General features: G+C 61.3%; 39 protein-coding genes, 1 rRNA gene and 3 pseudogenes (1 of these 43 running past the window's edge). 27 read left to right on the top strand and 16 right to left on the bottom strand.

The window, feature by feature from the left end:
• The 3 genes from rrf to mrdA all read left to right on the top strand — a co-directional run.
• Window positions 1–93, top strand: a 5S ribosomal RNA gene (gene rrf, locus ACP7E3_RS25840); the annotation flags it as partial.
• A gap of 209 nt (window positions 94–302) precedes the next feature.
• Complete coding sequence (locus tag ACP7E3_RS25835; protein ID WP_046384128.1) at window positions 303–680, top strand: cupin domain-containing protein; 378 nt, start codon at window positions 303–305, stop codon at window positions 678–680.
• Between the two features lie 229 nt (window positions 681–909).
• Window positions 910–2,802, top strand: coding sequence for a penicillin-binding protein 2 (mrdA, locus tag ACP7E3_RS25830; RefSeq protein ID WP_079443257.1), 1,893 nt, complete (start codon window positions 910–912; stop codon window positions 2,800–2,802).
• A gap of 1 nt (window position 2,803) precedes the next feature.
• On the opposite strand, the gene ACP7E3_RS25825 is transcribed toward mrdA, so the two are convergent.
• Window positions 2,804–3,205 (bottom strand): GFA family protein, encoded by a 402-nt coding sequence (locus ACP7E3_RS25825; RefSeq protein ID WP_057004856.1) that lies wholly within the window; start codon window positions 3,203–3,205, stop codon window positions 2,804–2,806.
• 99 nt (window positions 3,206–3,304) lie between these two features.
• On the opposite strand from ACP7E3_RS25825, the gene ACP7E3_RS25820 reads away from it, so the two are divergent.
• The 5 genes from ACP7E3_RS25820 to ACP7E3_RS25800 all read left to right on the top strand — a co-directional run bounded on the left by ACP7E3_RS25820 (window position 3,305) and on the right by ACP7E3_RS25800 (window position 8,877).
• A complete protein-coding gene (locus tag ACP7E3_RS25820) occupies window positions 3,305–3,778 on the top strand; it encodes an SRPBCC family protein (protein WP_046384125.1) in 474 nt (157 codons plus the stop codon).
• Window positions 3,779–3,869: 91 nt separating this feature from the next.
• A complete protein-coding gene (locus ACP7E3_RS25815; protein ID WP_177030048.1) occupies window positions 3,870–6,227 on the top strand; it encodes a DNA polymerase II in 2,358 nt (785 codons plus the stop codon).
• 79 nt (window positions 6,228–6,306) lie between these two features.
• Window positions 6,307–6,930 (top strand): glutathione S-transferase family protein, encoded by a 624-nt coding sequence (locus ACP7E3_RS25810; protein ID WP_108525729.1) that lies wholly within the window; start codon window positions 6,307–6,309, stop codon window positions 6,928–6,930.
• Window positions 6,927–8,162, top strand: coding sequence for an FAD-dependent oxidoreductase (locus ACP7E3_RS25805; protein ID WP_426124818.1), 1,236 nt, complete (start codon window positions 6,927–6,929; stop codon window positions 8,160–8,162). Before ACP7E3_RS25810 ends, ACP7E3_RS25805 begins: the two co-directional genes overlap by 4 nt.
• A 130-nt stretch (window positions 8,163–8,292) precedes the next feature.
• Complete coding sequence (locus tag ACP7E3_RS25800; RefSeq protein WP_046384121.1) at window positions 8,293–8,877, top strand: DUF4174 domain-containing protein; 585 nt, start codon at window positions 8,293–8,295, stop codon at window positions 8,875–8,877.
• 3 nt (window positions 8,878–8,880) lie between these two features.
• On the opposite strand, the gene ACP7E3_RS25795 is transcribed toward ACP7E3_RS25800, so the two are convergent.
• Both ACP7E3_RS25795 and inhA read right to left on the bottom strand, forming a co-directional pair.
• Entirely contained in the window at window positions 8,881–10,335 is a 1,455-nt protein-coding gene (locus ACP7E3_RS25795) for a mannose-1-phosphate guanylyltransferase/mannose-6-phosphate isomerase (RefSeq protein ID WP_126588505.1), read from the bottom strand.
• 114 nt (window positions 10,336–10,449) lie between these two features.
• Window positions 10,450–11,130, bottom strand: coding sequence for an isonitrile hydratase (inhA, locus tag ACP7E3_RS25790; RefSeq protein ID WP_057004860.1), 681 nt, complete (start codon window positions 11,128–11,130; stop codon window positions 10,450–10,452).
• A gap of 89 nt (window positions 11,131–11,219) precedes the next feature.
• Here inhA and ACP7E3_RS25785 point away from each other — a divergent pair, with 89 nt between their 5' ends.
• Window positions 11,220–12,188 carry a GlxA family transcriptional regulator gene (locus tag ACP7E3_RS25785; protein WP_017846926.1) on the top strand — a complete coding sequence of 323 codons (969 nt, stop codon included), beginning with the start codon at window positions 11,220–11,222 and terminating at the stop codon, window positions 12,186–12,188.
• On the opposite strand, the gene ACP7E3_RS25780 is transcribed toward ACP7E3_RS25785, so the two are convergent.
• The 3 genes from ACP7E3_RS25780 to ACP7E3_RS25770 form a co-directional block, all read right to left on the bottom strand.
• Complete coding sequence (locus tag ACP7E3_RS25780; RefSeq protein ID WP_426124814.1) at window positions 12,185–13,084, bottom strand: alpha/beta fold hydrolase; 900 nt, start codon at window positions 13,082–13,084, stop codon at window positions 12,185–12,187. The two genes, ACP7E3_RS25785 and ACP7E3_RS25780, sit on opposite strands and share 4 nt — an antisense overlap.
• 155 nt (window positions 13,085–13,239) lie before the next feature.
• Window positions 13,240–15,063, bottom strand: a complete 1,824-nt coding sequence (locus ACP7E3_RS25775) for a glycoside hydrolase family 15 protein (protein ID WP_426124812.1) — start codon at window positions 15,061–15,063, stop codon at window positions 13,240–13,242.
• Window positions 15,064–15,238: 175 nt separating this feature from the next.
• On the bottom strand, window positions 15,239–16,129 hold the full coding sequence (locus ACP7E3_RS25770) for a LysR family transcriptional regulator (protein WP_017846929.1): 891 nt from the start codon (window positions 16,127–16,129) through the stop codon (window positions 15,239–15,241).
• A gap of 167 nt (window positions 16,130–16,296) precedes the next feature.
• Between ACP7E3_RS25770 and ACP7E3_RS25765 the strand changes: the two genes are divergently transcribed.
• From ACP7E3_RS25765 to ACP7E3_RS25730, 8 genes are all read left to right on the top strand, one after another.
• The gene (locus tag ACP7E3_RS25765) at window positions 16,297–17,379 is read left to right on the top strand and encodes a 4-oxalomesaconate tautomerase (RefSeq protein ID WP_128192053.1); all 1,083 of its coding nucleotides are present in this window, start codon (window positions 16,297–16,299) and stop codon (window positions 17,377–17,379) included.
• Between the two features lie 44 nt (window positions 17,380–17,423).
• Entirely contained in the window at window positions 17,424–18,755 is a 1,332-nt protein-coding gene (locus tag ACP7E3_RS25760) for a dicarboxylate/amino acid:cation symporter (RefSeq protein WP_128192052.1), read from the top strand.
• Window positions 18,756–18,884: 129 nt separating this feature from the next.
• Window positions 18,885–20,189 carry a CitMHS family transporter gene (locus ACP7E3_RS25755; protein ID WP_108525715.1) on the top strand — a complete coding sequence of 435 codons (1,305 nt, stop codon included), beginning with the start codon at window positions 18,885–18,887 and terminating at the stop codon, window positions 20,187–20,189.
• A gap of 91 nt (window positions 20,190–20,280) precedes the next feature.
• Window positions 20,281–21,534, top strand: coding sequence for an OprD family porin (locus ACP7E3_RS25750; RefSeq protein WP_177030044.1), 1,254 nt, complete (start codon window positions 20,281–20,283; stop codon window positions 21,532–21,534).
• A gap of 81 nt (window positions 21,535–21,615) precedes the next feature.
• Window positions 21,616–23,289, top strand: a complete 1,674-nt coding sequence (locus tag ACP7E3_RS25745; protein ID WP_108525713.1) for a methyl-accepting chemotaxis protein — start codon at window positions 21,616–21,618, stop codon at window positions 23,287–23,289.
• Window positions 23,290–23,684: 395 nt separating this feature from the next.
• Entirely contained in the window at window positions 23,685–28,535 is a 4,851-nt protein-coding gene (locus ACP7E3_RS25740; RefSeq protein WP_426124826.1) for a hemagglutinin repeat-containing protein, read from the top strand.
• On the top strand, window positions 28,536–28,850 hold the full coding sequence (locus ACP7E3_RS25735) for a DUF3630 family protein (protein ID WP_256590976.1): 315 nt from the start codon (window positions 28,536–28,538) through the stop codon (window positions 28,848–28,850).
• A 394-nt stretch (window positions 28,851–29,244) separates the two neighbouring features.
• Window positions 29,245–29,496 (top strand): DUF7660 family protein, encoded by a 252-nt coding sequence (locus ACP7E3_RS25730; RefSeq protein ID WP_096480655.1) that lies wholly within the window; start codon window positions 29,245–29,247, stop codon window positions 29,494–29,496.
• Window positions 29,497–29,552: 56 nt separating this feature from the next.
• Here the strand turns inward: ACP7E3_RS25730 and ACP7E3_RS25725 are convergent, their stop codons facing one another.
• Window positions 29,553–29,951, bottom strand: a complete 399-nt coding sequence (locus ACP7E3_RS25725) for a helix-turn-helix domain-containing protein (protein ID WP_046384107.1) — start codon at window positions 29,949–29,951, stop codon at window positions 29,553–29,555.
• Between the two features lie 63 nt (window positions 29,952–30,014).
• Here ACP7E3_RS25725 and ACP7E3_RS25720 point away from each other — a divergent pair.
• Both ACP7E3_RS25720 and ACP7E3_RS25715 read left to right on the top strand, forming a co-directional pair.
• A pseudogene (locus ACP7E3_RS25720) lies at window positions 30,015–30,616 on the top strand (transposase); the annotation flags it as partial.
• A gap of 48 nt (window positions 30,617–30,664) precedes the next feature.
• Window positions 30,665–30,746 (top strand): annotated as a pseudogene (locus ACP7E3_RS25715) (hypothetical protein); the annotation flags it as partial.
• Window positions 30,747–30,879: 133 nt separating this feature from the next.
• Here the strand turns inward: ACP7E3_RS25715 and ACP7E3_RS25710 are convergent.
• The 6 genes from ACP7E3_RS25710 to ACP7E3_RS25685 form a co-directional block, all read right to left on the bottom strand.
• Window positions 30,880–32,175, bottom strand: a complete 1,296-nt coding sequence (locus ACP7E3_RS25710; protein ID WP_108525711.1) for an MFS transporter — start codon at window positions 32,173–32,175, stop codon at window positions 30,880–30,882.
• A gap of 50 nt (window positions 32,176–32,225) precedes the next feature.
• A complete protein-coding gene (gene tcuB, locus ACP7E3_RS25705; protein WP_017846941.1) occupies window positions 32,226–33,383 on the bottom strand; it encodes a tricarballylate utilization 4Fe-4S protein TcuB in 1,158 nt (385 codons plus the stop codon).
• The gene (gene tcuA, locus ACP7E3_RS25700) at window positions 33,370–34,821 is read right to left on the bottom strand and encodes an FAD-dependent tricarballylate dehydrogenase TcuA (protein WP_426124807.1); all 1,452 of its coding nucleotides are present in this window, start codon (window positions 34,819–34,821) and stop codon (window positions 33,370–33,372) included. Before tcuA ends, tcuB begins: the two co-directional genes overlap by 14 nt.
• A 171-nt stretch (window positions 34,822–34,992) precedes the next feature.
• Complete coding sequence (locus tag ACP7E3_RS25695; RefSeq protein ID WP_017846943.1) at window positions 34,993–35,928, bottom strand: LysR family transcriptional regulator; 936 nt, start codon at window positions 35,926–35,928, stop codon at window positions 34,993–34,995.
• A gap of 175 nt (window positions 35,929–36,103) precedes the next feature.
• The gene (locus ACP7E3_RS25690) at window positions 36,104–36,667 is read right to left on the bottom strand and encodes a cytochrome b (protein WP_046384104.1); all 564 of its coding nucleotides are present in this window, start codon (window positions 36,665–36,667) and stop codon (window positions 36,104–36,106) included.
• 62 nt (window positions 36,668–36,729) lie between these two features.
• Window positions 36,730–38,184: an aldehyde dehydrogenase family protein gene (locus tag ACP7E3_RS25685; protein WP_426124805.1), complete on the bottom strand. Its 1,455-nt coding sequence runs from the start codon at window positions 38,182–38,184 to the stop codon at window positions 36,730–36,732.
• 283 nt (window positions 38,185–38,467) lie between these two features.
• On the opposite strand from ACP7E3_RS25685, the gene ACP7E3_RS25680 reads away from it, so the two are divergent.
• The 6 genes from ACP7E3_RS25680 (at window position 38,468) to ACP7E3_RS25655 (ending at window position 44,414) form a co-directional block, all read left to right on the top strand.
• The gene (locus ACP7E3_RS25680) at window positions 38,468–39,442 is read left to right on the top strand and encodes a helix-turn-helix domain-containing protein (RefSeq protein ID WP_046384102.1); all 975 of its coding nucleotides are present in this window, start codon (window positions 38,468–38,470) and stop codon (window positions 39,440–39,442) included.
• Between the two features lie 218 nt (window positions 39,443–39,660).
• Complete coding sequence (locus ACP7E3_RS25675) at window positions 39,661–40,329, top strand: GntR family transcriptional regulator (RefSeq protein WP_046384101.1); 669 nt, start codon at window positions 39,661–39,663, stop codon at window positions 40,327–40,329.
• A gap of 74 nt (window positions 40,330–40,403) precedes the next feature.
• Window positions 40,404–41,210, top strand: a complete 807-nt coding sequence (locus tag ACP7E3_RS25670) for an ABC transporter substrate-binding protein (RefSeq protein ID WP_426124802.1) — start codon at window positions 40,404–40,406, stop codon at window positions 41,208–41,210.
• Between the two features lie 12 nt (window positions 41,211–41,222).
• Window positions 41,223–41,999 (top strand): amino acid ABC transporter permease, encoded by a 777-nt coding sequence (locus tag ACP7E3_RS25665; RefSeq protein ID WP_046384099.1) that lies wholly within the window; start codon window positions 41,223–41,225, stop codon window positions 41,997–41,999.
• Between the two features lie 2 nt (window positions 42,000–42,001).
• Window positions 42,002–42,781 (top strand): amino acid ABC transporter ATP-binding protein, encoded by a 780-nt coding sequence (locus ACP7E3_RS25660; protein WP_046384098.1) that lies wholly within the window; start codon window positions 42,002–42,004, stop codon window positions 42,779–42,781.
• A 22-nt stretch (window positions 42,782–42,803) separates the two neighbouring features.
• Window positions 42,804–44,414 carry a gamma-glutamyltransferase family protein gene (locus ACP7E3_RS25655; RefSeq protein WP_426124799.1) on the top strand — a complete coding sequence of 537 codons (1,611 nt, stop codon included), beginning with the start codon at window positions 42,804–42,806 and terminating at the stop codon, window positions 44,412–44,414.
• Window positions 44,415–44,442: 28 nt separating this feature from the next.
• Here the strand turns inward: ACP7E3_RS25655 and ACP7E3_RS25650 are convergent, their stop codons facing one another.
• From ACP7E3_RS25650 to ACP7E3_RS25640, 3 genes and pseudogenes are all read right to left on the bottom strand, one after another.
• Window positions 44,443–45,924: an MFS transporter gene (locus ACP7E3_RS25650; RefSeq protein ID WP_426124797.1), complete on the bottom strand. Its 1,482-nt coding sequence runs from the start codon at window positions 45,922–45,924 to the stop codon at window positions 44,443–44,445.
• A 66-nt stretch (window positions 45,925–45,990) separates the two neighbouring features.
• On the bottom strand, window positions 45,991–46,746 hold the full coding sequence (locus ACP7E3_RS25645) for a methyl-accepting chemotaxis protein (RefSeq protein WP_370737511.1): 756 nt from the start codon (window positions 46,744–46,746) through the stop codon (window positions 45,991–45,993).
• Window positions 46,747–46,848: 102 nt separating this feature from the next.
• Window positions 46,849–48,042: pseudogene (locus tag ACP7E3_RS25640) on the bottom strand (HAMP domain-containing protein); the annotation flags it as partial.
• Between the two features lie 344 nt (window positions 48,043–48,386).
• Here ACP7E3_RS25640 and ACP7E3_RS25635 point away from each other — a divergent pair.
• Window positions 48,387–49,835 (top strand): APC family permease, encoded by a 1,449-nt coding sequence (locus ACP7E3_RS25635; RefSeq protein ID WP_426124795.1) that lies wholly within the window; start codon window positions 48,387–48,389, stop codon window positions 49,833–49,835.
• A gap of 84 nt (window positions 49,836–49,919) precedes the next feature.
• Window positions 49,920–49,937, top strand: the 5' portion of a protein-coding gene (locus tag ACP7E3_RS25630) for an aldehyde dehydrogenase family protein (RefSeq protein WP_301555983.1). The gene runs 1,404 nt beyond the window's last position; 18 of the gene's 1,422 nt are visible here — the first part of the coding sequence; the start codon lies at window positions 49,920–49,922; its stop codon lies beyond the right edge, outside the window.

The raw sequence follows: 49,937 nt of genomic DNA, 5'->3' as shown, positions 1-49,937 counted from the left end.
ACCACCTGATCCCATCCCGAACTCAGCAGTGAAACGATGCATCGCCGATGGTAGTGTGGGGTTTCCCCATGTGAGAGTAGGTCATCGTCAAGATTAAATTCCAGAACCCCTGTTTGCTCACGCAGACAGGGGTTTTGTTTTGGGCGGTCGGAAAGGGCGCCTCATTGCGGTGGTCTTCAGTGCTTCCTTGGCAGTGTCTACTAAAGGCTTTTGTATCGCTCTCCTCAAGCTGCAAGATCGTACAAGAGCGCTCGACCCTTCCTTCGATAGTCTGACAACTCTCACCTACCAGAGGATCTGTCATGACTCAGCAGCACCCAGCACAACCTGTCAATCTCGCGCAAAAGGCTTCGCTCATCAGTGAACAGTGGAGCCCGAGAGTCGTCGCCGAGATGAACGACTACCAGTTCAAGGTTGTACGCATCGAAGGCGAGTTCATCTGGCACTCACATCCAGAAACCGACGAGGCGTTTTTCGTGCTTGAAGGGACACTGCGCATCGACCTTCCGGACGGTCCCGTGTATGTGGCACCGGGTGAGCTGTATGTCGTTCCTCGCGGAATAGAGCATCGGACGGCCGCCGAAGGCGAAGCCAAATTGATGATGATCGAACCACGCGGCATCTTGAACACCGGCCATGAAGGGGGAGACCGCACCGCCATGAACGACCTGTGGATCTGAAATCTCCCTGCTGTTCGAGGCCACCGTTGCCATCTGGTAACAGTAGCCTCATCCCCTGATGCTCGGTGCCGTCTGACTCAACGGCACCACACGGCTCTTCCCAGGTACCGTTGGGGAAATCGATGCAAAGTGTTTCTGCATTTTTGTTATGGTGCAGCACATTTTCACAAGGATTGAGCTTTTATCCGCAGGACGCGGCGTCGACCTTTTTCAACGAGATGCTGTAGAAATGCCTCAACCAATCCCGATCAAAGACCACGAAAACGAAAACCGCCTGGTCAACAAGCGCCTGCTCGCCTGCGCCTTGTTGGTGATCGGCATCACCTGCGCCCTGGTGGGCCGCCTGTATTTCCTGCAGGTCGTGCAATTCGAGTATCACTCGACGATTTCTGAAAACAACCGTGTCCACGTACTGCCCATCACACCGACTCGCGGCTTGATCTATGACCGCAATGGCGTCGTGCTGGCCGACAACCGTCCAAGCTACAACCTGACCATCACCCGCGAGCGCACCACCGACCTCAAGGGCGAACTGGACGCGATCGTCAGCCTGCTGCACCTGCCGGCAGAAGACCGTGCCGTATTCGACAAGGCGCTGAAGCAGGCGCGGCATCCTTTTGTTCCGGTTACGTTATTTTATGAGCTGACCGAAGAACAGATCGCCGAACTCGCCGTCAACGAATTCCGCCTGCCCGGTGTAGACGTCGAACCGCAATTCGTCCGCCACTACCCCCTGGGCGCGCATTTCGCTCACTCCATCGGTTACGTTGGCCGCATCAACGAAAAAGAATCCAAGGCCCTCGACTCGGTGGAGTACCGCGGCACGCAGTCCATCGGCAAGACCGGCATCGAGCGTTTCTACGAGTCAGAACTGCATGGTCATGTCGGCTATGAAGAAGTCGAGACCAATGCACAGGGGCGCGTACTGCGTGTGCTCAAGCATACCGACCCGATCCCCGGCAAAAACATCGTGCTGAGCCTCGATGTCAAACTCCAGGAAGCGGCGGAAGAGGCGCTGGGCGATCGTCGTGGCTCCGTGGTAGCCCTCGACCCGCAAACTGGCGAAGTACTGGCGATGGTCAGCAAACCCAGCTTCGACCCCAACCTGTTCGTCACGGGCATCAGCTTCAAGGAATACGCCGCCCTGCATGATTCCATCGACCGGCCGCTGTTCAACCGCGTCCTGCGCGGTCTCTATGCGCCGGGTTCGACGATCAAGCCGGAAGTGGCCATCGCGGGTCTCGACAGCGGGGTAGTGACGGCCCAGACCCGCGTGTTCGATCCCGGTTACTATCAATTGCCCGACTTTGACCACAAATACCGCAACTGGAACCACAGCGGCGACGGTTGGGTGGATATGGACGCCGCCATCATGCGCTCCAACGACACCTATTTTTACGACCTGGCCCACAAGCTCGGCATCGACCGCCTGCACGACTACCTGGCCGAGTTCGGCCTCGGCCAGAAAGTCTCCCTGGATATGTTCGAAGAGTCGGCCGGCCTGATGCCGTCCCAGGCCTGGAAGCGCGCGACCCGGCGTCAGCCCTGGTTCCCGGGCGAAACGGTGATCCTCGGCATCGGCCAGGGTTATATGCAAGTCACGCCGCTGCAACTGGCCCAGGCCACTGCGTTGATTGCCAACAAAGGCGTGTGGAATCGGCCGCACCTGGCCAAGACCATCAACGGCGTGGCGCCGGTGGACGAGCACCCGATGCCCAACGTGGTCCTCAAGAACCCGCGTGACTGGGAGCAGGTCAACCACGGGATGCAACTGGTGATGCACGACCCGCGCGGGATCGCCCGGGCGGCCGCGCAAGGCGCGCAATACCGTATCGCCGGCAAGAGTGGTACCGCGCAGGTGGTGGCGATCAAACAGGGCGAGCGCTACAACCGCGACAAAACCCAGGAGCGCCACCGTGACAACGCGCTGTTTGTCGGGTTTGCGCCAGCGGAGCACCCCCAGATCGTGATTTCGGTGATGATCGAAAACGGCGAGGCCGGTGGCCGCGTCGCAGGCCCGGTGGTGCGCCAGATCATGGACGCCTGGCTGCTCGACCACGAAGGCCACTTGAAGCCGCAATATGCGACGCCGAGCAAAGCCCCCGGCGACCCCCACGTCTGACTCACAGCTGCCATTCGTCCCACTGCTGCACGCCCTCATGCGCCAGCCACGGCACATCGTGGGCCGTCCAGATGTGCGCGGTGGGCCTGATGCCCGGATCATCGTCCAGCGTCGCCACCCGCACAATCACATGGGGCTGATGCCCGCGCTCGGCCATCAGGTGTGAGCCACAGCGCGAGCAGAAGCGCCTGAATTTGCCTGGCGAGGATTCGAAGGCCGCCAACAGTTCTTCGCCCTGGGTCCAGCGAAAGTGCTCACGCATTACGCCGGCGGTGCTCACAAACGCTGCCGCATGCACCTTGCGACAGCTGTCGCAGTGGCAGTGGCTGATGGGCATGTCCAGGCTGTCCACCTGGTAGCGCACGGCTTTACAGAAGCAACTTCCATTCAACGGGTCAGTCATAACCTAAGGGCCTGGACAACAACGGGGGCATCATCATCGCGCAGAACCCAAGGTTGCGCATTAGTCGATGTCGCCTACTGTCAATGGAGGAGGTGACGTATGCACGTATCAGATCGTATAGAACGGAAAGTCCTACTGAACGCTCCACGCAAAAAAGTGTGGGAGGCACTCACCGATGCCGAGCAATTCGGCCGCTGGTTTGGCATCGCCCTCAAGGGCAAGACCTTTGTCGCCGGGGAAACGATCGAAGCGCCGATCACTTACCCAGGTTACGAACACGTGATCTGGAAAGCCAAGATCGAACGCATCCTGCCGCAGACGCGGTTTTCTTTCTCGTGGCACCCCTTCGCCGTCGAAAAGGGCTTCGACTACGACAAGGAAACACCGACGCTGGTGGAGTTCACCGTTGAAGACCGCGCCCCGGGCATTCTGCTGCGGGTCGTTGAATCCGGCTTCGACGCAGTGCCCGAAGCCCGCCGCCTGAAAGCCTTCAAAATGAATTCCCGCGGCTGGGACGAGCAAATGCGCAATATCGAAGGCTACCTGAGCCACTTCCACCAAGGCATCGCCTGAGGCGATTGCGCTCTGTGTGCGTTAACGTGCCGCGTTTGGCCGGATGCCGGGTAGAATCACGCCCTGAACGTGATTCCTGAGGTGCGGCACGGTGGATTTACAGCAGGGTTTTGTCCTGACCCGGCATTGGCGCGACACCCCGGCGGGGACGCAGGTCAGCTTCTGGCTGGCCACCGACCAGGGGCCGCGGCTTATTCGCCTCCCTGTGCAAAGCTCGGTGATATTCATCCCCGAAGCCCATCGCAAGCCGCTGGATTGGCTGCTCAAAGACGAGCGCGATATCGAATTGCGCCCGCTGGCGCTGTGCGATTTCCATCACCGCAAGGTATTAGGCCTCTACACCCGCCAGCATCGGCAACTGATGGACCTGGAAAAGCGCCTGCGCGCCGCCGGTGTCGATGTCTACGAAGGTGACGTGCGCCCGCCCGAGCGCTACATGATGGAGCGTTTCATCACCGCCCCCGTGTGGTTCGACGGCACGCCCGACGCCAGCGGCGCGCTGCTCGAAGCGCAGATGAAACCCGCCCCCGACTACCGTCCGCCGCTCAAACTGGTGTCCCTGGACATCGAGACCACCGCTCAGGGCGATCTGTATTCCATCGCCCTCGAAGGCTGCGGCGAGCGCCAGGTGTACATGCTCGGCCCGCCGAACAAGAGCGACGCGGTGGACTTCAAGCTCGACTACTGCGACACCCGCGGCCAATTGCTCGAACGCCTCAACCAGTGGCTGGCCACCCATGACCCCGATGCGATCATCGGCTGGAACGTGGTGCAGTTCGACCTGCGCGTGCTCCACGAACATGCCCAGCGCCTCAACGTGCCGCTCCTGCTCGGCCGCGGCGAAGAGCCCATGACCTGGCGCGAACACGGCAGCCGCAATCATTACTTCGCGGCCGCGGCGGGGCGGTTGATCATCGACGGTATCGAAGCGCTGCGCTCGGCCACCTGGAGTTTTGAATCCTTCAGCCTGGAAAACGTCGCGCAAACCCTGCTCGGCGAAGGCAAGGACATCTCCACGCCGTACCAGCGCATGGACGAGATCAACCGCATGTTCGCCGAGGACAAGCCGGCCCTGGCGCGTTACAACCTCAAGGACTGCGAACTGGTCACGCGGATTTTCGCCAAGACCGAGTTGCTCAAGTTCCTGCTCGAACGCGCCAGCGTCACCGGCTTGCCAGCCGACCGCAACGGTGGCTCCGTGGCCGCATTCACTCACTTGTACATGCCGCTGATGCACCGCCAGGGCTTCGTCGCGCCGAACCTGGGCGACAAACCGCCCCAGGCCAGCCCCGGCGGGTTTGTCATGGATTCGCGCCCCGGCCTCTACGAATCGGTGTTGGTGCTGGACTACAAAAGCCTCTACCCGTCGATCATCCGCAGCTTCCTGATCGACCCTGTAGGCCTGGTCGAAGGCCTCAAGCACCCCGATGACAGTGCGTCGGTGGAAGGCTTTCGCGGCGCACGGTTTTCCCGCACCCGGCACTGCCTGCCCGCCATCGTCGCGCGCATCTCCGAAGGCCGCGAAGAGGCCAAGCGCGAACACAATGCACCGTTGTCCCAAGCGCTGAAAATCATCATGAACGCCTTCTACGGCGTGCTCGGCTCCAGCGGTTGCCGCTTCTTCGATACGCGCCTGGCGTCCTCGATCACCCTGCGCGGCCATCAGATCATGCGCCAGACCCGCGAACTGGTCGAAGCCCAGGGGTATGAAGTGATCTACGGCGACACCGACTCGACCTTCGTCTGGCTCGGCAGCGCGCATTCCCAGGAGGACGCCCGCCGCATCGGCCAGGCGCTGGTACGGCACGTCAACGATTGGTGGCGCGCGCATTTGCACAACGCATTCGGCCTGCACAGCGCGCTGGAGTTGCAATACGAAACCCACTTCACGCGCTTCCTCATGCCGACCATTCGCGGCGCCGAGGAGGGCAGCAAGAAGCGGTACGCCGGGTTGGTGGTGCGCGGCGATGGCAGCGAAGAGATGGTCTACAAGGGCCTGGAAACCGTGCGCAGCGACTGGTCGCCCCTGGCCCGGCAATTCCAGCAGGAACTCTACCAGCGCATCTTCCACCGCCAGCCCCATCAGGATTACGTGCGCGACTACGTGCGGCGCACCTTGAGCGGCGAATTCGACGAGTTGCTGATCTACCGCAAGCGCCTGCGCCGCCGGTTGGACGACTACGAGCGCAACGTCCCGCCCCACGTGCGCGCCGCGCGCCTGGCCGACGACTACAACGACCGCATGAACCGCCCGCGTCAGTACCAGCGCGGCGGTTGGATCAGCTACGTGATCACCGTCAACGGCCCGGAGCCGCTGGAGGTGCGCCAGGCCCCGATCGACTACGACCACTACGTCACGCGGCAATTGCAGCCGGTGGCCGATGCGATTCTGCCGTTTGTGAATGACGACTTCGGCACCCTGGTCGGCGGGCAAATGGGTCTGTTCTGAAGTACTTGCCTCGCGTGGCTAAGCGTCTACGCTGTTGGCGTGCTCGGCAACTGCTACATGACATTCAGGAGGAACCCCCATGTACACGCTCTACGGCACCGACGACTCCGGCTCATGCATGATTGAAATTGCCCTGCCGCGTTGCGCGGTGCCGTGGCATCGGGTGGACGCCAGCTCCTGGCAGGACGGCGAAGGCAGTGCAGCGCTCGCACGGATCAACCCGCTCAAACAGATCCCCACGTTGGTCACGCCCGATGGTCAGGTGCTGACGGAAAGCGCGGCGATCCTGATCCACCTGGGCCTGGAATTCCCGGCCGCCAACCTACTTGCCGGCAACCGCGGCCAGATCCTCCGCGGCCTGGTGTACATCGCCGCCAATTGCTACTCGGCGATAGGCATCATCGACTACCCGCAACGCTGGCTGGGCAACGCCGATGAGGCGGCGCAAGCGCAATTGATCAGCGGCACGCGCCACTACCTGCACCAGGCCTGGAGGGTGTTCGCCGATCAGTTTGCCGACCAATTGTTCGCCCCCGACCAACAGCCGAATGCCCTGGGCATCATGGCGGCGGCGGTGTCGCGCTGGGATGCGGCGCGAGAGGCGTTGCAAGCCTCGCGGCCGGCGTTCGCCCAGACCCTGGCCCGGGTGGACGCCGACCCGCTCGTAGCGCCGGTGTTCGCTCGGCATTGGCCGCAGCAATGACAGTGCCGCGTCCTGTCGCCTGGCACGTCACGCGCTGGTGCGACGACCCCTATAGCCAAGGTGCCTACAGCGCAATGTTGCCGGGAGGCGATGTGAGCCTGCGGCGCCTGCTCTCGACGCCGATTGATAATCGTCTGTTCCTCGCTGGGGAAGCCTTCAACCACGATCATTGCGCCATGACCCACAGCGCTTGGGACAGTGGCATCCGCGCGGCGGATGCGGTGGCCGGCACCCGCGCCCGCAAGGTCATCGTTATCGGTGCCGGGTTTGCCGGCCTGAGTGCCGCACGTGCGTTGCAGGCGCAGGGTTTGGAGGTGCGCGTACTCGAGGCGCGCAACCGCATCGGCGGGCGCGTGAACAGTGTGGCCCTGGGTGACCATACGGTGGATGCGGGGGCCGCCTGGTTGCAGCACTATGCCCTCAACCCGCTGGCCCGACGTGCCGAGCAGTTGGGCCTGGAGCGACGGCCTACCGATTTCTCGCAACCATTGGCTGCCGCGTGGGACGGCCCCGTACCGGACATCAATGGCGCGTATGAACGCTTGAAACAGGCCATTGATCGTCATCAACCCTTGGCGCAGGGCATCGATCAATACCTTGCGACCCTCAATGCCCCCGAACGCCGCGCTGCCCGCTATGCCATCGACGCTAACCTGATCCTCGAAGCCGGGTTGCCCCTGGACCAGTTGTCGACGCATACGCTCGACGAGGAGGGCGTTGGCCACGGCGACCAGTTTCTGCCTCAAGGCTATCGGCAATTACTGGAAGACGCCGCCAGCGGCCTGAATATCCACCTCAATCACCCCGTGCAGCACGTTGCCTGGGACGAGCACGGCGTGTGGGTCGATGCCCTCAATGCAGATGCCTGCATCTGCACGGTGCCGATACCGGTACTCAAACACCTGCACTTTACGCCAGGCTTGCCGACGGCTTACCGAGAGGCCCTGGCGTTTTTCACCATGGGCCGCCTGGAAAAGGTCGTGCTGCAATTCGACCAGCGCTGGTGGCCGGTTTCCCGCGATGGTTATCTGCGTTGGTACGATCGCCCTGCCAATTGGGGGGAGTGGCTGGATTTGACCGATGCCGTGGGTGCGCCGCTGATTGCCGGGTTGATCGCCGGTGATGCGGTGGACCGGCACTATCGAGGCAAGCTTGACGAGCAGATCGCACTGCAAGCCTGCGAAAAACTTGCGGCCTGGGCCTGCGCAATCAAAGGAAACAATGACTGCTAGCACTCGTCACCCCTTGCGTAGCCGGCGTCCTGACCTACGCTTTCTCAAGGCGGTGTAGGAATCATCCTTGAATTTGGCTGTCGCAGACATGAAACTCAAGAACCCTGCATGGAATTCAAAGGAGGTACGCATGCTCATCCGGTCGCTGACCCTGGCTACCTTGATGGCTTTTACGGGGCCGTTGTTGGCTGCTGATGATATCAACCCGCTCAAGCAGGATTTGGGCAAGGCCCGGCCGCTGGTGGTGGTGGAGCTTGATTCCGGCAATGACACATTGGCCAAGCTCAAGAAACAGCTGGACGAGCCTGCCACCAAGCAGTCCTTTGAAGAGCGCGGCATGGTGTTGTACACCGTGAAGTTCGGCAGCATCGGTGCCGAAGGGGAGAAGTTCGCCAAGGACCCCAAGGACAACAAGAAGCTTGCTCCGCCTGAAACCAACGCGCTGATCCGCGCCCTCAAATTAGGCGCCGGCAGCGGCACCAAAGTGATCCTGGTCGGCAAGGACGGCGAGAAGAAAGTCGAGAAGACCGTGCCGCCGGATACCCTCAACTTAAGCGAGTTTTTCAGCGCCATCGACCAGATGCCGATGGCCGAGAAAGAAGCGGCTGCCGTTGCGGAACCCGAACCTGTCGCCCCCGCGCCAGGCAAGAACGCCAAGCCCGCCAAACCGGCGAAGCCCGGCAGCAAACCGGCCCCTCAGCCATTGGATGACTGAGGCTTATCCTTCGGCGGGCGCGCGCCCATAGATATCGTCGAAGCGCACAATGTCGTCTTCGCCCAGGTACTCGCCGCTCTGCACCTCGATCATCACCAGCTCGATGCTGCCGGGGTTGGTCAGGCGGTGTTTGTGCCCGGCCGGAATGTAGGTGGACTCGTTGGCGTTGATCAGCAATTCCCGCTCGCCATTGGTGATCTGCGCGGTACCGCTGACCACCACCCAGTGTTCGCTGCGGTGGTGATGCATCTGCAGCGACAGTGACGCCAGCGGCTTGACCACAATGCGCTTGATCTTGAAGCGCGCACTTTCCTCCAGCACCGTGTAGGTGCCCCATGGCCGCGTCACCGTGCGGTGCAGGTTGTACGCCGGATGGTTCTGGCGCTTGAGCTCGGCCACGATGTGGCGCACATCCTGGCTGCGGTGGGCATCGGCGATCAGCAGGGCGTCGGCGGTGTCGACGATGATCAGGTCGCGCACGCCCACCACGCCCAATACCCGCCTGGGCGAGTCGATGTAGCAGTTGTGGACGTCATGCAGAATCGCTTCGCCATTGACCTGATTGCCCTGGGCATCGCTGGGGGTGAGCTGGCGCAGGGTTTCCCAGGAGCCGATATCGCTCCAGCCGATATCGCAGGGCACCACGGCCACCTGCGTGGACTTCTCCATCAGCGCCACGTCGATGGACAGGTCCGGCGCGCCGCCGAAGCCATCGGCATCCAGTTCGCGCTGGCGCGAGGTCGTATTCTGCAGGCTCTGGCTGTGCGCCAGCGCGGCCTTGGCGGCCGCCAGCACCTGCGGGGCGTGGGTGGTCAGCTCGTTCACCAGGGTGCTGGCCTTGAAGCAGAATATGCCGGCGTTCCACAGGTGCTGGCCGCCGTCGAGGTAGCCTTGCGCGGTGGCCAGGTCGGGTTTTTCGACAAAGCGTTTGACCCGGTTTCCCGCACTCAACGCGGCGCCTTGTTCGATGTAGCCGAAGCCGGTTTCCGGGCGATCAGGCTCAATACCGAAGGTCACCAGGTAGCCGGCTGCGGCCAGCTCGCGGGCCTGGCTCACGGCCGCGGCGAACGCGCTTTCATTGAGGATCAAGTGGTCGGCGGGCATCACCAGCAACGGTGCGTCGTCGCCGAAGTGCTCCAGCACATGCAGCGCCGCCACCGCCATCGCCGCTGCCGTGTTGCGGCCGAAGGGCTCCAGCAACAAGTCCAGGGGCAGGCGGGCTGTGTTCACCAGGCGGTAGTCATCCAGCGTGCGAAACAGCAGGTCACGGTTGGTGACCGTCAGCACGTTTTCCACCCCGGGCAGGCGGCTGGCGCGCAGGAAGGTTTTCTGCAGCAGGCTCTGGCCATCGCGCATACGCATGAACGGCTTGGGCATGTTTTGCCGGGAAACTGGCCACAGTCGGGTACCCGAACCGCCGGAAATGATGCAGGGAATTAATCCGTCGTGGGTATTCATCAATAAACTTCTTGGGGGGGAAAGGGCAGCCCGCGCTTCGGAATCGAGCTTCGTCGCAATCGCGCTGCCCCGTATCATCGGCGACCCGCCGCGCAGCGGCAACTGCGACGCGTATCAACCCAGGCGCGCTGCCGCCCGCGCAGTGATTTCTGCGCGGACCTTGCGCGACTCTGCCGTGCGTTTGTTGGCCTCTTCCAGCACGGCCTTCGGCGCGGTATCCGGCCGGCCGGCATTGAACGGTGGCGCCGGGGCGTATTCGATCTGCAACTGCACCAATTGCGCTGTTGCTTCGTCGTACAGCTCAGCGGCCAGGGTCAGGGCGAAGTCGATCCCCGCAGTGATCCCGCCGCCGGTGAGCAGGTTGCCGTCACGCACCACGCGCGCCTGAACCGGAATGGCGCCGAGCGGGGCGAGCAGGTCGTGGTAGGCCCAATGGGTGGTGGCCTTGCGCCCGCGCAGCAAACCGGCCGCACCGAGCACCAGCGAACCGGTGCATACCGAGGTGACATAACGCGCGGTGAGCGCCTGGACCCTGAGGAAGTCGAGGGTCTGCGGGTCTTCCATCAACGGGCCGACGCCGCTGCCGCCAGGGACGCAGAGCACATCCAGGTGTGGGCAATCGGCGTAGGTCATGGTCGGCGTGAACACCAGCCCGGTGCTGGAGGTGACCGGCGAAAGGTCTTTCCACACCAGGTGCAACTTCACATCCGGTAGCGAGCCCAAGACGTCATAGGGGCCGGTGAGGTCCAGTTGCTGGATGCCGGGGAACAACAGAAAGCCGATCTGCAAGGTCATGAATGAAGCTCCGATAAGGGGTGGACGGTTTCACTCTAGAGGCCTAGGCTTTGGCGAATACGCCATTGAACCCACGAATCACGCCAAACATGCCGCGCATCATTCATGTACTCGCTTTTGATAATGCCCAAGTGCTCGACGTGACCGGGCCCTTGCAGGTGTTCGCCTCGGCCAACGACCTTGCGCGCCAGCGCGGTGCGCCGTTGCCCTACGCGGTTTCGGTGATCGCCGCCCAGGCGGCGCCGGTGATGACCTCCGCCGGCCTGGCGCTGGTGGCCGAGCCGTTGCCCGCCGTCGACACGCCTTGCGACACCCTGCTCATCGCCGGCGGCTGGGGTGTCTACGGCGCCGCCGAAGACCTGGCGCTGGTGGACTGGGTGCGCGAAAAAGCCCGGCACACCCGGCGCATGGCCTCGGTGTGTACCGGGGCTTTTCTGCTGGCGGCCAGTGGCTTGCTCGACGGCTGTCGCGTGGCGACGCACTGGACACGCTGTGAAGAGCTGGCGCGCAAGTTCCCGGCGCTGACGGTGGAGGCCAACCCGATTTTCATCCAGCAGGGCACCGTGTGGACCTCGGCCGGTGTGACTGCCGGGATCGACTTGTGCCTGGCCTTGGTGGAACAAGACCTGGGCCGCGCCGTGGCCCTGGAAGTCGCGCGGCACCTGGTGGTTTTCCTCAAACGCCCCGGTGGCCAATCGCAGTTCAGCGTGACCTTGTCATTGCAAAAAGGCGACAGCCGCTTTGCCGAGTTGCACGCGTGGATCGCGGAGCACCTGACCCTCGACCTGACCCTCGCCACCCTGGCCGCCCAGGCCGGCATGAGCGAGCGCAGCTTCGTGCGTCACTACCGCGCCGAAACCGGCCAGACCCCCGCGCGCGCGGTCGAGCTGATCCGCGTCGAAACCGCCCGCCGGCAACTGGCGGACAGCAGCACATCGATCAAACGCATCGCCGTGCAGTGCGGGTTCGGTTGTGAAGAGACCTTGCGGCGCAGCTTCCTGCGGGTCTTGTCAGTCACGCCGCAGGCTTATCGCGAGCGCTTTTCGCCAGCGGCCTAGGCAAGCAATTCCAGGAGTGCCTCAAGGGTCGCTTGCGGCGCTTCCTGAGGGATATTGTGGCCGACGCCGGGCAACACCTGCCGCCGATAGAAGCCGCTGAAGTGCTGTGCGTCGTCATCCTCCAGCGGCGGCGGGCCCACGCCATCATCGGCGCCGCACAGCGAAATCGTCGGCACCGTGATCGGCGGTTGCAGCGCCAGCGCCTGTTCGATGGGCGCCAGTGCGGGATCGCCCGGTGCGTACATGAAGCGGTGACGGTAGGAATGAATCACCACGTCGACAAAGTCCGGGTTATCGAACGATGGCGCGCTCTGGCCATAGAGGCTGGGGCCTGTCGCCCAGGAGGGCGACCACAGTGACCATAGCAATTGGCAAAACGCCCGGCGATTGGCGGTCAACCCATCCACGCCACGCTGGGTGTGGAAGTAGTACTGGTACCACAACCGATGCTCCGTCTCTGGCGGCCTGGGCTCGAGCGACTTGGCAATGTCCTGGATGTTGTAGCCGTCCCCGCTCACCAACCCGCGCACGCGCTCCGGCCACAGTGCCGCGACAATACAGGCGGCACGCCCACCCCAGTCGTAGCCCGCCAGGGTGGCCCGCGGGATACACAGCGCATCCATGAACTCCAGCAGGTCCTTGGCCAACGCTGCCTGTTGCCCGGAGCGCATCACCTGCGCGTTGATAAACCGCGTCGGGCCATAACCACGCAGGTACGGCACCCACACCCGACAACCGCGCTCGGCCAGGGCCGGGGCGATATCGTCATAGCTGCGAGGGTCGTAGGGGAAACCGTGCAGCAGGATCACCGGTTCACCGTCGACGGGGCCGTGGGCTTCATACGCCACATCGAGCATCGAGGTGCGTACATAAAACAGCGCAGGGGCGATGGGCATGATGGGCTCCTATCGGTTGGGCGATGACTGCCGATGACACTACCGCCGATCCGTTAACGCCACAAGGCTGAGAGCGTCGAGGGCCAAGAGTGTCCGGCATTCAGGTCGCCCGACCCACCGTCATCGCGGCCTCGCTGACCCTCGACGGGTAGCGTTCAAGGCTGCCACACCGTCTTCGCGCCGCTCAACTTGCGGTCCAGAAACGTTGCCGCGCTGATCAGTGCCAAATGGCTCAACGCCTGCGGCGTATTGCCCAGGTGGCGCGCCTGGTTGTCGAACTCTTCGGCGTACAACCCCAGCGGGTTGGCGTAGCGCAGCAACTGCTCAAACTCCAGATGCGCCTTTTCGACCTGCCCGGCGCGGGCCAGGCATTCGACGTACCAGAACGAGCAGGCGGCAAACGCGCCTTCGGTGCCTGGCAGGCCGTCGATCCGGCTGTCGTCGTTGCGATAGCGATAGACCATGCCGTCGCGCACCAGGCTTTTCTGGATCGCTGCCAGCGTCGAGAGCCAGCGCGGGTCGGTGGCGGCGACGAAGCGCATCAGCGGCATGAGCAGCATCGAGCCGTCCAGCGCGGTGCTGCCGGTATGCTGCACAAAGTGCCCGCGTTCTTCGTTCCAGAAATTGCCCCAGATATCCGCGTAGATCGCCTGGCGCGTCTGGTCCCAGCGCGCGAACGGCGCCGGCAGCGAGCGTTTGGACGCCAGGCGGATCGCACGGTCCAGCGCCACCCAGCACATCAGCCGCGAGTGCAGGAAGTGATGCTGCTCGCCGCGCATTTCCCAGATACCCACGTCTTTGCGGTTCCAGATATCACAGACCTGATCCGCGAGTTCGACCGTGTGTTTCCAGCCGTCGTGGGAAATGGCTTCGCCGTATTTGTTGACCAGATAAATCGCGTCCATCAACTCGCCGTAGATGTCCAGTTGGACCTGGTCGAACGCCTCATTGCCGATACGCACCGGCGTCGCGCCGCCATGCCCGCGCAAGTGCGTCAGCTGAGTTTCGGGCAGTTGCTGGCGGCCGTCGATGCCATACAGGATGTTGATCTTGACGGGCTGGTCGCTGCAGTCGCTGACCCGCCCTCTGAGCCAACGCATGTAGTGGTTGGCTTCGTCGACAAAACCCAGGCGCATGAACGCGTAGACCGTGAACGAGGCGTCACGGATCCAGGTGTAACGGTAGTCCCAGTTGCGCTCGCCGCCGGGCGATTCGGGCAGGCCGAAGGTGGCGGCGGCGATGATCGCGCCATGTTTGCGCGAGGTCAAAAGCTTCAGGGCCAGGGCCGAGCGGTTGACCATTTCGCGCCAGCGCCCGCGGTAGTTCGATTGCGCAATCCAGCCGCGCCAGAACGCCAGGGTGTGCGTCAACGCCAGGTCGGTGCAGCTGCTGTCGAAGCGCGGGTCGTCCTGCCCGCCGAGGACGAATTCGGCGCCTTCCTCCTGGGCCAGGACGAAGCTGGCCACTGCGGCGTTGTCTTCGACCTGCAGTGCGTGGCTGCTCGACAAGCGCAGAGCGGGCTGGCCGTGGGCGGCGAAACACACCGTGCCGTTGTCGAGGCTGGCGTGGGTGGGCGCGCGCGCATAGTCATGACGCACGGCGCAGCGCAGGTGGATCGTCACCTGGCCGCTGACCGCACGCACGCGGCGAATCAACAGGGGCAGGTCGTCCTCCTCACCGATGGTCAACAGGTCAGTGATTTCCACCACGGCGTCATCGCTGAGCCAGCGGGTCTGCAGCACGTTGGTGTCGGGCAGGTAGATCTGTTCGCGGCGGGCGTTGGGCAGGTCTGGCGTGAGCTGGAAAATGCCGGCGTCGGGCGTGTCGAGCAGCGCGCAGAAGATCGACGGGCTGTCGAATTCCGGCCAGCAGAAAAAGTCGACGCTGCCCTTGTCGTTCACCAGGGCGGCGCTGCGCATGTCGCCGATGATGCCGTGGGCGTCGATGGCGCTCTGTGGCTCGTGCTTGAAATCAACCATTGCCGCCGCCGGTCACCAGGGCTACTTGTTGCTGCCGCGAGAGATGCATCCGTTACCCACCGTTGAGTTGCGTTCAGTTAGCTGACTGGCGGGGCAGGGCACAAGTTCACCGAAAAACACCACAACTTGGCTGGCGCTCGCGGTAAATGACACACCACTCGCCAGCAGAACCCATTCACTTCTCCCATTGCTCAAGCAGAATCGAAACAAATTTCTCCGCCGCTGGAGATAACGAGGCTCCCCGGCGGTAAACCAGTCCCAATGAACGGTTCACGATGGGCTCTATCAACGGGATGCTGACCAACGTCGGATGATCCACGGCAGGCATCGCCAGGCTCGGCACGGCCGAGACGCCGAGGCCGGCTTCCACCAGGCCCAGCGACGTCGAAAGGTGTTGCACCTCATAGAACCACTGCGGGCGCCAGCTCAAGCCCGATAACGCATGATCGAGCAACATCCGGTTGCCGCTCAGGCGTCCGACGCCGATCAAGCGGTAGTTGCTGAGTTCAGACCAGGTCACCGCGCTACGTTCCGCCAGTTCATGATCGCGTCGACACGCCAATACAAAAGGCTCGTCGACCAATGGCACAAATTCTATGTCGGGGTGCTGGCCGCTCATCATGTTGATGCCGAAGTCGGCTTCTCCGCGCAGCACGGCCTCCAGGCCTTCGTTGGCACTGAGGTCGAGCAGGCGGATACGGATTTGCGGATAGCGCTCGTTGTAGAGGCGGATGACCGAAGGCAGGAAGTAAAAGGCTGCGGTCGGGATGCAGGCAAGGGTGACCCGTCCGCTCTGTCGCTCTGCCAGCTCTCGGATGTTGAGTATCGAGTCGTCGAAGTCGTCCAGCAGGCGGCGTGCCTTGGGTAGAAAGTCCCGACCAACGCTCGTGAGACTCACCCTTCTGGTGGTGCGATCGAGAAGGGCGGTCCCCAAGCCTTCCTCCAGTTTTTTCATCCTCCGGCTCAGCGCCGGCTGGGACAGGTGCAATGCATCGGCAGCCTCGTGGAAGCTCCCGAGTTCGGCGATTTTCACGAACGATCGTATGTCATTTAGCTCATATTGCATTTTTTATAACTCGATGGAAGAGGGCGGCGGCGTTCAATCATCCTAGGTTTGTCATTCGTTAAACGCAATAATCAGGCTGATATTTGCATTGGAAACATTTTTTAAAGCCTGCGACTCTTGCCTCAAGAGCATTAATCAACCCGATTGATCAATAAGAGTCAGTGGTCATGCAACGAATTCCTTGTGTGCTTATGCGCGGCGGTACGTCCAAGGGGCCAGTATTTCTCGCCTGGGACCTGCCTGATGCGATCGAACAGCGTGATGAGCTGCTGCTCAACCTGATGGGCTCCGGCCATGAGCTGGAAATTGACGGTATTGGCGGTGGGAGCCCGCAAACCAGCAAGGTCGCCATCGTCAGCCCGTCGCTGCACCCGGACGCGGATGTCGACTATTTGTTCGTGCAGGTCATGGTTTCCCAGCGTCGAGTCGATACCGCACCCAATTGCGGCAATATGCTTTGCGCCGTTGGCCCGTTTGCGGTCGAGCAGGGGCTGGTCAAGGCGTCTAAAGGCCTGACGCGTGTGCGTATTCGCAACCTCAACACGGGGACGTTTGTGAACGCAGACGTACACACTCCCGAAGGGACTGTCAGCTACGAAGGCGACACCGCCATTGATGGCGTGCCGGGGACTGCCGCTCCCGTGCAACTGACCTTCCTGGATGCCGCGGGCAGCAAAACCGGTAAGCTGTTCCCGACGGGGCAGACTCAGGACCTGATCGACGGTGTCCCGATGACCTGCATCGACATGGCGATGCCGATGATGATCATCGAGGCTGGCCAATTGGGTAAACGTGGGGATGAAAGCCCTGCTGAACTGGATGCCGACAAAGCCTTCCTGGGGCGCCTGGAGTCTCTGCGGCTGCAAGCCGGCCTGGCCATGGGGTTGGGCGACGTCAGTGATAAAGTGATCCCCAAGCCCGTACTGGTGTCGCCGGCCAAGGCGGGCGGCACCTTTCAGGTGCGCTATTTCATGCCGCACAACTGCCACCGGGCACTGGCGATTACCGGCTCTATCGGCTTGGCCACCGCGTGCGTCAGCGAAGGCAGCGTGATTGCTCAATTGCTTGGCGGGGTGAGCGAACCGCGCTTGAAACACGTTCGAATTGAACATCCAAGTGGCGCAATAGACGTTGTACTGTCCTACACCGGGGCTCAGGGTGAGACAATTCGCGCTTCGGTAGTGCGTACATCGCGCAGGCTGTTCTCCGGTTATGTCTACGCCGCGGCTTCCCAACGACTTGCCGGATAACGTCCTTTAGTCATTGTCGTTTCTGCATCAGCACAATTCTAAAAATGGGTGATGCCATGAAGTTTGTAAAATCGCTCTACGTCCAGATTCTCTTCGCCGTGCTGTTGGGCGTGCTGGTCGGGCATTTCTGGTCAGAACAGGCCATAGCCTTGAAGCCGCTGGGTGATGCCTTCATCAAGCTGATCAAGATGATGATCGCTCCCGTGGTGTTCTGCACCATCGTCACCGGTATCGCCGGCATGAGCGACAAGCGCTCCCTCGGGCGTTTGTTGAGCAAGACCCTGTTGCTGTTCCTGGGCCTGACCGTGATCAGCCTGATCATCGGCCTGGTGGCGGTCTATCTGTTCAAGCCCGGTGTGGGCATGAACATCGACCCTACCCAGTTGAGCACCAAGGGGCTGTCGCACTACACCGATTCTGCGGCGAAGCTGGGCGTGGTCGAGTTTTTCATGCACATCATCCCCGACACGTTCATCGGTGCTTTCAATAAAGGTGAGGTGCTGCCGGTTCTATTCATTGCGGTGCTGTGCGGGTTTGCGCTTTCGGCCATTGGCGAGCGCGGCAAGCCGCTACTGGATGTACTGGAGTCCGCTTCGCACATGGTCTTCAAGATCTTCTCCTACCTGATGCGCTTCGCGCCGATCGGTGCCTTTGGTGCGTTGGCGTTCACGGTCGGGCAGTACGGCATTACCTCGTTGGGCTCGTTGGCCAAGCTGATCATGACGCTGTACATCGCCTGCGCATTCTTCGTGTTTGTGGTGCTGGGGAGTATTTGCCGCGCGCATGGCTTCAGTCTGTGGAAGTTGCTGCGCTACTTGCGCGAAGAATTCCTGGTGGTCCTCGGCACGTCGTCCACCGAGCCGGTAATGCCGCGGATGTTGGAAAAACTCCAGGCCCTGGGTTGCAACAAAGGCGTGGTCGGGCTGGTGCTGCCCACGGGTTACTCGTTCAACCTCGACGGTACGGCGATCTACCTCTCGCTGGCGGCGGTGTTCATTGCCCAGGCCTGCAACATCGACCTGAGCCTGACCCAGACCGTGACCATGCTGGCAATCATGCTGCTGTCCTCGAAAGGCGCCGCCGGTGTCACCGGCTCCGGTTTTGTCGCACTGGCGTCAACGTTGACGGTCATTCACGACATTCCCTTGGCCGGCCTTGCCCTGCTGATCGGTATCGACCGCTTCATGTCGGAAGCCCGGGCCTTGACCAGCCTGGCCAGCAATGCGGTGGCGACCGTGGTGATGTCCCTCTCGGAAAATGCCTGCGATCGCGAAGTACTGATGCGGACGCTGGACGGCAAACCTTCCCCCATTGCCATCTCGGCCCAGGCCCAGAACCCGGACTGGGATGGTGTGACGGTCACGGACCGCGTCTGACCGGTCGCGGCTGCGCCCAGACACCTTAAACACCTCAAATAAACACTCCCCGCCAGGCACAACTGGCGGGCGCGGACTCGTGCGCCTGTGCATCGGCCCCGTTACTTATAAGAACAAGAGAACTGACTTATGCTCGCATTGCTTGGCTTGGCCATGGTGGTGGTTTTCACCTTCCTGATAATGACTAAACGGCTGTCGCCGATTGTCGCCCTGACCCTGGTTCCGATTGTGTTTGCCGTGATTGGCGGCTTCGGCGGCACTACCGGCAAGATGATGCTCGACGGCTTGAAAATGGTCGCACCGTCGGCCGCGCTCCTGCTGTTTGCGATCCTGTTTTTCGGCTTGATGATCGACGCCGGCCTGTTTGACCCGCTGATTCGCAAGATCCTCAAGCGCGTCAACGGCGACCCGATGAAAATCGCTGTCGGCACCGCGTTGCTTTCGCTGGTGGTGGCATTGGACGGTGACGGCACCACCACCTACATGATCACCTGCGCAGCCATGCTTCCGCTGTATAAGCGCATCGGCATGAACCCGATGATTCTGGCGACCATTTCCATGCTTTCGCTGAGCATCATGAGCGGCATGACCCCCTGGGGAGGGCCCGCGACCCGCGCGATTGCGGCACTGGGCCTGGATGCCGGGGCCTACTTCGTACCCTTGCTGCCGACCATGATCGGCGGCGCGATGTGGGTGGTGTTCACCGCGTTCCTGCTGGGCCGCGCCGAGCGCAAGCGCATCGGTAACATTCAATTGGAGAGCGGCGGCGGTAACTGCTACATCAACGCAATACTTGAGGGCACGCCGCACAAACGCCCGAAACTGGCCTACGTCAACCTGCTGCTGGTCATCGCGGTGATGGTCGCGCTGGTGATGGGGATCATGCATTCCGCGATCCTGTTCCTGATCGGGTTCGTCCTGGCGCTGATGATCAACTATCCGCAACTGGACATTCAGAAGGAACGCATCCTTGCCCATTCGGGCAACGCCATGACGGTCGTATTGTTGGTGTTTGCCGCGGGCATCTTTGCCGGGATTTTCTCTGGCACGAAGATGGTCGATTCTCTCGCGCAGACACTGGTTGACTGGATTCCGCCGTCCTGGGGGCACCTGTTCCCGCTGGTCGTGGCCGTTACCAGCATGCCGCTGACGTTCGTCCTGTCCAACGATGCCTACTACTTCGGCGTGGTGCCTATCCTGGCCAACGCCGCCGCGGCCTACGGCATTGATCCGCTGGAGATCGCCCGCGCATCGATTCTGGGGCAACCGGTGCATCTGATGAGCCCGTTGGTCGCCTCGACCCTGTTGTTGGTCGGGATGGTCGATCGCGACATCGGCGATTTCCAGAAAGCCACCGTCAAGTGGGCCGTGCTCACCTCATTGGTCATCACGGTGCTGGCTTTGTTGACCGGGGCGATCAGTCTCTTCACCTGATTCAACCCAACCTCCTGTTTTTCACCGACGCGCCTCACCCGCGAGGCGCGCGATTTCCTGCACGCCAAATAACAACAATGAGTAGTTTGCTATGAACACTGTACATACCCAACGGGTGCTGTTTTCACTGCTTGGTTTGTTGCCGCTGGCCAGTGCCAGCGCCGAAGGATTTATCGATGACAGCAAGCTCAAGCTGCAATTGCGCAACGTCTATTTCAATGAAAACTTTCGCGACGAGCATGGCTTGAGTGCCCGATCAGCCAGGACCGCCAAGAGCGAACGCACCGAATGGGCCCAGGGATTCCTGCTGGATTACCAGTCGGGATTCACCCCAGGCACCGTTGGGTTTGGGGTGGATGCCCTAGGCCTGCTCGGGGTCAAGCTCGACTCCGGACGTGGCCGCAGCGGTACAGGCTTGTTGCCGGTTCACGCTGACGGGCGTGCGGCCGACGAGTTCGCCAGCCTGGGCATGACCGCCAAGGCCCGACTGGCCAAGACCACGCTCAAATACGGGACCTTGCTGCCCAAGACACCGGTACTGATCTACAACGATGCGCGTCTGATGCCGCAAACCTACCAAGGCGCACAGATCAACAGCCTCGACATCGAGAACCTCAGCCTCACCGGGGGCCACCTCGATCGATTCAAGCTGCGTGACTCCACCGACAGCATGCCGATTGTGCCCGACGGCTATAGCGGCGCTGAATCCGGGGACTTCAGTTATGCCGGCGGAGAATACAAGCTGGGGAAAAACATTCGCCTGAGTTACTTCTACGGCGAACTGGAGAACTTCTACCGGCAGCATTTTGCCGGCATCCAGCACGATCTACCCTTGGGCGGCGGCGTGCTGACCAGTGATTTGCGCTACTTCAACAGTGTCGATAGCGGCTCTGCCTACGGCGGCAAGATCGATAACAACATGCTCAGTGGGCAACTGTCCTACGCCATTGCCGGGCATACCTTCGGTGGCGGGTATCAGACCCTCAGCGGGGATGCCGGGTTGCCATACATCAGTGGCGCGACCGTCTATTCGTTCAGTAACGCCGGTATCGGTAAGTTCATCGAAGAAGACGAGAAGACCTGGATGCTCAACTACGGCTTCAACTTCGCCGCCCTGGGTGTCCCTGGCCTGACCTTTTCCACGCGTTACCTGAGCGGTAACGACGGTAAGTCCAGCACCACGGTCAAGGAATGGGAACGCGATGCCGAACTGGCCTATGTGGTGCAGCAAGGCACCTTCAAAGGCCTGGGAGTGAAGCTGCGCAATTACGTCTACCGCTCGGATTTCTCCCGTGGTCGTGACAGTAATCGGATCTACTTCACCTACGACATCGCGCTCTGGTGATCCACTGCTCGCGGCCACGCGACATTCGCGGGCCGCTTTTGCATCGGCGGCTTCATAGGATCGGGGTGAAGGAATCAAATAATGTCGTTCAAAACCAAAATACTGTTGCTGACCTTATTGCCGGTGCTGTTGTTTGCGCTGGTTTTAGGGTTGAGCGCGCGCAGCACGTTGCAGGCCCAGGCCGAGCAGGAGGTCGCACAGACCCGCGAGCGGCTGCTCGAGGAAAGCCGCACCCGACTCAAGGATTACGCGAGCATCGCTCAGACGTCCATCACCGAACTGTATGAGCGGGCGGCTGCCGGGGACCTTTCCGGGCGAGCCTTGGCAATCAGCCGACTGTCCAACGTGAAGTATGGCGATGACGGGTATTTCATCGGCTATGACAGTCAGGTCGTGCGCCTGTTTCGCGGTGACAGCAGCGAAGGCGTCGGCACCAACATGAGTGATCGCAAAGACATCAACGGGAAGTACCTGAACCGCGAGATGGTCGAAGCGGCCAAAAACCAAACGCACTTCGTCACCTATTCGGGTGGGGTCGTCAACACCGATAAGGTGGTGCCCAAGCTCGCTTACAGTTTCTATTTGCCCAAGTGGGACATGGTTGTCGTCACCGCGGTCAATCTGGACAGCATTGAAACCCAGGTCGCCAACGTGCGGGCCGATGTCGAGCTGCGCATACACCACTTGATGCTCAGCATTGCGCTTATCGCTGGCGCGCTGATCGGCATCATCGGGGCACTCGCGCTTCTGCTGGTCAAACGCAGCTTACGGCCCTTGACCTTGATCCGCGCTCACCTCGATGAAATCGCCGCGGGCGAGGGGGATCTGACGCGGCGGCTGCCGCTTGTGAGTCGCGACGAACTGGGGCAACTGGCCGGTTCGTTCAATGCCTTTATCGAAAAGATTCACAGCCTGGTCAGCCAGATCGTCGCGATGAGCGAACAGTTGACCGGGTCTGTCAGTCATGTGGCCGAGCAGAGCCGGCAGATTGACCGGGCCATGGATCGGCAGCGCCTGGAGACCGACCAAGTGGCTGCGGCGATAAACCAGATGTCATCGGCGGCGCAGGAAGTCTCGGCCAGCGCGCACAATGCGGCAAACGCAGCGGTCGAGACCGACAGGCAGTCCCGTCACGCCAGGCAGATCGTCAACGGCAGTATTGCGCGCATTCAGGCACTGACGGTCGAGCTGGATGAGAGTGGCCTGTCGATGCAGAATCTGCAAAACGACGTGACGTCTATCGTCACCGTGCTGGACGTCATTCGCTCGATTGCCGAACAGACCAACCTTTTAGCCCTCAATGCGGCCATCGAAGCCGCACGTGCCGGTGCGGCCGGGCGCGGGTTTGCCGTGGTTGCCGATGAAGTGAGGGCGTTAGCCAGTCGCACTCAGCGCAGTACCCAGGAAATCCAAGCGATGGTCGAGCGTCTGGAGAGCGCTACCGGCGGGGTGGTCACGGCCATGCACCAATCTACCGAAGCCGCCCAGGGCGCTAATGCCGAGGCCGACCAGGCGGGTGAGTTTCTGGGCAACACGGTCGAGCTGATCGCCACGATCAATGCAATGAACGCGCAAATCGCAAGTGCCGCGGAGGAGCAAACCGCGGTGGCTGAAGAGATCAACCGCGGAGTGCATCAGATCGCACGCGCCATCGACGCGGTTGCCAACCAGACGCAGCAGGGCGTCCAGACCGTCGACGAGTTGTATGCGATCGGCAGCCGCCTGCAAGGCTTGCTGGGGCAATTCAAAATCTGAGGCTGCCCGGCAGGGGACGATAGGGTGGCCTGCATCGACATCATGCAGGTTGAGGGGCAGCGCGAGACTCACCCGCTCTTTCCACATCACAAGTAGTCGCAATCGGCACACAGAACGCCGGCGGTGGCGCGGCATCGTCTGCGGTCGTTGCATCCCACCCGAACCTGGACCTGTCGGCGCAAGCCACTGACCACGGCAGCACCGTGGTCGTGAACGCTCCGTCGATTCCCGGTGTGACCCCAGTGGCCCCGGCCGCAACCACCGGCGACAAACCGTCCCCGGTGGCCAGCCAGAGCATTGCCCGTGTGCAGGGCCTGCCGGGCACGCAGCCCGTGTCGCAGCCGCAGAAATACCTGATCGAAACCAACCCGGTGCTCACCGACCTCAAGCAGTTCATGAGCTCGGACTATCTACTCTCCGGCCTCGGCTACAACCCTGACGACAGCGCCAAGCGCCTCGGCGACGGCCTCTATGAGCAACGTCTGGTCGAACAAGCCGTGGTGGCCCGCACCGGCCAACGCTTCATCGACGGCCAGAACACCGACTCGGGCATGCTCAAGTACCTGATGGACAACGCCATCAGGAGCAAACAGCAACTCGGCCTGAGCGTGGGTGTGAGCCTCACCTCAGCCCAAGTCGCGGCGCTGACCCACGACATCGTCTGGCTTGAAGAAGAGCAAGTAAACGGCGAAAACGTCCTGGTACCCGTGGTGTACCTGGCCCAGGCGAATAACCGCCTGGCCCCGGACGGCGCGTTGATCGCCGGTAACGACGTCAACCTGATCGCCGGCCAGAACCTGGACAACGTCGGCACCTTGCGGGCTAGCAATAACCTGTCGGCCCAGGCCGGCAACGACCTGACCAACAGCGGCCTGATCCAGGCCGGTAACCGCCTCAATCTGCTGGCCGGTAACACCATCGTCAACACCGCCGGCGGCATCATCGCCGGTCGCGACGTGAACCTGACCGTCACCCAAGGCGACATCCTCAACGAGCGCAGCGTCACCAGCCACGACAGCAGCAGCGGCTACCGCACCGAGCACACCGACTCCGTGGACAGTGCAGCGCGCATCGAAGCTGCGAACAACCTGAGCCTGCAAGCCGGCCGCGACGTAAACAGCGTGGGCGGCGTGATGAGCAGCGGCGCCGACACCACGCTCAAGGCCGGACGCGACGTCAACCTGATCTCTGCCGAAGGGACCAACAGCAATACGGTGAGCGGGCTGTTCAAGAACAGCAGCGCGACCCAGTACGGCAGCCGCGTGGATGCCGGCGGTGATTTAAAGGTACAGGCGGGCCGGGACATCAGCGCGGTGGCGAGTGAGATCGATGCCAAGCGTGATGTGACGATGTCGGCGGTGGGCGATTTGTCACTGTCGTCGGCAGCAGACGAGTCCCATGCCTCGTTTACGTCGAAGAAGGTCAAGAGCAAAGAGGACCATGTGAGCCAGGTCTCCACCACGGTTAAAGCCGGTGGTGACGTGGCGCTGAGCGCCGGACAGGACCTGGCGTTGACGGCGAGCCGGGTGACGGCGGGGGATGAGGCGTATTTGTATGCCGGTAAAGACCTGAACCTGGCGGCGGCTGAAGACAGCGATTACTCGTATTACTCGAAAACGAAGAAGGGGTCGTGGGGTAAGAAAAGCTCGAAGATGAGCGAGAGCGAAAATGATGTGGCTGTTGGCTCTTCAATTCAGGCGCAGGGTAAAACAACGGTTGTCGCCGCCAACGACATCAACCTCACTGGATCAACCATCAACAGCGACAAAGGCGCATTGGCGGTTTTGGCGGGTCACGACGTCAATCTGACTGGCGCAGAGAACCGTGAATCCAGTGCTTCCGCCAAATCAAAATCCGGCGGGTTTGGACTTTCCAGTACCAGCAAGATGAGCAGTGATTCACAAAGCAGCACGTCGTTGACCGGTTCGACACTGAGTGGGGATACGACGTTGGTACAGGCCGGTCATGATATTGCGGTTTCCGCCAGCAACGTAGTCTCGACTGAAGAAACGAACATTCAGGCTCGCAACAGCGTTCGCATAGAGAGTGATGCGGAGTCGTTCAGTGCACAACACAGCCAGTCGACTAAAAAGTCTGGCTTGTTAAGCACAGGGGGGATCGGCGTCACCTTGGGCTCCTCCCAGAATACCTACAAGCAGGGCACGGAGAGCGCCAGCCAGAAAGGCAGCACCGTCGGCAGCGTCATGGGCGATGTGAATATCACCGCCGGTAAAGACCTGACCGTCAAGGCGTCGGACGTGGTTGCAGGGAAGGACATCAAGCTGGTTGGACAAAACGTCAATATTCTCGACGCGGCCAACGACAGTACGACGCGTACCTCTCAGGAGAGCAAGAAGAGCGGTCTGACGTTGGCGTTGTCCGGTGTGGTGGGGGAAGCGGTCAACACGGCAGTGCAAACCGCTCAAGATGCCATTCATGAAAACGACACGCGTTTGTCGGCATTACAGGGGGTCAAGGCCGGGCTTTCCGGCTATCAGGCTTATCAGGGCGCCCAGGCACTTGAGTCCGGTGCGCAGGCAGGCGAGTTCGTCGGTATCTCGATTTCGCTGGGAGGACAGAAGTCCAGCTCCAAGCAAATACAGGAACAAAGCGTCAGCCAAGGCAGCAATCTGACGGCAGGCGGTAACCTTAGCCTGGTTGCTACCGGGAATGGACAGCCGGGTGCTACGGGTGGCGACATCACGGTACAGGGCAGCAAACTTCAGGCCGGCACCGACTTGCTGTTGTCTGCCGCACAGGACATCAATCTGCGCTCCGGCACCAATACGCAAAGCCTCGACGGCTCTAACAAGAGTGCAGGCGGTGCAATCGGCGTAAGCCTGGGAGTCAGTGACAGCGGTGCGGGTCTTAGTATCTTCGCCAACGGCAACGCCGGGGCGGGCAAGGAAAAGGGTAATGGCACCACATGGACTGAAACCACCGTCAATGCCGGTAACAAGCTCACGCTCGACAGTGGTCGGGATGCAACCTTGGTGGGAGCGCAGGCGAATGCCCAGCAGATCGTCGCGGACATAGGGCGCAACCTGACGCTGAGCAGTCAGCAAGACACTGATCGTTACGACTCCAAGCAAACCAACGTCAGCGGAGGCGCCAGCTTCACATTTGGCTCTATGAGCGGGAGTGCGTCGCTTAGCGTCAGCCAAGACAAGCTCAAGTCTAACTTTGACAGCGTGAAAGAGCAGACCGGGTTGTTCGCTGGGAAGGACGGCTACCAAATAAGCGTTGGCGAACATACCCAACTGGATGCCAGCGTAATCGGCAGCACCGCGAGCGCCGACAAAAACAAACTCACGACCGGGAGCCTGGGCTGGACCGGACTGGACAACAAAGCCGATTTCAGCAGCCAGCACCAGAGCGTGAGTGGAGGGACGGGCGGGGATGCCAGTACTCAGTTCCTCGGCAATATGGGCAGTATGTTGCTGGTGGGTGCGAACCACGACGGGCATGAAAGCAGTACGACTTACGCAGCCATATCTGATGGCCAGCTGACTATTCGCGACAAGGATAAGCAGCAACAAGACGTCAACACGCTGAGTCATGACGTTGAGCATGCCAATAACGCACTGAGCCCTATCTTCGACAAGGAGAAGGAGCAGCAACGGCTTCGCCAGGCGCAGTTGATTGGTGATATCGCTAACCAGTCCATGGACATTATTCGTACCCAGGGAACGATTGAAGCTGCGAAGGCCGCGCAAGCACACCTGACAGATGAACAGAAGAACATGCCGGGGGCTAATCCAGACGCCTCTTACAAAGATCGCAAGGCCTACGTGGACATGTTGCAGGGCACCGATGCCTATAAAAGCACCATGGCTGCCTACGGTACGGGAAGTGACCTTCAGCGTGCTGCGCAAGCCGTAACGGCAGCGGTTCAAGGGCTGGCTGGAGGCAACCTCGCCCAGGCGGTCGTGGGGGCTTCGGCGCCGTATCTGGCGGGTATCATCAAGGACAACACAGGCGATAACCTTGAAGCCAGAATAATGGCTCATGCTGTATTGGGCGCGGTGCTTGCAAAATCCCAGCAAAACTCTGCGCTTGCTGGAGCCACGGGGGCGAGTATCGGTGAACTGGTCGCTTACGAGCTGTACCCGAACAAGCCCATCGATCAACTGAGCGAAGCTGAAAAACAAAAGGTCTCCGCACTATCGACACTTGCTGGAGGCCTCGCTGCAGGCATTGTGGCAGGGAACTCGTCAGATGCAGTGGCGGGAGGCATCGCAGCAAAAAATGCGGTCGAAAATAACCAGCTCAGGGGCAGTGAGGGCATAACACTTGCGCAAGAGCAGGCCGAGTATAAGAAAAGGAACTGCGGGGGAACGTCCTCATCCCGTTGTGACGAACTATCGAAAAATATAAAGGAACTGTTGGCAAGAGACAGCTCCGTACTCAAAGATATGCCAGCCGTAGAAGGGGACATAGGAACCGATCCGGGCTCCAGACCTCAGCCAGGGCAACTGGTCAGCTGTGCGCTCTCGGGTAACGGTGTATGTGTCGTATCTGACAGAACGGTCAAAACCGATTTGGGAGATGAGTGGGCCCTGGAACCCGCCAGCGACGCACAGTCGATTACTCATAAAGCAGAGGTTGCAACAACGGTAGCTGCACAGAAAGCGTATCTGGACGAGTTTTCGAAGGAAACGTTTGCTGCCGGATGCGGTGGTATGGGGCTCGCGGGGATTGCGTGCCAGACCTACATGGCTTCAGGTGGGAAAAATCCCATCACCGGTGAAGTAGCGACGACAACCGAAAGGTTCGGGTTCGGGCTCCAAGCTGTCCTGAACAGTGCGGGATTGTTTGGGGCAGTTTATGATGGTGCAGCTGCTAGTATTGATTTAGCGCCAGTTAAGGGTGCAAAAGGGACATCTACGGCACCAGCTTGGGATAATGCTGTGTCCAAAGCCGATGGAGATTTTGGCTATCTGCCACCCCTCCGGCAAAATTACGTTCGAGAAGTTTACGATCTACAAACGTCCGTAGATAATTTGCGCGCTGGAGGCGCTAGCGCTGAAGACATAGCAAAATATGCATACAGTGCTAGGAATGATCTGAAGTTGAAATATAGAGAGTATACGCCGCCAGATATGCTAGAGACTATTGATGCGAGAAACATGGAGCGATACGGAAATAAGATTGGTCCTGCGTTTGACGATCTCGTTAAGAAAGGGAAGACTTTTGAGCAAATTATAGAAAGCTCTACGCGAGCTGGTGGTGGGGATATTTTCTAAATGCCAATGCTTATTGATGAAAAAACATTCTCTATTGGGAGTATGCGTTCTGGAAGATTGTATGCGGACTTAACGTCGGAGGTGGGCTGGGAAGGGTTTCCTAGTTATGCTGAAGCATTTGTAAATATGTTTTTTGGAGAGATTGTTAGTAGAAGCGACTCCGTTGATACTAGGGTTTGGGGCGTGTCTTTAAATAACGAGAGCCTAAGGCTTGTGTATGAAGATTTTCCTGTAATGATTACCTTGGAGTCGCAAAGTGATGGTGGTGATAAGTTTATTGAGGAGCTGAAGGCTCGTCTAAAAGCAAATAGTTGATTCTTTGGTGCAAAAGGAGTAGGAGCCTCAGGCCAAAAGCTGCCATCTGCTTTACCAGATAACTTGACTGGTTATGCGAACCCGAAAGATATCCGGTTCACGCAAGATAGTGTTTCGAATACCTTCAAAGATGGCCAAACTCTCCAGTCAACAATTGACGGGCTGAAGTCAGGGGAAATTTCTCCAGATGACCTGCCTCCTATCCGGGTATTTGAGAAGGATGGAGCGGTTTACAGCTCGGATAATAGACGATTGCTTGCTGCGTCTGAGGCGGGCATTCCAATCAAAGTTGTTCCGGCTACGCCAGCAGAGGTTGCCAAGGAAGGATAGAAAATGACTACGCCCAATAATGGTTCGATTATCTGTGTTCGAGGCGTTTGTAAGTGAGGGCCGTATGAGTTTTGAACGAGTTAGAGATATACAGACAAAAGAAGATCTTGCGGATTTTGTTGGAGAGTTCAGAGAGGGATTGGTGCTTAATCCCGATGACTGGGAAAACCCGGACTTAGAGAGGTTTTTAGCTGCAATGGAAGCCTGGATTAGGTCAATAGATATGTATGCAAAAAACTCTGGCGATAGTGATGTTACTAGTCCTAGCTGGAGTACTTTTGCAAAGATATTGTGTGCATCGAAAGTTTATGAATAGTTGTTCTGCATAGACTTCACTCAACACCGGCCTCGTGCCGGTGTTGTTTTATCTGCTTACTGCAAAACCTCCCTTCCTTCGCTGCTCGCTTTAGTCGTGGCCTGAGCGATCAGGGCATCGAGCATCTGCGCCACAAATTTCTGCTGGCTCTTAGGTAGCTGGTCGATGGCTTCCAGTTGCTGTTGCCATTTCGGAGCGGGGCCACGCTTACGCACAGTGGTTTCCTGCTGCTGACCAAACAGTTCTTCGAGTGTGGTCGAAAGCAGCCGGGCCAGCTCTGGCAACGCCGCTACCTGGATACGCCGCTTGCCGGACTCATAGGCTTGGATAGTCTGCGGAGACACGCCCAGCCGTTCAGCCAGTTGGGTTTGGGTGATGCCGTGTTCTTTGCGCAGGCGGGCAATGCGTTCGCCCAGGGTAATGAAAAAATCACGTTCTTCGCTGGTGATGCTCATAGCTGTCGTCGACGAGATCTGTAATAGGACAGCTATTAACGTACTCCCGTGGAAAAGGGGACAGATTTATTTATAGAATTGAAAAAGTCCAAGCAGCGGCCTTCCTGGATGAGTCAGCGCTGTTACGACGATGCGCCAGAGACACTGACAGTACCTGAACTGAAAACCGGCGGAAAAAACCTGGTGACGCCCTTGAGCTGTCCGCAGCAAGTACCGAAAGCAGCTCTCGAATCGCTGTATAAGGGCCGATGGCATGTTGAGCTGGATCTACGCAATCTCAAGACAACGTTGAGACTTGAAATGCTGAGCTGCAAGACACCTGGCATGGCCGTCAAAGAGCTATGGATTTATCTGCTGGCGCACAATCTGATTCGGATAATCATGGCCCAATCCGCTCTGTTAGCGGATTGTTTACCGCGAGAACTGAGCTTCAAGCATGTCTTCAGCTGTGCCTTGCGTTGAGGCGGTATGGGGCTGGCGAATACGGCGATGAGTTGTTGAGTCTGCTCGAGTTGATTGCTTGCAAACGTGTTGGAAACCGGCCTGGCAGGATGGAGCCTCGTGCTTTAAAACGAAGATCCAAGCCTTACCCCATGCTGATGCAAGCACGTCGATCGGCAAGGGCTGAGGTGCGGAGAAATGGGCACCCGAAGACGGTTAAGTAAGTGCCATTCGAAGCTGAGCCCTATTTTACGGTCGAACTGATCGCCACGATCAATGCAATGAACGCGCAAATCGCAAGTGCCGCGGAAGAGCAAACCGCGGTGGCTGAAGAGATCAACCGCGGAGTGCATCAGATCGCACGCGCGATCGACGCGGTTGCCAACCAGTCCAGACCGTCGACGAGTTGTATGCGATCGGCAGCCGCCTGCAAGGCTTGCTGGGGCAATTCAAAATCTGAGGCTGCCCTGCAGGGATACCGCGCTTATCAGGCGTTGACCGTCACCGCGTTTTGCTTGCGATACAAGATCGTCGTCGCGGTGAACCCGCACAACGCCGCAAACATCAGCCAGTAGGCCGGTGATGCCTTATCGCCGGTTACTTGCACCAAAAGGGTGGATACGGCGGGTGTAAAGCCGCCAAACACTGCGGTCGCCAAGCTGAACGCCAGGGAGAACCCGACGACCCTGACGTTCTGCGGCATCACCTCAGTCAGCGCGGCAACCATTGCGCCGTTGTAAATGCCAAAGAAGAACGAGAAGTACAGCAGCACGCTGAGGAGTCGTTCGAAGCTGGCCGCGGCGGCCAGCCAATGCATGGCGGGGTAAGCGGTGCATAGGCACAACAAAGAGATCGCCAGCAATAACGGGCGCCGGCCGATACGGTCGGAGAGTGTGCCGCCGATGGGCAACCAAATGAAGTTGCTCAGGCCGACGAAGAGCGTGACCACCAGGCTGTCGGTGGTGCTCAGGTTCAGTACCGAACGGCCGAAAGTCGGGGTGTAGACGGTGATCAGGTAGAACGTGGTGGTGGTCATCGACGCCAACAGACCGCCAGCCAGTACCGTGCGCCAGTTGTCGCGCATTGAGCGGAACACTTCATTGGCCGTTGGGTGATGCTTGCGTGCTTTGAACGCCTCGGTTTCCTGCAACGAACGGCGAATGATGAAGATGAACGGGATGATCACGCAGCCGATAAAGAACGGGATGCGCCAGCCCCAGGCAGCTACCTCGGCGGCTGCCATGGACGCGTTGATCGTGTAACCCAGCGCTGCCGCAAGAATGATCGCCACTTGTTGGCTGGCCGATTGCCAACTGGTATAGAACCCGCAGCGGCCCGGCGTGGCGATTTCAGCCAGGTACACCGAAACGCCCCCCATCTCCGCCCCGGCGGAGAAGCCCTGCAACAGTCGTCCCATCAACACCAATACCGGTGCTGCCACCCCGATGCTGGCGTAGCCGGGCACGAGTGCAATCAATACCGTCCCGGCCGCCATGATCGACAGCGTTACGATCAGGCCCTTGCGCCGTCCCACCTTGTCGATGTACGCCCCCAGCACGATAGCGCCCAGCGGACGCATCAGGAACCCGGAGCCGAATACGGCGAAGGTCATCATCAGCGAAGCGAAGTCGCTGGTGGCAGGAAAGAACGTCTGGGAGATGTAGGTCGCGTAGAACCCGAACAGAAAGAAGTCGAACTGTTCGAGAAAGTTGCCGCTGGTGACCCGCAGGATGGCGCCCAGTTTTGAACCCTTGGACGGGGTGTTTTGTGTTGTTGTTTTCATTATGGCTACCGTGGTGATCAATCTTGTTTTTGGAATGACGGTCTTGACGATCAGTCGCTTGCGGCGTTGATGGGGTTGGGTTGACGTTTTTCGATGGAGTATTTGAGCAGCGCGGCGCTGCGGAAGATGCCGTGGGCGAATTTGCTGTAGGGCATGGTCAGGAAAAAAGCCATGACCAGGCCGAGATGGATCGCCAGCAACAGGCCCAGGGCCATGCTTTCGCGAAACGCCAGGAGTGCCAGGCCGCTGGCGCTGACGAGAAACAACAGTGCGATGAAGCCGCGATCCATGGGCTTCTGCTGTTCATCGCCGTGTTCGGCGTTGCGCCGCAGGTTCAACCACAAGAGCCCCGCCGGGCCGACCAGCAACCCGAACCCGCCGACGATGCCGAGCATCACCGGCACGCTCAAGACGGGGTAGGGCGCCGACCAGCCCAGCAGGAAATGGTAGAGCGTGGCCACGCCGGTGGCGGCGAAGCACAGCATGAAGCCGTAGAAGGTGAAGTGATGGAAGCGCCGCCGCCACAAGGTGAATCGATCATCGGCGTTATTGCAGCCCTCGCCGTGGCCACCATCCAGGTACTTGAGCGTGGCCACATTGGCGCTCGCTTCCAGGGCCGCCGATGTTGTTTGCTCGCGGGAGGCCTCGACCGGCGAGACATTGCGCCAAAAGCGCCGCACGCCGATCGCCAACGCAAGCACCGCGAAACCAAACACTGCGCCGAACATCAGGGCCAGGGTGTTATGCGGGAAGATCCCGTAGAAATTCCCCCCGGGCATTGCCGTGAACAGATTGCCCATCATCATCAACGTCAGGCAGAGGAACAGCGCCAGCCCCGCGCCGGATGCCAGCGCCAGGGTCAGCCCGTTGCGCCGGTATAACGTGCCCATCGCCTGCGGCCAGGCGTACTCGGCATACGTGTCGAGGCGGACTTTGGCCATGGCCTTGGGCACATTGATCGCAAATTCATGCGGTGCGGCGTACTGGCAGGCATGCAGGCACGCGCCGCAGTTATGGCAAAGGTTCGCCAGGTAATGGATGTCCGCCTGAGAAAATTCCAGGCGTCGGGTCATGGCCGGGAATACCGCGCAGAAGCCCTCGCAATAACGGCAGGCATTGCAGACCGTCATTTGTCGCTGGACTTCGCTTTCATCAAGGTTGAGGACGGGAATCAGCGTGCCCGGCGCCTTGGGATCAAACAGCTGCATGTTGCGGCTCCTGGGATGAACGGGTGATGAAGCCGGCCGCGGCGGCGGCTTGCACGCCGGCAATGCGACCGAATGCGGTGCCGATGGCCATGCCGATGCCGGCGGTGTAGCCCTTGCCCAATACGTTGCCAGCCATCATTTCTCCGGCGACGAACAGGTTCGGGCTCGCCTGGCCATTGAAGCGAACGGCGGCGGTAGCGTCGGTGGCGAGGCCTAAATAGGTGAAGGTCACGCCCGGCTTGAGCGGGTAGGCGCAGAAGGGGGGCTTGACCAATGGGCGGGCCCAATGGGTTTTGGCGGGCGTCAAACCTTCGGTGCGGCAATCGTCCAGGGCGGTGTGGTCGAACGTACCGACGTGGCAGGCCGCGTTGTAGGCCTGGATGGTGCTGACAAATGGCGCCACCGGGAGCTTCAGCTGGCGCGCCAGGTCTTCCAGTGAGTTGGCTTTGGTGCCCGGAAACACCGGCGGCATGAACCGACCGATGGCCTGTTGGTCGATGATCGAATAGGCCTGTTGACCGGGCTGCCCCGCGACCAGGCGCCCCCAGATCGCATAGCGCTTGGGCCAGAAATCCTCGCCCTCGTCATAGAAGCGCTCGCCGTCGCGATTGACCACCACGCCCAGCGATACACAATCGATACGCGTGCAGATGCCGCCGTCATACAACGGTGCGCGGGCGTCGATGGCCACCATGTGCGCCTGGGTCGGGTCGCCGATAAAATCGGCGCCCAGTTGCTGCATGCGCCGCAGCAGTACGCCGGTATTGAAGCGCGTGCCGCGAATCAGAAAGTTGTCCGAAGGCCACTCGCCGCGCTCGTTTTGCCCCCACGCTTCACGCAGCCATTCGCGGTTGGATTCGAACCCGCCCGCCGCCAGCACGCACGTCCTGGCCTGGATCCGTTCGGCGGGCAGACGTTGCCCTTCGGCATCGCGCGCGCTCAGGTGGGCCGCGACAAATGTTCCCCCGTTCAATTCGATGTCGGTCACTTGCGCGTTGTAGCGGATGTTCACGCCCAACCGCTCGGCGCTGCGGTAATACGCATTCACCAACGCCTTGCCGCCGCCCATGAAAAACGCGTTGGTGCGCGCGACATGCAGCGCGCCGGATAACGACGGCTGAAAATGCACGCCATGGGCGCGCATCCAGTCACGGCAGTTCGATGAGGCGCGGATGACCAGACGAGCGAGCTTCTCGTTGGTCATCCCGCCGGTGACTTTCAGCAGATCCTGCCAATACTCCTCTTCGGGGTAGGCCTCGACCAATACATCCTGGGGCGCGTCGTGCATGCAGCGCAGGTTGCGGGTGTGTTGCGAGTTGCCGCCGCGCCAGGCTTTGGGCGCGCCTTCAAGCAACATCACGCTGGCGCCGGCCTCTCGGGCCATTAACGCCGCGCACAAGGCGGCATTGCCGCCGCCAATGACTAATACGTCGATCATCATCACTCCTCGATCGCGAGGAGGCGTGAACGAAGGGCTCCTCGCGAGTGGCGAGACCTTAGGGCAGCGAGCGTTGGGTCGAAAGGCGCGTTAGCGGTTGGGGTGTTTAGTTTTCGTAAAGGCTTTGCGGGTTGCCGCTGGCCCTGAAGCGCGGGCGAGGGCGGCTGGAGATCAGGGCGTGATGTCTTCGATCCACGAGGCGCCCGGCCATTGATGATCGATCACCAGCTGCCGCGCCACATCGGTGATGACCAGCCGCGCCGCGAGTGCCGCGGGCGCCAGCTCATCATCCGGCAGTGTCGCCAACAGGTTTCGCCGGCCGACATGAGCATCGGCGATTTCCACCACCGAAAGCCCCGACTCGCCTTTGAGCGCCACCGCCGCGCCGGGCTGGATGGTGGCCGCGTGGCCGGCGCGTACAGCGTTCATCAACACGGCCAGGCCATCCACCTCCATGATGATGTTGGGCGTCAACCCCGACCGCTCGAACGCCGCCATCAGCGTTGAGCGCAAACCGTGTTGCGCACTCGGCATCACCAGTGGCAGTTGCCCCAGGTCCGCCATTTGCACAGAGCTTCCTTGCGGGGCATCCGGCAAGTGCGGCGAGCAGATGACAAACAGTTTCTCGTCAAGCAGCGGCGTCACGCTCCAGCGCTTGCCCCCTTCAAGTTGAAACAAAATGGCCAGATCGATCTGCCGGGCATTGAGTTGCGTGGCCAGATGCCCGGACAGCATCTCGATCAGGTGCAACTGAATATCCGGATACCGCGCGCGCATCGCATTGATCAAGGGCAGGGCAAGCACCGTGGCCGTGGTGGGCGGCAAGCCCACGGTGACATACCCGCTCATCCGCCCACGGTGTGCCGCCAGGATCGCATTCTCGGCTTGCCTCAAGCACAACTGCGCATGGTGCAGGAACGCCATGCCGGCCGGGGTCGGTGTGACGCCGGTGGTCGTGCGGTTCAGCAGGCGGGTCGAGAGTTCGCTTTCGAGTTTGGCGATCTGCTGGCTCAGCGCCGACACGCCCACGTCCAGCTCAAGGGCTGCGCGGCCCAGGCTGCCGTGTTCGACAATGTTGACGAAATAGCGCAGTTGTCTTAATTCCAAGCGTTACTGCTCCACTTCAAATGAGTACCTGCCTGTGTAACGGTGGGTCGGGGAACGTCAGCCACCACGCACCGAGCGGGCGAGGCGGCGCGTGGTCAGCCTGAGAGGTAACGCGTCGGCCGTCAACTTCCAGCGTTGGGTTCGCTGCTGGCCGGCGTTGTTGGCGTGCGCCAATTCATAACATGCGGCGCAGCACGTCGCTACGAGGGTCTTTGTCGTAGAAGCGGTGCTTGAGCGCACCGGCGATGTGCAACAGGATCAGCCCGAGCAAGGTATACGCAAGTACCTTGTGCAGCCACTGGAAGACGACGAACCAGTCGTCATTTTTCGCCAGCAGCTCCGGCAGGTTGATCCCGAAAAAGAACACCCCGTCGCTCATCGTGTAGGTGCTCGACATCGAGTAACCCATCAGCGGCACGATCACGAGCAGCGCATACATCACGCGTTGCGCCAGTCTCGACACGAACCGCTCATGCTTCGCCAGCGTTCCCGGCGGCTGTGGCAGCCTGGGGCTGTGCAACCGCAGGGCGATCTGAACCAGCACCACCAGGAACGTCAGCACCCCGAAGGACTTGTGCCAGGGGTAATAGAGCTCGAACTTGCTTGCCACTTCGTCAGGCATGCCGGTCATATGCCAGCCGGCCCAGAGCAGGCCGGCGACGAGTGCGGCGCGCAGCCAGTGCAACATGCGCAGGGACGTCGGATACCGATCGGTGCTCTGTTCGTCAGTCGGGTTCATCGTGGTCTCTCCATGGGTATCAAAGGCCTCAGCGGCGGCGGGGCGGTCAGGCCCGGGTTTTTTCAGGTGGGCAGCAGCACGGTGATGACCTTCTCCTCGGTGTAGGCCATCGCGCCGCCGAAACCGCCCTCGCGTCCGATGCCACTGGTCTTGACACCGCCCCAGGGCAGGTTGGCATCCAGCGGGCTCCAGCAGTTGACACCCACGGCGCCGACCTTCACCGCCGCGGCCACGCGATGCGCGCGCGCCAGGTCGGTGGTCCACACCGTGGCGGCCAGGCCGTAGGTGGAATCGTTGGCCAGTGCGACAGCCTCTTCTTCGCTGTCGAACGTGATCACGGTGCCGACGGGGCCGAAGATTTCGTCGCGGGCGATCGCCATCTCGTTGTTGGCGTTGGCGAAGATCGTCGGCCGGACAAACCAGCCGCGCTCAGGCGTCGAAACGCCACCGGCCAGCAGAGACGCACCTTGTTCGATGCCCAGTTGGATGTAGCGGTTGACGCGATCGAATTGCGCTTTCTTGGCCACCGGGCCCATCTGTACGCCGGGTTCGCGCGGATCGCCGACCTTGACCGCTCGCGCCGCCTCGGCCAGCGCTGCGGCGAAACGCTCGGCAATGCCGCGCTGCACCAAAATGCGCGAGCCGGCGGCACAGACCTGGCCCTGGTTGGCGAACAACCCGAGGGCACAACCGCGCAGCGCGTCGTCAAAGGGCGCGTCGTCGAAGACGATCTGCGGGCTCTTGCCGCCCAGTTCCAAGGCTACGTGCTTGAACAGCACACCGGCGGTACGCTGGATCTCGCGTCCCGCTTCGGGGCTGCCGGTGAAGCTGATCTTGGCGACGTGCGGGTGTTCGCACAACGCACGGCCCACCTCGGCGCCGTAGCCGGTGACCACGTTGATCACGCCATCGGGGAAACCCGCTTCCTGAGCCAGCGCGGCCAGGTGCAGGGCGGACTGCGGCGTTTCTTCCGAAGGCTTGATGACCACGGTGCAGCCGGCGGCGAGCAACGCCGCGAGTTTCCAGACGGTGATCATCAGCGGCGAGTTCCAGGGCACGATCGCACCGACTACGCCCACCGGCTCGCGGACTGTGTACGAGAGCGTCTTGGTGCCGAAGTAGCCGCCAGTGGGAATGGTGCGCCCCTCCAACTGGTTGGCCCAGCCGGCGGCGGCACGCAGGTTGGCGACCGCGTTGGGGACGTCCAGCCGGCGCGGTTCGAGCGGCGAACGGCCGATGGCGTCGGCGTCCAGGTCGGCCAGCACGTCGGTGTCGCGCTCTACCAGGTCTGCCAGTTTCACCAGCAGCCGCCCGCGCTGGGCGCCATCGAGCTGGTGCCAGGCGCCATGTTCGAGTTGGCGCTGCGCGGCGGCTACGGCGCGATCCACGTCTTCGGCCGTGCCGCGTGCGCAGCTGCCGTACACCTGTTCTGTCACGGGGTTGACCAGGGCAATGCGCCGGCCGTCGGAGGCTTCGACGCCAGTGCCGGCGATGAAGTGATTCAAATATTCAGTCATGTTTGAGGCCTAAGTGATGGAGGACCGGTGTGAACCGCTCAAGCCTTGAAGGAGGCCAGTGCCTCGCGGGGCATCCGCGCAGTGCAAGGATTCAGGTATGCCGATCATCCCTATGGCGCGCCGCTTGCCGTTAGCCCGAATTGGCACTTGAGACGGCTGCCGTGAGCGCGCCGCCCCGGGAATTGAGGCGTGCACAAAGGAATGTGCAGGTTTTGCGCTATGTGCGAATATCGCCGGGAAGAATGCTCAAAAAAAAAGAATATTGGCAGAGGCTTTCGGCACCATGAAAAACCCGCTCATCAGCCACTTTCAAGATATCCATGTGCATGCGGCCACCATCGAGGAATGGAGCCAGGACTACAGTCAATTAACCGCGGGTTCGGCTGAGAGTTCGCTCATGCAACTGTCGACTGCCGGTTGCCATGTGTTTCGCGAGCAGATCAACCAGCGCGTCGTGCAACACGGCGCGGCGCCGCGAGGCAAGATGTGTTTTGCGGTGCCGATCACCGTGCCGGGTTCGGTTCGGATGCAGGGGCGGGAGGTGGACGACAGCAGCCTGTTCTTCCTTCACGGTGGCGAGGAGTTCATGTTCCATATGCCGATGGGCATGGAGTTGTTGTCCATCACGTTCGAGCGTGAATTGTTCGAGCAGGCACTGGCGCAAACGGCGTCGGCGAAGGAGGTCGGCCAGTTGCTGCGTCAGCCGGTGATCAGGGTGTCCACGCAGCGCGTTGCCGGCGCTCGTCGGCGCTTGCTGGCGATGTTCTCCCAGGCCCTGATGCACGAAGCGCTCGACAGCACGCGAGACCGCGAGCGGGAGCAGGCGTTGGAACAGGCCATGCTTGGCGAGCTGCTGCAACTCTTGACCGACCCGGCCTGTGACAAGCAGCAACGCAGCCCAAGTTCCACGGGCAGTTTCATCGTCGAGAAATGCCACCGTCTGGCGACGGCGCAGTTGAACAGCGTGCCCAGCGTGAACGACTTGTGCCAGCGCCTGCAAGTCAGTCGGCGCACCGTGCAGAACAGCTTTCGCGCGGTCGCCGAGACCACGCCCCTGAACTACCTGCGCTCCGTGAGGCTCAACGGTGTGCGCCGGACCTTGATGTCCACCCGCGCGTCGGAGCTCTCGATCGGCGATATCGCTGCCCAATGGGGCTTCTATCACCTCAGCCATTTCGCCGCGGAGTACCACGCGCTGTTCGCCGAGTTACCGTCGCACACCGCACGTGCCGCCATCGCCGTCTGCGCGCGGGCCTGACGATCCAGTTGTTACGGTGCTGCCGATCTGTTCACGGATAGTGCATGGACTGTCCTCTTTAGTAGCACATCGTCTGGACAGAATCGGATGGGCGACTGCGAAGTATCCGACGACTACATCTAAATCAATCACTTAAGTCGACAGGCCAGAACCTGGCACGCCTCGTGCATTTTTGAATTTATGGATAATTGGATACAAAAATGCAAAGGTACCGCCGAATGCAATTTGCCCCCGCTTACGTTGACCGTCAGCCCCTGACTGCCGAGGAAGAGGCCTACAACTTCCTGCTCAATGCCATTTGCGGCGGCCGCTACCGCAAGGGCGACCGCCTGATTGCCGAAGACATCGCCAGTGAAATCGGTATGAGCCGCATGCCGGTGCGTGAAGCGTTCCGCCGCCTGGATGCCCAGGGCCTGGTGACCTTGCGCCCCAACCGCGGCGCCATCGTCGGCGGCCTGGATATCGATGAGCTGCACGAAGTCTTCGAGATGCGCAGCGCCCTCGAAGGCCTGGCGGTGCGTGTTGCGGTCGGTCGTATCGGCGAGCGCCAACTGGCGGCCCTGGAGCGCTTGCTGGACGAAATGGACGACTACCGCGACGAAAGCGCCGTGTGGGTCAGCCGGCACCGCGCGTTCCATGAATACCTGTGCAGCCTCAGCGGCCGGCCGCGGCTGATGAAGCAGATTTCGGCGTTGTACTCACTGGTCGAGGCGCCCATGCGCTTGTGGTTGCAACACGGTGAGAAACCCCTCAGCGCGCGCCAGGAACACGCGGTGATCCTCGACGCCATCCGTGCCGGTGACGCGGCGCGCGCCGAAGCCGTGGTGCGCGAGCACATCGAAGGCACCGTGCCGGCGCTGATTCAATTCCTGCAATCGGAACAATAGAAGCGGGCCCAAGCCCGCCTGTGTGTTGACGTTGAGTCCTGCCCCCGTTATTCAACGAACTGGAGTGTCTGGTCATGCATAAACGCCGCGCCTTGCTGGTGGCTCTCTCTCTCGGCCTCTGTACCCCATGGGCCTTCGCTGCGCCCCAGGTGCCGGAGCGTCTGCAGAAAGTCGATAAGCTCATCTACTGCTCGGGGATGGATTCACCGCCCCTGGTGTCCTTCGACGAAACCCAGAAACCGCGCGGGCTCACCGTCGACCTCGGCGTTGAAATCGCCAAGCGCCTGGGCGACAAACAGGTGCAGTGGCGGGTGATTCCGTTCTCCGGGCTGGTGCCGGCGTTGCTCGCCCAGCAGTGCGACATGATTGTCGATCAACTGTTCGACAAGCCCGAACGGCGACAGGTGATCGACATCGTCAACTACATGTATTCCAGCCAGTCGGTGGTGGTGCCCAAGGGCAACCCCAAGGGCATCAAGACCCTGGATGACCTGTCCGCGCACAAAGTGGCGGTGCTCAACGGTTCCACCATCAAGACCCTGTTGGACACCCAGAACGACAGCCTGACCAAGGCCGGCAAGCCACCGATGAAGCTGGTGGTCTACAACACCGACACCGACGCGTTCCAGGCCCTGCGCATCAGCCAGGTCGACGCCTACGGCACCACCGTGGAAACCGCCGGTTACTACGCGGCCATGGCCCCGGACCTGTTCCAGGAAGGCGTGCCAGCGTTCAGTCGCATCCTCACCGGCCTGGGCATGCGCAAGGACGACCCGCAACTGACCGCCGCCGTGCAGCAGATCATCAGCGACATGCGCAGCGATGGCAGCTACGTGCGGTTGCTGGACAAATGGCATGTCAGCAACGACACACTCGACTGAGGCAAACCTGCGATGAATTTCAATTGGGATGTGTTCTGGCAGTACCTGCTGCAGCCCAGCGGGGTGTACCTCACCGGGCTCTGGTTGACCTGCCTGATCAGCGTGCTGGCGATGCTGCTCGGCTGCGTGTTGGGGCTGGCGGCGGCGCTGCTGCGCTTGTCGAAGAACCCGCTGTTGCACCTGCCGGTGCGCTTTTATGTGTGGTTGATGCGCGGTACGCCGTTGCTGGTGCAAATCGTGTTTCTGTACACCGCATTGGCGGCGGGCGGGATTTTCCGCTTCGAGGACATCGAGCTGTTCGGCCTGATCGTGCCCGGCAATATCCAGGCGGCCATCATCGCCCTGGGCCTCAACGAAGGCGCGTACATGGCCGAGATCATCCGCGCCGGTATCGGCGCGGTGGACAAGGGCCAATACGAAGCCGGGCGTTCTCTGGGCATGGGCTTCGCCAAGCTGATGCGGCGCATCGTGCTGCCCCAGGCCTTCCGGGTGATCGTGCCGCCGCTGGGCAACGAGTTCAACGTGATGCTCAAGAACACCACCCTGGTCAGCGTGATCGGTGTGCAGGAGCTGCTGCTCAGTACGCAGATGATCACCTCGGCGACCTTCCGCGTATTTGAGCTGTACCTGGTGGTCGCCCTCTACTTCTTGACGCTGACGACACTGTGGGGCTTTTTCCAACGCTGGCTGGAGACGCGCTTCAGCCAGTCCGACCGGCCCACCGCGCCGCCGACGGCGTCCAGCCGCCTGTTCGGGCGCAGCACCCTGAAACTGCTGAGGGGACGTTAACCATGGCGCACCAAAGTGAAGAACTGATCATCGAAGCGCTGGATATCCACAAGTCGTTCGGTACATTGCCGATTCTCAAGGGCATCTCGCTGCAAGTACGCCGTGGCGAGGTAGTCGTGCTGATCGGCGCCTCCGGCTCCGGCAAGACCACCTTTATCCGCTGCATCAACCTGCTGGAAGACATCCAGGGCGGGCGCATCCGCGTCAACGGTCGCGCCATGGGTTATCGCGAGCGCAGCGACGGCAGCCTGGTGCGCGATTCAGAGCGCAACATCGCCCGTCAGCGCCGCGACATCGGCATGGTGTTCCAGCGTTTCAACCTGTTCCCGCACATGACCGCGCTGGAAAACATCATCGAAGCGCCGATCCAGGTGCTCGGCACGCCGCGTGCGCAAGCGCTGGAACAGGCCCGTGGCCTGCTGGCGCGGGTCGGCCTGGCGGACAAGGCCAGCCATTACCCGTCGATGCTCTCCGGCGGCCAGCAGCAACGGGTGGCGATCGCCCGCGCGCTGGCGATGAAGCCCCAGGCGATGCTGTTCGACGAACCCACCAGCGCCCTCGACCCGGAAACCGTCGGCGAAGTGCTGCAGGTGATGAAGGAACTGGCCGAGGAGGGCATGACCATGGTGGTGGTCACCCATGAGATGGGCTTCGCCCGTGAAGTGGCCGACCGCGTGGTGGTGCTCGACCAGGGCGAACTGATCGAGCAGGGCCCGCCGGAACAGATCTTCAGCCACCCCAGCCATCCGCGTACCCGAGCCTTTCTCAGCCGCGTGTTATGACTTTTTTTGAAGAGCCTTTGCCATGTTGAAATTTTCTGCTCACGAGTACCCTTATCCGTCGCAACGCCAAAGCGTCTTCGCCCGTCGCGGCATGGTCGCGGCGTCCCAACCGCTGGCCGCCCAGGCCGGGATCGAGATCATGCAAAAGGGCGGCAATGCCATCGATGCCGCCATCGCCACGGCGGCGGCGCTCACCGTGGTGGAACCCACCGGCTGCGGCCTGGGCGGCGATGCCTTTGCCCTGGTGTGGTGCAAGGGCCAGTTGCACGGCCTGAATGGCAACGGCCACGCGCCGGCCGCCTTGAACATCGAGGCGGTCAAGGCGGCGGGCCATGAGCGGATGCCGCTGTACGGCTGGACACCGGTCACCGTGCCCGGTTGTCCATCGGCCTGGGCGGAGCTGTCGCAACGCTTCGGCAAGTTGCCCTTTGCCGAACTGCTGCAACCGGCGATCAGCCTGGCGCGCGACGGTTTCCCCGTGTCGCCGGTGGTCGCCCATCAATGGCAGATCGCCCTGAATGAATTCAGCCCCCATCGCGACGCGGTGCTGGACGCCTGGTTCGACACGTTCCTGATCGACGGGCGCGCACCACAGGCCGGGCAGATCTTCCGCAACCCGGCCCAGGCCCGCACGCTGGAAGAACTCGCCGCGACCCGCTGCGAAAGCCTCTATCGCGGCGCCTTGGCCGAGCGCCTTGACGCGCACTCCCGCGCCAGCGGCGGCTACCTGCGCGCCAACGACCTCAAGGATTACCGCGCGCAGTGGGTGGCGCCGATCCACATCAATTATCGCGGCGTGGACGTCTGGGAAATTCCGCCGAGCGGGCAGGGGCTGGTGGCATTGATGACGCTGAAGATCCTTGAAGGCTTCAGCTTCGATCACCGCGACAGCCAACAGACCTGGCACCGTCAGTTGGAAGCGATGAAGCTCGCCTACAGCGACGGCCTGCACTACATCACCGATCCCCAGCATATGCGTGTGGCGGTGGCCGATCTGCTGAGCGACGCCTACAGCACGCGCCGCCGCAGCCAGATCGGTGAACAGGCGCAGCCGCCCAAGCCCGGCGACCCCCACGCCAGCGGCACGGTATACCTGGCCACGGCGGACGCCGAAGGCAATATGGTTTCGTTCATCCAGAGTAACTACCACGGCTTCGGCTCCGGCGTGGTGCTGCCCGACAGCGGCATCGCCCTGCAGAATCGCGGGCAGGAATTCAGCCTCGATCCGGCCCACGCCAACTGCCTGGCCGCGGGCAAGAAAACCTTCCACACCATCATCCCGGGCTTTCTCACCAAGGACGGCCAGGCTCTCGGACCGTTCGGCGTGATGGGCGGCTACATGCAGCCCCAGGGCCATGTGCAGATGGTGATGAACCTGGTGGACTTCGGCCTCAACCCCCAGGCGGCCCTGGACGCACCGCGCTGGCAATGGCTGGGCGACATGAAGGTCGGCATCGAACACGGCGCTTCGCGGGACTTGGTCAATGCACTGGCGCGGCGCGGGCATAAGGTGCAGACCGACAGCGACCTGACCGACTACGGGCGTGGGCAGATCATTCTGCGCGACCCGGTCAGCGGCGTGCTGTGCGGGGGGACCGAGCCGCGGACGGATTCGCATATCGCCGTGTGGTGAGCCGCTGATCGAGCCCAAGGGCGCGGTTTCACTGCGCCTGCCGGCTCAGCTTGACCAGCAGTGCGGCCATCAACAGCAGTACCGCCATCGTCACCAGCACGACCACGAAGCCTGCATCAAACGCCGAACGGGCGAACGCCGTCAGCATGGCGGCGCCCTCGGGTGACAAGGTCTCGGCGACTTTCAGCGCGTCGTCGAGGCTCTCGAATGTCATGGGGTTTCGGCTCAGCCATGACGGGATCATCAGGCCTGTCGAGTACGCGTAGATCGCTGACAAGAGGCTGCCTGCCAGTGTCACGCCCACCGCACCGCCCAGTTCGAACGAGACTTCCTCAAGAGAGGCGGCCATGCCGGCCTTGTCGGCGGGCACGCTGAGCATGATAGTGCTCGACGCTGCGGTCAGTGCCGCCCCCATGGTCAGGCCCAGCAGCGCCAGGCTGACGATTTGCAGCGGCACTGCGGCGTTGTACAGCGACACATAGGCCAGCATCGCGGCGGCTGACAGCAGCAATGTCCAGAACAGCATGCGTTGGTTGCCCAGGCGCGGCAGGTAGTAGCCGGCAAGCGGGCCGGCGACGAAGGAACCCAGTGGCAGCGGCAGGATGAACAGCGCCGCGTCCAGCGGCGACAGGCCCAGCACCAGCTGCAGGCGCTGGCTGAACACCAGTTCCATGCCAATCAAGGCGGCGGCGGACACGAGCGCTGCAATCACGGCATTTCTGAATCCGGGCGTGCTGAACAACGACAGATCGAGCATCGGTTGCGTCGCTCGGCGTTGGCGCCGAATGAACAGTGTGAGGCAGAGCGCACCGAGCACGACCGCCACCAGCATGGCGTCGAAGGAGGGCACCCGTTTGCCGAGTTCCTTGACGGCATACGCCATGCTGATCAACCCGATCATCACCTGCAGCGAACCCAGCCAATCCCAACGTCGTTCGGGGTTTCCCGGGTGGTCGGGGATCAACAGCACGCCGACGAGTAACGCCAGCAGCACAATCGGCACGTTGATCAGAAACACCGAGCCCCACCAGAAATGCTCCAGCAACAAGCCACCCACCACCGGCCCGAACGCCGCGCCCCCCGAGGCCACCGAGGCCCAGATCCCGAACGCCATGGCCTGTTCGCGCTCGTCGGTGAACGTCAACCGGACCAGGGCCAATGTGGCGGGCATCATCATCGCTGCGCCGACCGCCAGGAACCCCCGCGCGCCGATCAATACGCTGGCCGAAGGCGAGAAGGCTGCGATCAGCGAGCACAGCCCAAATACACTCAAGCCCCCGATAAATAGCCGTTTATGCCCCAGGCGGTCGCCGAGCGTGCCCATGCCCAGCAACAGCCCGGCGGCGATCAGCGCATAGATATTGATGATCCACAGTTTCTGCGACGCCGTCGCACCGAGCTCGCGCGTCAGTGTCGGCAACGCGGTGTACAGCACGGTCATGTCAATCACGATGAGCAGCAATGCGCTGGAAATAATGGCCAGGATCAACCAGCGTCGCGAAGCGGTCATGGGCAGGGCTCGATGGGTAAAGTGTCGAAGGCCGGCCACTGTAGCTCAGTTGTGCTGCATTGCCCCTCACACACGGAAATGGCCCACCAGGTTCTGTTGATGGTTGGCCATTTCATGCAGTGAGTCACTGGCCCTGGAGGCCTCGTTCATGCGCGTGGTGAGTGTTTCGCTGATGCCTCGGATGTCACTGACACGCTGGCTGATATCGTCCACGACGGTGCTTTGTTCCAGGGCGGCGCTGGCGATCTGCTGGTTCATCTGCTCGATCACGTCCACGGCCTGGGAGATGTTCTGCAGCGCCGCACGCGTCTGTTGCACTTGGATCACGCTGCTGCCGGCTTGTTCGCGACTCAGTTGAGTGCTGTGTACCACCTCCTGGCTCAGCTGTTGCAACCTCTCGATCACGTTGCGCACCTGTTCGACCGAACTCTGGGTGTTGCTGGCCAGGTGCCTGACTTCATCGGCCACCACCGCAAAACCGCGCCCTTGTTCGCCCGCTCTGGCCGCTTCGATGGCCGCGTTCAAGGCCAGCAGGTTGGTCTGTTGAGCGAGGGTGCAGATCACGTCCAGCACCTGGCTGATCTGGCTGCTGCTGTCGGCGAGGGCGTGTACCTGCTTGAGTGTGGCGTCCAGGCGCTGGTCGAGGTGTTCGATGTTGTGTACGGCGCTGGCGAAGACGGCCTGACCGGAGCGGCTCGCGCTTTCCGCGGCGCTCGCGGCGTCGGCGGCAGAGTGCGAGTGGCGCGCCACTTCCTGGGCACTGGCGCTCATTTCATGCAGCGCGGTCGCCGCCAGTTCCACTTCACGGTACTGGCGCTGCATGCCTGCGCTGACCTCCCGGGCAATGCCCGAGGACGTGTCGGCACTGGTGCGCGTGTCCCGCGAGGCGGATTGGATGTCGCGGATGATCGGCTGCAATTTGTCCAGGAAACGGTTGAAACCGTTGCTCAGTGCGCCCAGCTCATCGTGGCGAGCCACCGGCAGGCGTTGGGTGAGATCACCGTCGCCGTCGACAATCGCATCGAGCAGGCTGGCCACCTTCAGCAGCGGGCGCGTCACGCCGTAGGCCGCCAGCCAGATCAGCAGCATGCCCAGGCAACTGGCGAGCAAACCGAGGCCCAGGTTGAGCCAATTGGCCTGGCGGCGTTGGGCATCCAGTTCGCTCTGCATCTGCCGAACGGGGGCCTGCGCCACGGCTTGCGGCACCTTCAGCTGCAACGTCCACGGTGGGCTGCCCGCCACGGTCTGGACGGCCTGACTGATGTCGATGCTGGCGCCCGAGACCTCGCCACTGCGCCCGGCCACCTGGCCCGAGTTTGCGACTATGCTGACTGCGCTGGCGCCCTGGTACAGATCCTGGCGCAGGTTGGCCGCGAGTTTCTGCAGGGTGTCGAGGCCGATGTCCATGCCGACCACGCCGATCGTCGTGCCGTTGGCGATCAGTGGAATCGAAATGCTACTCATCAGGACTTTGCGGCCCTCCACCTCGCTTTCATAGGGCGCCACCACACAGGTGCGGCCCTGGGCCTGCGGGCAGACGTACCAGGCGTTTTCCGGCTCACTGCCCGCCGGCGCATGGTTGGCGGTGATTTGCGGCTCGGTGAGTACTTCCTGGACCAACTGCCCCGGTTGGCTCTGCGACCAATACAGCGCGAACCGGCCTGTTTCGTTGCCTGCCAACGCACGTTGCGCGGTGAACTGCGCGTCGGCACCCGCCAGCGCATCGGGCAGCAACACCACGTACAGGCCGAGCACTTTGTCGCGCTTGAGCAGTGTCTGGCGAGTAATGTTCACCAGTGTCTCGCGCAGTTGTGTCGCCGAGAGGTGGCCATTGAGGGTTTGTTCGCGCAGTTGCAGGACCTGTTGCGCGAAGCCTTCGCCATACAGCGCCGTCTCATTGAAAAACCGCGCGACCTGCTGACCGTGGGCAACCGCCTGGGCCTGCAAGTGCTCCGTGGCCGCTTGCGCCAGCAACTGAGTGCTGCGTGCCTTGAGCAGTTCTGCACTTTGTTGATTCTGGTACAGCGAGGCGCCGGTCAATGCGGCGACAACGGCCAGCAGGCACAGCCCGCTCAGGAGTGTGATGCGCCATTGAATAGTCAGGTGAGCAAAAGGCATGGCTGGGGGTTCCTGCGCGTGAGGGCTCTATGGGCTGTAATAGCCTGGTGGGCGCCGTCGTTTCTTATTGTTGCTAGCCGACATCCGGGCATAGCACGGCGACCCTAGAGTGCAGGGATGAACATCCGGGGGGTTATCCCAAATCGGCGGGGAACGGTGCTGGACGCTGAACTGTTTTGGGGCGGTGCAGGCGATGCTACCGATTTGGGATAGCGAGGGGTTTGTAGGGGGGCATAGGATCGAATACAGCGTGCAAGCCAAAAAATAAAAGCGCTACCCGGTGCCGATAGAGCCTTGATCGGAGCCACCCCACAGCGACTGCCTCATACAATAAGGTCAATAACATGAGTGTATCTATTCAGGTCAACAGCTCCACGGAGTTGAAGCGAGGCGCCCTGGGTGTCGGCTTCATCATCTTTTTCGTGGTTTCGGCGGCGAGTCCGCTCAGTGTCATCGCCGGCGGTTTTCCGATTGGCATCATGCTGGGTAACGGTGCCGGCACCCCGGCATTGCTGCTTCTCGCCTTGCTGGTGCTATTGGCGTTCTCGGTGGGTTACACCACCATGTCCCGGCACCTCACCAACGCTGGCGGTTTCTATGCCTTCACCTCGCGTGGCCTGGGCGGTTTGGCCGGGGGCTCGGCGGCGGTGTTGGCGATGTTTGCCTATAACATTCTCCAGATCGCCCTGTATGGCATGTTCGGCGGCGTGGTCAGCGGCACCATGGAGAGCGTGGTTGGCCTGGTGTTGCCGTGGTGGTCGTATTCGCTGATGGCGATGGCCAGTATTGCGGTCCTCGGTTATCGCAAGATTGATCTGTCGGCCCGGGTATTGTCGGTCGTGGTGATCGCCGAGTACCTGGCGATCCTCACCCTCGACTTCGCCATTCTCAAGAGCGGCGGCGACAGCGGCGTCAATCTCGACGCATTCAGCAGCCAGCATGTGTTCAGCGGTACGCCGTCGATCGGCCTGCTGTTCTGCTTCGCCGCCTTCATCGGCTTCGAGGCCACGACGATCTACGGCGAGGAAGCGAAAAACCCGCAGCGCACCATTCCGATTGCCACCTACTGTTCGGTGCTGTTGATCGGTGGGTTCTATGCGCTGTCGGTCTGGGCGATGGTGGTGGGCGTGGGCGCGGACAAGATCGTGCCGATGCTGCAGGCATTACAGGACCCCACGACCTTTATCTACGGCATGTCCGATCACTTCGTCGGGCCTTACCTGACCCAGATCATCCGCGTGCTGTTCATGGTCAGTATCTACGCCGGGCTGTTGGCATTCCATAACGCCGCCGCGCGCTACTTCTACGCGATCGGCCGCGACGGCCTGCTGCACAGTCTGCTGGGCACCACGCACCGCGTGCATCAGAGCCCGCATATGGGCTCGGCCTTGCAGAGCCTGATCGCGGCGGTGGTAGTGCTGATCTTCGCCGCCTTGGATGCGGACCCGATCCTGCAACTGTTCGCCTGGTTCTCCAACCTCGCCACCCTGTGCGTGATTTTGTTGATGGCGATGACCTCGGTCGCGGTGTGTGTGTATTTTCACCGGCATCCCGAGCTCAACGTCAGCGTTTTGCGCGGGCGCATTCTGCCGGGGATCTCCTGCCTGGCATTACTGATGGTGCTGGTACTGGCGGTGGCGCATTTCGATGTGCTCACGGGCGCCAGCAAGCTGTTGTCGTACAGCCTGTGCGCCGTCATCCCCCTGGCCCTGCTCGGCGGCATCCTTCTCGCCGCGCGCTTGCGCAAGGTATCGCCCCAGCGGTTCCTGGCGTTGGGCAGCCACAAGCTCTAAGGCATCAACCCGGTACAACTCTACTGCGAACTGTGCGCTTGTCGGTGTCCGACAAGGCGTGCCTGCGTTAAAGGAAAATTGCACATGCACCATTACACGATG

It is taken from the genome of Pseudomonas sp. PSPC2-3, assembly GCF_049898265.1.
Lineage (GTDB): Bacteria > Pseudomonadota > Gammaproteobacteria > Pseudomonadales > Pseudomonadaceae > Aquipseudomonas > Aquipseudomonas veronii.
Note: the sequence above shows the minus strand (reverse complement) of the source record. Positions and strands in the feature narration are given on the sequence as shown.

What these genes read in the sequence shown, in the direction of transcription:
- ACP7E3_RS25835 (WP_046384128.1), top strand. Translation starts at nt 303, where the DNA reads ATGACTCAGCAGCACCCAGCACAACCTGTCAATCTCGCGCAAAAGGCT.
- mrdA (WP_079443257.1), top strand. Translation starts at nt 910, where the DNA reads ATGCCTCAACCAATCCCGATCAAAGACCACGAAAACGAAAACCGCCTG.
- ACP7E3_RS25825 (WP_057004856.1), bottom strand. Translation starts at nt 3,205, where the DNA reads ATGACTGACCCGTTGAATGGAAGTTGCTTCTGTAAAGCCGTGCGCTAC.
- ACP7E3_RS25820 (WP_046384125.1), top strand. Translation starts at nt 3,305, where the DNA reads ATGCACGTATCAGATCGTATAGAACGGAAAGTCCTACTGAACGCTCCA.
- ACP7E3_RS25810 (WP_108525729.1), top strand. Translation starts at nt 6,307, where the DNA reads ATGTACACGCTCTACGGCACCGACGACTCCGGCTCATGCATGATTGAA.
- ACP7E3_RS25805 (WP_426124818.1), top strand. Translation starts at nt 6,927, where the DNA reads ATGACAGTGCCGCGTCCTGTCGCCTGGCACGTCACGCGCTGGTGCGAC.
- ACP7E3_RS25800 (WP_046384121.1), top strand. Translation starts at nt 8,293, where the DNA reads ATGCTCATCCGGTCGCTGACCCTGGCTACCTTGATGGCTTTTACGGGG.
- ACP7E3_RS25795 (WP_126588505.1), bottom strand. Translation starts at nt 10,335, where the DNA reads ATGAATACCCACGACGGATTAATTCCCTGCATCATTTCCGGCGGTTCG.
- inhA (WP_057004860.1), bottom strand. Translation starts at nt 11,130, where the DNA reads ATGACCTTGCAGATCGGCTTTCTGTTGTTCCCCGGCATCCAGCAACTG.
- ACP7E3_RS25785 (WP_017846926.1), top strand. Translation starts at nt 11,220, where the DNA reads ATGCCGCGCATCATTCATGTACTCGCTTTTGATAATGCCCAAGTGCTC.
- ACP7E3_RS25780 (WP_426124814.1), bottom strand. Translation starts at nt 13,084, where the DNA reads ATGCCCATCGCCCCTGCGCTGTTTTATGTACGCACCTCGATGCTCGAT.
- ACP7E3_RS25775 (WP_426124812.1), bottom strand. Translation starts at nt 15,063, where the DNA reads ATGGTTGATTTCAAGCACGAGCCACAGAGCGCCATCGACGCCCACGGC.
- ACP7E3_RS25770 (WP_017846929.1), bottom strand. Translation starts at nt 16,129, where the DNA reads ATGCAATATGAGCTAAATGACATACGATCGTTCGTGAAAATCGCCGAA.
- ACP7E3_RS25765 (WP_128192053.1), top strand. Translation starts at nt 16,297, where the DNA reads ATGCAACGAATTCCTTGTGTGCTTATGCGCGGCGGTACGTCCAAGGGG.
- ACP7E3_RS25760 (WP_128192052.1), top strand. Translation starts at nt 17,424, where the DNA reads ATGGGTGATGCCATGAAGTTTGTAAAATCGCTCTACGTCCAGATTCTC.
- ACP7E3_RS25755 (WP_108525715.1), top strand. Translation starts at nt 18,885, where the DNA reads ATGCTCGCATTGCTTGGCTTGGCCATGGTGGTGGTTTTCACCTTCCTG.
- ACP7E3_RS25750 (WP_177030044.1), top strand. Translation starts at nt 20,281, where the DNA reads ATGAACACTGTACATACCCAACGGGTGCTGTTTTCACTGCTTGGTTTG.
- ACP7E3_RS25745 (WP_108525713.1), top strand. Translation starts at nt 21,616, where the DNA reads ATGTCGTTCAAAACCAAAATACTGTTGCTGACCTTATTGCCGGTGCTG.
- ACP7E3_RS25740 (WP_426124826.1), top strand. Translation starts at nt 23,685, where the DNA reads ATGAGCTCGGACTATCTACTCTCCGGCCTCGGCTACAACCCTGACGAC.
- ACP7E3_RS25735 (WP_256590976.1), top strand. Translation starts at nt 28,536, where the DNA reads ATGCCAATGCTTATTGATGAAAAAACATTCTCTATTGGGAGTATGCGT.
- ACP7E3_RS25730 (WP_096480655.1), top strand. Translation starts at nt 29,245, where the DNA reads ATGAGTTTTGAACGAGTTAGAGATATACAGACAAAAGAAGATCTTGCG.
- ACP7E3_RS25725 (WP_046384107.1), bottom strand. Translation starts at nt 29,951, where the DNA reads ATGAGCATCACCAGCGAAGAACGTGATTTTTTCATTACCCTGGGCGAA.
- ACP7E3_RS25710 (WP_108525711.1), bottom strand. Translation starts at nt 32,175, where the DNA reads ATGAAAACAACAACACAAAACACCCCGTCCAAGGGTTCAAAACTGGGC.
- tcuB (WP_017846941.1), bottom strand. Translation starts at nt 33,383, where the DNA reads ATGCAGCTGTTTGATCCCAAGGCGCCGGGCACGCTGATTCCCGTCCTC.
- tcuA (WP_426124807.1), bottom strand. Translation starts at nt 34,821, where the DNA reads ATGATCGACGTATTAGTCATTGGCGGCGGCAATGCCGCCTTGTGCGCG.
- ACP7E3_RS25690 (WP_046384104.1), bottom strand. Translation starts at nt 36,667, where the DNA reads ATGAACCCGACTGACGAACAGAGCACCGATCGGTATCCGACGTCCCTG.
- ACP7E3_RS25685 (WP_426124805.1), bottom strand. Translation starts at nt 38,184, where the DNA reads ATGACTGAATATTTGAATCACTTCATCGCCGGCACTGGCGTCGAAGCC.
- ACP7E3_RS25680 (WP_046384102.1), top strand. Translation starts at nt 38,468, where the DNA reads ATGAAAAACCCGCTCATCAGCCACTTTCAAGATATCCATGTGCATGCG.
- ACP7E3_RS25675 (WP_046384101.1), top strand. Translation starts at nt 39,661, where the DNA reads ATGCAATTTGCCCCCGCTTACGTTGACCGTCAGCCCCTGACTGCCGAG.
- ACP7E3_RS25670 (WP_426124802.1), top strand. Translation starts at nt 40,404, where the DNA reads ATGCATAAACGCCGCGCCTTGCTGGTGGCTCTCTCTCTCGGCCTCTGT.
- ACP7E3_RS25665 (WP_046384099.1), top strand. Translation starts at nt 41,223, where the DNA reads ATGAATTTCAATTGGGATGTGTTCTGGCAGTACCTGCTGCAGCCCAGC.
- ACP7E3_RS25660 (WP_046384098.1), top strand. Translation starts at nt 42,002, where the DNA reads ATGGCGCACCAAAGTGAAGAACTGATCATCGAAGCGCTGGATATCCAC.
- ACP7E3_RS25655 (WP_426124799.1), top strand. Translation starts at nt 42,804, where the DNA reads ATGTTGAAATTTTCTGCTCACGAGTACCCTTATCCGTCGCAACGCCAA.
- ACP7E3_RS25650 (WP_426124797.1), bottom strand. Translation starts at nt 45,924, where the DNA reads ATGACCGCTTCGCGACGCTGGTTGATCCTGGCCATTATTTCCAGCGCA.
- ACP7E3_RS25645 (WP_370737511.1), bottom strand. Translation starts at nt 46,746, where the DNA reads ATGCAGCGCCAGTACCGTGAAGTGGAACTGGCGGCGACCGCGCTGCAT.
- ACP7E3_RS25635 (WP_426124795.1), top strand. Translation starts at nt 48,387, where the DNA reads ATGAGTGTATCTATTCAGGTCAACAGCTCCACGGAGTTGAAGCGAGGC.